The organism is Rhodococcus sp. IEGM 1302 (assembly GCF_030056935.1).
GTDB lineage: Bacteria > Actinomycetota > Actinomycetes > Mycobacteriales > Mycobacteriaceae > Rhodococcus_F > Rhodococcus_F qingshengii.
Window position 1 is genome coordinate 56124 of record NZ_JASHKY010000006.1, and the last position, 56235, is coordinate 112358.

Annotated in this window: 60 protein-coding genes (2 of these 60 running past the window's edge); 28 read left to right on the forward strand and 32 right to left on the reverse strand. The window is 62.7% G+C overall.

The genetic code is table 11. The features are described 5' to 3' along the window. Positions 1-60, forward strand: partial view of a DUF808 domain-containing protein gene (locus QM609_RS12450; RefSeq protein WP_007726787.1) — the 3' end only. 882 nt of this gene lie to the left of the window's left edge; only the last 60 of its 942 coding nucleotides appear in the window; the start codon falls outside the window, past its left edge; it ends in the stop codon at positions 58-60. On the opposite strand, the gene QM609_RS12455 is transcribed toward QM609_RS12450, so the two are convergent. After that, a complete protein-coding gene (locus QM609_RS12455; RefSeq protein WP_076948802.1) occupies positions 57-1010 on the reverse strand; it encodes a helix-turn-helix transcriptional regulator in 954 nt (317 codons plus the stop codon). The two genes, QM609_RS12450 and QM609_RS12455, sit on opposite strands and share 4 nt — an antisense overlap. A gap of 64 nt (positions 1011-1074) precedes the next feature. Between QM609_RS12455 and QM609_RS12460 the strand changes: the two genes are divergently transcribed. Further along, entirely contained in the window at positions 1075-1539 is a 465-nt protein-coding gene (locus QM609_RS12460; protein WP_037131507.1) for a pyridoxamine 5'-phosphate oxidase family protein, read from the forward strand. Here QM609_RS12460 and QM609_RS12465 read toward each other — a convergent pair. The 3 genes from QM609_RS12465 to QM609_RS12475 form a co-directional block, all read right to left on the reverse strand. Further along, entirely contained in the window at positions 1529-2458 is a 930-nt protein-coding gene (locus tag QM609_RS12465; RefSeq protein ID WP_007726784.1) for a cation diffusion facilitator family transporter, read from the reverse strand. The two genes, QM609_RS12460 and QM609_RS12465, sit on opposite strands and share 11 nt — an antisense overlap. A gap of 91 nt (positions 2459-2549) precedes the next feature. Continuing rightward, positions 2550-3695, reverse strand: a complete 1146-nt coding sequence (locus tag QM609_RS12470) for an FUSC family protein (RefSeq protein WP_003944297.1) — start codon at positions 3693-3695, stop codon at positions 2550-2552. After that, the gene (locus QM609_RS12475; RefSeq protein ID WP_007726781.1) at positions 3682-4098 is read right to left on the reverse strand and encodes a DUF3151 domain-containing protein; all 417 of its coding nucleotides are present in this window, start codon (positions 4096-4098) and stop codon (positions 3682-3684) included. Before QM609_RS12475 ends, QM609_RS12470 begins: the two co-directional genes overlap by 14 nt. A 125-nt stretch (positions 4099-4223) precedes the next feature. Here QM609_RS12475 and QM609_RS12480 point away from each other — a divergent pair, with 125 nt between their 5' ends. Beyond that, positions 4224-5078: an Rv0361 family membrane protein gene (locus QM609_RS12480; protein ID WP_065352076.1), complete on the forward strand. Its 855-nt coding sequence runs from the start codon at positions 4224-4226 to the stop codon at positions 5076-5078. A gap of 79 nt (positions 5079-5157) precedes the next feature. Here QM609_RS12480 and fbaA read toward each other — a convergent pair whose 3' ends face one another. Next, on the reverse strand, positions 5158-6195 hold the full coding sequence (gene fbaA, locus QM609_RS12485; RefSeq protein WP_007726777.1) for a class II fructose-bisphosphate aldolase: 1038 nt from the start codon (positions 6193-6195) through the stop codon (positions 5158-5160). 181 nt (positions 6196-6376) lie between these two features. On the opposite strand from fbaA, the gene QM609_RS12490 reads away from it, so the two are divergent. Next, positions 6377-7114, forward strand: a complete 738-nt coding sequence (locus QM609_RS12490) for a VTT domain-containing protein (RefSeq protein WP_003944390.1) — start codon at positions 6377-6379, stop codon at positions 7112-7114. A gap of 29 nt (positions 7115-7143) precedes the next feature. Then, positions 7144-7806 carry a DedA family protein gene (locus QM609_RS12495; protein ID WP_003944306.1) on the forward strand — a complete coding sequence of 221 codons (663 nt, stop codon included), beginning with the start codon at positions 7144-7146 and terminating at the stop codon, positions 7804-7806. 11 nt (positions 7807-7817) lie between these two features. Here the strand turns inward: QM609_RS12495 and QM609_RS12500 are convergent, their stop codons facing one another. Then, on the reverse strand, positions 7818-8945 hold the full coding sequence (locus tag QM609_RS12500; protein ID WP_054187136.1) for a GTP-binding protein: 1128 nt from the start codon (positions 8943-8945) through the stop codon (positions 7818-7820). Between the two features lie 44 nt (positions 8946-8989). Continuing rightward, on the reverse strand, positions 8990-10342 hold the full coding sequence (locus tag QM609_RS12505) for an LLM class flavin-dependent oxidoreductase (protein WP_283337288.1): 1353 nt from the start codon (positions 10340-10342) through the stop codon (positions 8990-8992). Between the two features lie 91 nt (positions 10343-10433). Here QM609_RS12505 and QM609_RS12510 point away from each other — a divergent pair, with 91 nt between their 5' ends. Further along, entirely contained in the window at positions 10434-11432 is a 999-nt protein-coding gene (locus QM609_RS12510; protein WP_283337289.1) for a GNAT family N-acetyltransferase, read from the forward strand. Here QM609_RS12510 and QM609_RS12515 read toward each other — a convergent pair. The 5 genes from QM609_RS12515 to QM609_RS12535 all read right to left on the reverse strand — a co-directional run bounded on the left by QM609_RS12515 (position 11395) and on the right by QM609_RS12535 (position 15434). Next, entirely contained in the window at positions 11395-12102 is a 708-nt protein-coding gene (locus tag QM609_RS12515; protein WP_020968806.1) for an alpha/beta fold hydrolase, read from the reverse strand. The two genes, QM609_RS12510 and QM609_RS12515, sit on opposite strands and share 38 nt — an antisense overlap. A gap of 11 nt (positions 12103-12113) precedes the next feature. Next, complete coding sequence (locus tag QM609_RS12520; RefSeq protein ID WP_003944321.1) at positions 12114-13235, reverse strand: glycoside hydrolase family 76 protein; 1122 nt, start codon at positions 13233-13235, stop codon at positions 12114-12116. A 57-nt stretch (positions 13236-13292) separates the two neighbouring features. Beyond that, positions 13293-13985, reverse strand: a complete 693-nt coding sequence (locus tag QM609_RS12525; protein WP_063314838.1) for a TrmH family RNA methyltransferase — start codon at positions 13983-13985, stop codon at positions 13293-13295. Next, positions 13985-14584: a DUF6636 domain-containing protein gene (locus tag QM609_RS12530; protein ID WP_003944380.1), complete on the reverse strand. Its 600-nt coding sequence runs from the start codon at positions 14582-14584 to the stop codon at positions 13985-13987. The genes QM609_RS12525 and QM609_RS12530 overlap by 1 nt, the downstream gene beginning before the upstream one ends. Positions 14585-14651: 67 nt before the next feature. Beyond that, positions 14652-15434: an SDR family oxidoreductase gene (locus tag QM609_RS12535; RefSeq protein ID WP_003944309.1), complete on the reverse strand. Its 783-nt coding sequence runs from the start codon at positions 15432-15434 to the stop codon at positions 14652-14654. A gap of 34 nt (positions 15435-15468) precedes the next feature. On the opposite strand from QM609_RS12535, the gene QM609_RS12540 reads away from it, so the two are divergent. Beyond that, complete coding sequence (locus tag QM609_RS12540) at positions 15469-15912, forward strand: hypothetical protein (RefSeq protein WP_007726759.1); 444 nt, start codon at positions 15469-15471, stop codon at positions 15910-15912. A gap of 4 nt (positions 15913-15916) precedes the next feature. Here QM609_RS12540 and QM609_RS12545 read toward each other — a convergent pair whose 3' ends face one another. After that, complete coding sequence (locus QM609_RS12545) at positions 15917-16630, reverse strand: lysoplasmalogenase (RefSeq protein ID WP_007726757.1); 714 nt, start codon at positions 16628-16630, stop codon at positions 15917-15919. 49 nt (positions 16631-16679) lie between these two features. Then, on the reverse strand, positions 16680-17360 hold the full coding sequence (locus QM609_RS12550) for a lysophospholipid acyltransferase family protein (RefSeq protein ID WP_003944312.1): 681 nt from the start codon (positions 17358-17360) through the stop codon (positions 16680-16682). A gap of 63 nt (positions 17361-17423) precedes the next feature. Here QM609_RS12550 and QM609_RS12555 point away from each other — a divergent pair, with 63 nt between their 5' ends. From QM609_RS12555 to QM609_RS12565, 3 genes are read left to right on the forward strand one after another with little or no spacing between them, the layout of a single operon-like run. Further along, on the forward strand, positions 17424-17987 hold the full coding sequence (locus tag QM609_RS12555; protein ID WP_076948799.1) for a TetR/AcrR family transcriptional regulator: 564 nt from the start codon (positions 17424-17426) through the stop codon (positions 17985-17987). A gap of 33 nt (positions 17988-18020) precedes the next feature. Further along, a complete protein-coding gene (locus QM609_RS12560) occupies positions 18021-18464 on the forward strand; it encodes a MarR family winged helix-turn-helix transcriptional regulator (protein WP_003944339.1) in 444 nt (147 codons plus the stop codon). A gap of 23 nt (positions 18465-18487) precedes the next feature. Next, complete coding sequence (locus QM609_RS12565; RefSeq protein WP_003944384.1) at positions 18488-19744, forward strand: MFS transporter; 1257 nt, start codon at positions 18488-18490, stop codon at positions 19742-19744. Between the two features lie 51 nt (positions 19745-19795). On the opposite strand, the gene pyrE is transcribed toward QM609_RS12565, so the two are convergent. The 5 genes from pyrE to clpB all read right to left on the reverse strand — a co-directional run bounded on the left by pyrE (position 19796) and on the right by clpB (position 25931). After that, a complete protein-coding gene (gene pyrE / locus QM609_RS12570; protein ID WP_003944385.1) occupies positions 19796-20329 on the reverse strand; it encodes an orotate phosphoribosyltransferase in 534 nt (177 codons plus the stop codon). Between the two features lie 98 nt (positions 20330-20427). Beyond that, positions 20428-21228: an SDR family NAD(P)-dependent oxidoreductase gene (locus QM609_RS12575; protein WP_037131478.1), complete on the reverse strand. Its 801-nt coding sequence runs from the start codon at positions 21226-21228 to the stop codon at positions 20428-20430. A gap of 46 nt (positions 21229-21274) precedes the next feature. After that, positions 21275-22162 (reverse strand): TtfA family protein, encoded by an 888-nt coding sequence (locus QM609_RS12580; RefSeq protein WP_003944407.1) that lies wholly within the window; start codon positions 22160-22162, stop codon positions 21275-21277. A gap of 86 nt (positions 22163-22248) precedes the next feature. Continuing rightward, complete coding sequence (locus tag QM609_RS12585) at positions 22249-23220, reverse strand: hypothetical protein (protein ID WP_064688856.1); 972 nt, start codon at positions 23218-23220, stop codon at positions 22249-22251. Between the two features lie 158 nt (positions 23221-23378). Next, entirely contained in the window at positions 23379-25931 is a 2553-nt protein-coding gene (gene clpB, locus QM609_RS12590) for an ATP-dependent chaperone ClpB (RefSeq protein WP_007726750.1), read from the reverse strand. 182 nt (positions 25932-26113) lie between these two features. Between clpB and QM609_RS12595 the strand changes: the two genes are divergently transcribed. Continuing rightward, positions 26114-27310: an FAD-binding oxidoreductase gene (locus QM609_RS12595; protein WP_007726748.1), complete on the forward strand. Its 1197-nt coding sequence runs from the start codon at positions 26114-26116 to the stop codon at positions 27308-27310. A gap of 16 nt (positions 27311-27326) precedes the next feature. Continuing rightward, positions 27327-28073, forward strand: coding sequence for an FAD-binding oxidoreductase (locus tag QM609_RS12600; RefSeq protein ID WP_076948798.1), 747 nt, complete (start codon positions 27327-27329; stop codon positions 28071-28073). Positions 28074-28076: 3 nt separating this feature from the next. Here QM609_RS12600 and QM609_RS12605 read toward each other — a convergent pair whose 3' ends face one another. Further along, entirely contained in the window at positions 28077-29237 is a 1161-nt protein-coding gene (locus QM609_RS12605) for a globin domain-containing protein (RefSeq protein ID WP_076948819.1), read from the reverse strand. A gap of 235 nt (positions 29238-29472) precedes the next feature. On the opposite strand from QM609_RS12605, the gene QM609_RS12610 reads away from it, so the two are divergent. Next, the gene (locus tag QM609_RS12610) at positions 29473-30660 is read left to right on the forward strand and encodes a nitric oxide synthase oxygenase (protein WP_082845667.1); all 1188 of its coding nucleotides are present in this window, start codon (positions 29473-29475) and stop codon (positions 30658-30660) included. A 6-nt stretch (positions 30661-30666) separates the two neighbouring features. Here the strand turns inward: QM609_RS12610 and QM609_RS12615 are convergent, their stop codons facing one another. Together QM609_RS12615 and QM609_RS12620 are read right to left on the reverse strand one after the other, a co-directional pair. Continuing rightward, complete coding sequence (locus tag QM609_RS12615) at positions 30667-32052, reverse strand: CitMHS family transporter (protein WP_003944372.1); 1386 nt, start codon at positions 32050-32052, stop codon at positions 30667-30669. A gap of 93 nt (positions 32053-32145) precedes the next feature. Then, a complete protein-coding gene (locus QM609_RS12620) occupies positions 32146-33198 on the reverse strand; it encodes a Bug family tripartite tricarboxylate transporter substrate binding protein (RefSeq protein WP_083745029.1) in 1053 nt (350 codons plus the stop codon). 112 nt (positions 33199-33310) lie between these two features. Between QM609_RS12620 and QM609_RS12625 the strand changes: the two genes are divergently transcribed. After that, entirely contained in the window at positions 33311-34963 is a 1653-nt protein-coding gene (locus QM609_RS12625; RefSeq protein WP_228232504.1) for a sensor histidine kinase, read from the forward strand. Continuing rightward, positions 34960-35643, forward strand: a complete 684-nt coding sequence (locus QM609_RS12630; protein ID WP_042452198.1) for a response regulator — start codon at positions 34960-34962, stop codon at positions 35641-35643. The genes QM609_RS12625 and QM609_RS12630 overlap by 4 nt, the downstream gene beginning before the upstream one ends. 24 nt (positions 35644-35667) lie before the next feature. On the opposite strand, the gene QM609_RS12635 is transcribed toward QM609_RS12630, so the two are convergent. Further along, complete coding sequence (locus QM609_RS12635; protein ID WP_031332006.1) at positions 35668-37242, reverse strand: AMP-binding protein; 1575 nt, start codon at positions 37240-37242, stop codon at positions 35668-35670. Between the two features lie 222 nt (positions 37243-37464). On the opposite strand from QM609_RS12635, the gene QM609_RS12640 reads away from it, so the two are divergent. From QM609_RS12640 to QM609_RS12660, 5 genes are all read left to right on the forward strand, one after another. Further along, positions 37465-38010, forward strand: coding sequence for a hypothetical protein (locus QM609_RS12640; RefSeq protein ID WP_003944299.1), 546 nt, complete (start codon positions 37465-37467; stop codon positions 38008-38010). Between the two features lie 126 nt (positions 38011-38136). Beyond that, on the forward strand, positions 38137-39333 hold the full coding sequence (locus QM609_RS12645; RefSeq protein WP_058038551.1) for a 3-ketosteroid-9-alpha-monooxygenase, oxygenase component: 1197 nt from the start codon (positions 38137-38139) through the stop codon (positions 39331-39333). A gap of 51 nt (positions 39334-39384) precedes the next feature. Further along, the gene (locus QM609_RS12650; protein WP_003944352.1) at positions 39385-40566 is read left to right on the forward strand and encodes an acyl-CoA dehydrogenase family protein; all 1182 of its coding nucleotides are present in this window, start codon (positions 39385-39387) and stop codon (positions 40564-40566) included. 39 nt (positions 40567-40605) lie between these two features. Then, positions 40606-41517, forward strand: coding sequence for a biphenyl-2,3-diol 1,2-dioxygenase (bphC, locus tag QM609_RS12655; RefSeq protein WP_007726736.1), 912 nt, complete (start codon positions 40606-40608; stop codon positions 41515-41517). 230 nt (positions 41518-41747) lie between these two features. Beyond that, positions 41748-42530, forward strand: coding sequence for an IclR family transcriptional regulator (locus QM609_RS12660; protein WP_007726735.1), 783 nt, complete (start codon positions 41748-41750; stop codon positions 42528-42530). Between the two features lies 1 nt (position 42531). Here the strand turns inward: QM609_RS12660 and QM609_RS12665 are convergent, their stop codons facing one another. Further along, positions 42532-43233, reverse strand: coding sequence for a PadR family transcriptional regulator (locus QM609_RS12665; RefSeq protein WP_003944324.1), 702 nt, complete (start codon positions 43231-43233; stop codon positions 42532-42534). Between the two features lie 240 nt (positions 43234-43473). Between QM609_RS12665 and QM609_RS12670 the strand changes: the two genes are divergently transcribed. The 3 genes from QM609_RS12670 to QM609_RS12680 all read left to right on the forward strand — a co-directional run bounded on the left by QM609_RS12670 (position 43474) and on the right by QM609_RS12680 (position 44718). Further along, the gene (locus QM609_RS12670) at positions 43474-43974 is read left to right on the forward strand and encodes a flavin reductase family protein (RefSeq protein ID WP_007726733.1); all 501 of its coding nucleotides are present in this window, start codon (positions 43474-43476) and stop codon (positions 43972-43974) included. 112 nt (positions 43975-44086) lie between these two features. Beyond that, positions 44087-44473 (forward strand): nuclear transport factor 2 family protein, encoded by a 387-nt coding sequence (locus QM609_RS12675; protein WP_003944423.1) that lies wholly within the window; start codon positions 44087-44089, stop codon positions 44471-44473. Next, complete coding sequence (locus tag QM609_RS12680; protein ID WP_003944366.1) at positions 44473-44718, forward strand: hypothetical protein; 246 nt, start codon at positions 44473-44475, stop codon at positions 44716-44718. The genes QM609_RS12675 and QM609_RS12680 overlap by 1 nt, the downstream gene beginning before the upstream one ends. On the opposite strand, the gene QM609_RS12685 is transcribed toward QM609_RS12680, so the two are convergent. Continuing rightward, positions 44691-45176: a flavodoxin family protein gene (locus tag QM609_RS12685; RefSeq protein ID WP_003944338.1), complete on the reverse strand. Its 486-nt coding sequence runs from the start codon at positions 45174-45176 to the stop codon at positions 44691-44693. The genes QM609_RS12680 and QM609_RS12685 overlap by 28 nt on opposite strands. 119 nt (positions 45177-45295) lie before the next feature. On the opposite strand from QM609_RS12685, the gene QM609_RS12690 reads away from it, so the two are divergent. Both QM609_RS12690 and QM609_RS12695 read left to right on the forward strand, forming a co-directional pair. Continuing rightward, on the forward strand, positions 45296-45730 hold the full coding sequence (locus tag QM609_RS12690; protein WP_037131485.1) for a nucleotidyltransferase domain-containing protein: 435 nt from the start codon (positions 45296-45298) through the stop codon (positions 45728-45730). Beyond that, a complete protein-coding gene (locus QM609_RS12695; RefSeq protein ID WP_042452206.1) occupies positions 45727-46404 on the forward strand; it encodes a nucleoside/nucleotide kinase family protein in 678 nt (225 codons plus the stop codon). The genes QM609_RS12690 and QM609_RS12695 overlap by 4 nt, the downstream gene beginning before the upstream one ends. Here QM609_RS12695 and QM609_RS12700 read toward each other — a convergent pair. Beyond that, the gene (locus QM609_RS12700) at positions 46382-47002 is read right to left on the reverse strand and encodes a TetR/AcrR family transcriptional regulator (protein ID WP_042452208.1); all 621 of its coding nucleotides are present in this window, start codon (positions 47000-47002) and stop codon (positions 46382-46384) included. The two genes, QM609_RS12695 and QM609_RS12700, sit on opposite strands and share 23 nt — an antisense overlap. Positions 47003-47093: 91 nt before the next feature. On the opposite strand from QM609_RS12700, the gene QM609_RS12705 reads away from it, so the two are divergent. Continuing rightward, positions 47094-48464 (forward strand): cytochrome P450, encoded by a 1371-nt coding sequence (locus QM609_RS12705; RefSeq protein ID WP_080726744.1) that lies wholly within the window; start codon positions 47094-47096, stop codon positions 48462-48464. A 72-nt stretch (positions 48465-48536) separates the two neighbouring features. Further along, positions 48537-48779 carry a hypothetical protein gene (locus tag QM609_RS12710; protein ID WP_064114255.1) on the forward strand — a complete coding sequence of 81 codons (243 nt, stop codon included), beginning with the start codon at positions 48537-48539 and terminating at the stop codon, positions 48777-48779. Positions 48780-48836: 57 nt separating this feature from the next. On the opposite strand, the gene QM609_RS12715 is transcribed toward QM609_RS12710, so the two are convergent. Together QM609_RS12715 and QM609_RS12720 are read right to left on the reverse strand one after the other, a co-directional pair. After that, complete coding sequence (locus QM609_RS12715) at positions 48837-50024, reverse strand: DICT sensory domain-containing protein (RefSeq protein WP_064114263.1); 1188 nt, start codon at positions 50022-50024, stop codon at positions 48837-48839. 320 nt (positions 50025-50344) lie between these two features. Next, a complete protein-coding gene (locus QM609_RS12720; RefSeq protein WP_228232503.1) occupies positions 50345-50656 on the reverse strand; it encodes an STAS domain-containing protein in 312 nt (103 codons plus the stop codon). Between the two features lie 423 nt (positions 50657-51079). Between QM609_RS12720 and QM609_RS12725 the strand changes: the two genes are divergently transcribed. Beyond that, positions 51080-52513, forward strand: a complete 1434-nt coding sequence (locus tag QM609_RS12725) for an FAD-dependent oxidoreductase (protein WP_054187130.1) — start codon at positions 51080-51082, stop codon at positions 52511-52513. A 186-nt stretch (positions 52514-52699) separates the two neighbouring features. Here the strand turns inward: QM609_RS12725 and QM609_RS12730 are convergent, their stop codons facing one another. The 4 genes from QM609_RS12730 to QM609_RS12745 form a co-directional block, all read right to left on the reverse strand. Further along, positions 52700-53002 carry a hypothetical protein gene (locus QM609_RS12730; RefSeq protein ID WP_042452216.1) on the reverse strand — a complete coding sequence of 101 codons (303 nt, stop codon included), beginning with the start codon at positions 53000-53002 and terminating at the stop codon, positions 52700-52702. A 115-nt stretch (positions 53003-53117) separates the two neighbouring features. Continuing rightward, entirely contained in the window at positions 53118-53948 is an 831-nt protein-coding gene (locus QM609_RS12735) for a mycofactocin-coupled SDR family oxidoreductase (RefSeq protein WP_076948795.1), read from the reverse strand. Positions 53949-53952: 4 nt separating this feature from the next. Continuing rightward, positions 53953-54750, reverse strand: coding sequence for a mycofactocin-coupled SDR family oxidoreductase (locus tag QM609_RS12740; protein WP_058038555.1), 798 nt, complete (start codon positions 54748-54750; stop codon positions 53953-53955). Further along, positions 54747-56235, reverse strand: the 3' portion of a protein-coding gene (locus QM609_RS12745) for a flavin-containing monooxygenase (RefSeq protein ID WP_076948817.1). Its footprint extends 137 nt past the window's final position; 1489 of the gene's 1626 nt are visible here — the last part of the coding sequence; the start codon falls outside the window, past its right edge — the gene reads right to left on this strand; its stop codon occupies positions 54747-54749. The genes QM609_RS12740 and QM609_RS12745 overlap by 4 nt, the downstream gene beginning before the upstream one ends.

Consider the following 56235-nt stretch of genomic DNA (forward strand, 5'->3'; position numbering starts at 1 on the left):
ATCGTCGCCGCTCAACTGGGTATCACCCGCATGCTCGCAAAGCGTTCTGCGACGGCTTAGCTGTCGTGCCCGTGGCGGAGCACCATCTGCTCCGCCACGGTGCGTATCCCTTCACGCAAAGACGAGGGTTCGAGCACCTCGACGTCGGCTCCCAGCCCGATCAGCTGCGAGAGCGCGACAGCTTCGCTCTCGAGTTTCAGCTCGGCACTGACCCATCCGTCGTAGTCCTCTGGCCCCACTTCGACTGCAGCGGCAAGCTCGCCCACCACATCGGGGAGCCTGCGCCTCCCCTCGGGCGACAACCGCACCCGACACTCGAAGCGAAGCAGCGACCGGTCGAACTCGGCCATCGACGCCGCCCACCACGACGGCAGGTCGAAATCCACCGGCCGAGTGAACGAATCATCTTCTACCACGGCATTTTTGATGCGCCCGACTCGAAACGACAGCGTTCGACCGTTCATCCCCGCCACCAGATACCAAATTCCGGCTTTGATGACCAGACCCAGCGGTTCGACCGTCCGCTCGCGATCGCGATAGGCGAAGCGCAGTCGACGTGAGTCCAGCACAGCGGATGTGACGATCGGAAGCGCAGAGATGTCGTCGACGCCGCCGAACCAACCCGGAACGTCCACGAGAATGCGGTCCTGCCACAACCGTGCGCTCTCGCGCAGCGGACCGGGCAGGGAGCGGAGCAGTTTGGCCCCCGCCGAACCGACGGCGTCTGATCGTCCGAGATCTGCAGCGATGGACGGCACACCCAACAGCATGAGTGCGGACGTCTCGTCGTCCGTCATGCCGGACAGCTTGGACTGCCATCCGTCGAGCAGACGGATGCCACCACCGGGGCCGCTCTCGGTCCAGATCGGCACACCGGCAGCCGACAACGAGGCCACGTCGCGGTAGATCGTCCGCACTGACACACCGAACTCGTCGGCCAACTGCTCGGCGACGACGCCGCGACTCCCCTGCAAACGCAGCATGAGTTGGAGTAACCGCGCGGATCTCATGGACCGAACATTACCAAGAATCACTGACAGAAGTTGTCAGGAATAGGGGTGCACAATGACCGTCATGGTCACCTGGAAGCAGTTCTCCGAAGAAGTACCCGCTCTTGCCGACGCGGTCCAAGCGCGGTTCAAAGCCCACAAGCATCACGTCCTCGCAACGCTGCGCAAGGACGGCTCACCACGGGTCAGCGGCACCGAAGTCGAAATCCTCGACGGGCGCCTGGTGCTCGGTTCGATGTTCGGCGCACTCAAGGCGAAGGACCTCATCCGTGACGGGCGCTACGCCCTCCACAGCAATCCCGGCGAGCACACCATGGAGGGCGGTGACGCGAAGATCGCCGGACTCGCACGCGAGGTGACCGGCGACGAGTTCGAAGCCGTGCTCGCAAGCTACACCTACGAGGTTCCGAAGCCTCTGCACCTCTTTGTCCTCGACATCGACGAGGTGGTGCACACGACTGTCGACGACGAACACATGTATGTCGATCTCTGGAAGCCGGGCAAGGAGATCACCCGCTTCACCAAGTGACGTTCTTCTCGCAGTGCTCGCCGTTGGCACACGATTCCACCTGAACGGTGGCGTGGGAAAGACCGTGACTCTCGAGGACGGTGCGCGCGGATTCCAGAACGTTCGACGAATTCGCGTCACTGGTCAGGTGGACTGTCGCGACATCCATGCCGGTGGTGAGCGTCCAGACGTGTAGGTCGTGAACACCCATCACGCTCGGCAGCGCCGCCAGGTCGGCCTCGACCGCTTCGACGTCGACGTCGGCCGGCGACGCCTGCGTCAGAATGCGCAGCGATGCTGCGGCCAGTTTGATCGCACGCGGCACCACCCACAGCGAGATGAGAACACCGACGACGACGTCTGCCCACGTCCAGTTGAACAGCAGGACAAGGCCACCGGCGATCAGAACGCCGACGCTACCGACGGCGTCGGCAAGCACTTCGAGGTAGGCACCACGCACGGCCAGGCTGTCCTTGGAATCGCCGCGCAGCATCAGCATCACGACGATGTTCGCGGCCAGGCCGGCGGCCGCCGTGATGATCAGGGCGCCGCCCGGGATCTCGGGTTCGTTACCGATGCGGCCGATTGCCTCGTAGAAGACCCAGGCGGCGACGGCCAGCAGCATCACCGCATTGGCCATGGCGGTCAGCACTTCGGCGCGGTGCCAACCGAAGGTCCTGGCCGCGGTGGTGCTGCCCCTCTTCGCGAGCAGCAGCGCCGTCAGTCCCATGGCCATACCCACCACGTCTGTGAGCATGTGACCGGCGTCGGCAAGCAGAGCCAACGAGTTGATCAGGATGCCGACCGTGGCCTCGAGTACGAGGAACGCAACGAGGATCGCAAGCGCGATCGCCATTTTTCTGATGCGTTGCGGTGACGGTCCTACGCCGACCGAATCTGCTGCCGAGTGGCCATGTGAATGACCGTGCCCTGCTCCCATTTGTCCTGTTCCCTCCCAAGTCCTTCTCAGAGCATATGCATACATTCGCATACATACAATGAGTTGCTCAGTGAGCGGGAAACGGCAGAGGTCAGTGATCCGGCTCGTAGGCGGGATGAGGCACGGTGGGCGGCAGAGTGGCGATCGACGAGATTCGCTTCATGCCCGCGACCTGCAACAGGTCGACGACCAGCGATCGAATCTGGGCGAACACCACCGTCGAGGACAAGCCCGCATTCTCCACTATCGCCGGTTTCAGTTCCTTCGCGACCGAGCGCAGGACGCGCGCTGCTTCGGCCTGATCAGGCTGCTCCCCCGGCTCCGCCAGGATCATGTCCTCGAGAACTTCGACGGCTTTCGACAAGCGCTCGACCTGAGCCACCAGGCGCGGATCGAGGATCTCGTCGTCCCTGACCAACGTCAACGAACGACGCGCGAGCACTCGAATGTTGCGCATCGCGTTGTCGATGGGATCGGCTGTCGCCATGAGCCTTTCGAGGCGAGGCCGACTGTTCCAGTACAGCGGGGAGATTCGGCTGATCTCCCTCCCGCCGAGAAGGTTACTGCGCAACCCGTCGATGGCACCCTGAGTTGCGCGCGCCTTCTGCAGTGCCTTCACGATCGGGTCCGGGTCATTCGCGACGAGGCCGTCTGCCACCAATTGCAGTACCTCGGAAGCGGTTCCGAGGATCGATGCGGCATCCTTGCGCGCGCGTCGTACCGGGTGGGTGGGGATGATCGCGACCACCGCGATACCCACCAGGCCACCGACAAGGGCATCGATCATGCGATCGGGACCGCCGCTGCCGCCCGGCGGGATCAGCGTCGCCACCAGCACAGCCGAGTTTCCCGCCTGCATGGAGAAGATCGGCCCGCTGTTCAGTAGCACCGCGACGGACATCGCCAGCACGACAACCAAACTGATCTGCCACGGTCCGCTCCCGATACCGGAGATGATCAGATCACCGATTCCGATACCGACCGTGACTCCCGCAACCAACTCGAACGAGCGTCGTAGTCGTGCACCCAACGACAGACCGAGCGAGACCACAGCGGCAATCGGCGCGAAGAACGGCGCGTGGTGCCCGATCACCGTGGTGGCAACCCACCACGCCAATCCGGCCGCCAAGGCACATTGAATGATCGGTAGCGCCGACGTCTGAAGTCGACGCACCGATTTGCGAGCCCGGTCCTTGATGCCGGCCCGGCTCGGACGGAAACTGCTAACCGAGGCCAAGCGCTTCGGCGGCGTTGGGATCGCAGTCTTCGAGCAGATCGAGGCAACGCGCGTACTCGTCGGCTTCACCGATCGTCTTCGCGGCCTTGGCCAGGACTGCGACGCAACGCAGGAAACCACGGTTCGGTTCATGGCTGTAGGGCACGGGACCGAAACCCTTCCAACCGTTGCGACGCAGTTGGTCGAGTCCGCGGTGGTATCCGGTACGCGCGTAGGCGTAGGCCGTGATGGTTTCGCCCTTGTCCAGTGCAGCCTCGGCCAGGTAGGCCCACGCAATGGAGGCAGTGGGGTGGTCGGCCGCTACCTGGGCCGGTTCAGCGTGGTTGAGCAGTGCCGATTCCGCGTCGTCGTCGCCGGGAAGCAGAGTGGGCTTGGGTCCGAGCAGGTCACCGAATTGGGTCATGCGCTCATTGTGCCCGCTACGCCTTTCTGCCACAGGACCGCCTCGCCGACGGTCGGAGTTATGCAGGCTACATACCGGTCGTTACCCTGACATGGTCATTGCTGCATAAGACCGAAGGGTTACCCGTGCCGGACTCGAAAGACGACAACTCGAAAAAGAGCGCAGCACCGAAGGGTGCGCCCGAGAAGTCGGCCCCGACCGAACCTGCGACTGTGGCGATCCAGAAGACAGACAAGGCCTCGAAAACGGACGGCGACGCCAAAGCTGCCAGCGCACCAACCGTCGCGATCCCCAAGGCAACTCAGGCACCCACAGCAGCACCGACACCCCAGCCCAAGCCGGAGCCCGCCACCGTCGCGATTCCGAAAGCCACGCAGCCGACACCACCACCCCGGCAGGCTCCGACCCCACCACCACCGCAGCGCGCTGCGCCTCAACCGCAGCAGCGCGCCGCGCCTCAACGTGTGGGTGTCGCAGCGACCCCACCGCCGGCTCAGCCGATGCCGACTCGCATCGAGCCCGCCGCGCCGGAGAAGACCAAGCGCAGCGGCAAGGGCTGGTACATCGCGGCAGCAGCGGCCGGCGTCGCCGTCCTCGCGGCGATCGGCGTCGCCGTATTCGTCTCGTCCAACAGCGGTAGCGGTGAAAGCTCACCCGAAGCTCAGGTCCAGACCGCCATCTCGACGTACGTCGACGCTCTGCAGACCGGCGATCTGGCAACGCTGCGAACGTCGACCTGTGGGGCGTTGGGCGAGTACTACCGCACCATTCCCGACGCAGCGTTCGCGCAGGTCCACGACAATGCCGTCGCGCAGAAGACGATCCCGCAGGTCGGAGCCGTCGACGCGGTGCGCATCACCGACGACACCGCGATCGCTCAGGTCCAGGCGAGTTTGCCGAGCACGGGCGAGCAGTCGTGGCGCACGTTCGACCTCGAGCGCCAGGACGGCACGTGGAAGGTCTGCGATCCCAGCAAGTAGGTACCTGAACAGAAAATGCGCGCCGGCGAGAATTTCGCCGGCGCGCATTTTGTTCTGTGAAGCGCAGTTGTGAAACCGATCAGCCTGCCGACACCGAGCGTCCGGCCGACTTCAGGTCGTTGCACGCCTCGACGACGCGAGCCGTCATGCCGGCTTCGGCCTTCTTGAGGTAGCTGCGCGGGTCGTATGCCTTCTTGTTTCCGACCTCGCCGTCGACCTTGAGGACGCCGTCGTAGTTGGTGAAGAAGTGTCCGGCGATCGGACGGGAGAACGCGTACTGGGTGTCGGTGTCGACGTTCATCTTGACGACGCCGAAGTTCAGCGAGTCCTCGATCTCCGACTTCAACGATCCCGATCCACCGTGGAAGACGAAGTCGAAGGGCTGCGAACCGGAAGCCAGGCCGAGCTTGGCAGCGGCGACCTTCTGGCCCTCTTCGAGAACCTCGGGCTTGAGCTTGACGTTGCCCGGCTTGTAGACGCCGTGGACGTTGCCGAAGGTGGCGGCAAGGAGGTACTTGCCCTGTTCGCCGATGCCCAGAGCATCGACCGTCTTCTCGAAGTCTTCGCTCGAGGTGTAGAGCTTGTCGTTGATCTCGGCTTCGACGCCGTCTTCTTCACCGCCGACGACACCGATCTCGACCTCGAGGATGATGCGTGCAGCCTTCGAGAGGGCGAGCAGTTCCTTGGCGATGGCCAGGTTCTCGTCGATCGGGATAGCCGAGCCGTCCCACATGTGCGACTGGAACAGCGGGTTACGACCGGCGTCGACGCGCTCCTGCGAGATCGCGAGCAGCGGACGCACGTAGGTGTCCAGCTTGTCCTTCGGGCAGTGATCGGTGTGCAGCGCGATGGTGACGTCGTACTTTGCCGCGATCACGTGTGCGAACTCGGCGAGCGCAACAGCGCCGGTGACCATGTCCTTGACGCCCAAACCGGAACCGAACTCGGCGCCGCCCGTCGAGAACTGGATGATGCCGTCACTGCCGGCGTCCGCGAAGCCCTTGATGGCTGCGTTGATGGATTCGGAGCCGACACAGTTGATGGCGGGGAAGGCAAAGGAATGCTCCTTGGCCCGACCAAGCATCTCGGCATAGACCTCGGGAGTTGCGATAGGCACGGCGGGAGTCCTCCATATACGTGTCGTTCGGAGCGCTCGGCGATGTGAAAGCGCTTCGTGTGGTCCTAGCAGTATGGCAAGTCCGACTCGTCACGTCTCTTTGCGGTCTCGGCCTGCCGCCACCGACGCGATGACCTGCGGTGGTGGGAAACACTCAGATTCGGCCGGTACTCTGGCCACCGTGAATGTGCAGGCAGCAACTGAATCCGTGACGAACCTGGCCTTGCTGCCCGGCTTCCTCGATCCCGTGAACCTCTTGAATTCCTTCGGAACGTGGGTTCTGGTGGGATTGCTTCTGGTGGTCTTCATCGAATCAGGCCTGCTGTTTCCGCTCTTGCCCGGCGATTCGCTCCTCTTCACCGCAGGGCTGATCGCGGCGTCCAAGTCCACCGAGATCGAACCGTTCGCGCCACTGTGGGTGCTCCTGGTGACGATTCCGATCGCCGCGATTCTGGGTGACCAAGTCGGGTTCTACATCGGCGCCAAGGGCGGAACTGCCCTGTTCAAGACGGACGACGCGCGGTTCTTCAAGAAGAAGTACATCGACGAGTCACACGCCTTCTTCGAAAAGCACGGCCCGATCACCATTATCCTGGCTCGGTTCGTGCCGATCGTGCGTACTTTTGCTCCGGTTGTCGCCGGCGCGTCGAAGATGAAGTACTCACTGTTCCTGACGTACAACATCGTCGGCGGCATCCTGTGGGGTGCCGGCGTGACTTTGCTCGGCTACCTCCTGGGGCAGATCGAATTCATCCGCGACAATGTCGACTACATCTTCATCTTGATCGTCCTGGTGTCGGTTCTGCCGATCGTCTTCGAAATCGGGAAGCGAATTCTGGCGTCGAGACGTGGTGAAACGGCGAATACTTCCACTACGGACAATTCGACGGTGACAGTCCCCGAAGACCCCACCCCCTGATTGCAGAACGAGGCGAAGAACTGACGACGATGACGCTCGCATCCGGCAGTTTCTCCCCGCTCGAGACTGCCGGGCCTCTGTTGGTCTGGATCATCGTCGTCACGTTCGTCTTCATCGAGTGCGCGATCATCCTCGGGTTGTTTCTCCCCGGTGATTCGCTTCTGATCACAGCCGGAATCGTTCTTGCCGGCCACGAATCCGGCGCGGGCCACGTGTGGGCGTTGTCTGTCGGTGCGATGATCGCGGCCATTGCCGGCAACCAGGTCGGGTACGTCATCGGCCACCGGACCGGCAATCACATCAAAGCCCGTAAGGGCGGCAAGTACTTCACCGAGAAGAACCTGCACCGCGTGAACATCCTGTTGGAAAAACACGGGTTCTGGGCGGTCCTGATTGCTCGCTGGGTTCCGTGGGTGCGCACCCTGTGCCCGATGGTCGCGGGCGCAGCCAAGATGAACCACACGCGCTACACCATCGCGAGCACCATCGGCGCGATCATCTGGGCGCCCGTGCTCCTGCTACTCGGTTTCTACGGTGGCTCGTTCCTCGATCGCGTGCCGTGGTTGCTGCCCGCCGTGCTGATCGTGATGATGGTCAGCTTGGTCATCGGTACTGCGCTGGGAATCTGGCAGTACCGCAAGGAGATGGCCCGACCGGCCGAAGACGTCGAGGTCGAAGAAGTCCTCGACTAGAAGCTGACTGCTCAGTGCAGGTGGCCCTGGTCCCACGCCGGCAGCGGGTCCTCGTAGCGAGTCCATGCCCGCGGCCCTTCGCGTAGTTCGTCATCGGTCAGCAGAGCCGGATCGAGGATTCGTGACGGCGCCGCCGGGTCCAGTTTCACTCCGATGAACACGATCTCCTGCCCTGGCACCTCCGCCGCCGACGCCCACAGTTGAGCCGGTTCGATGACGAGGTTGGGGCCTGCCTGCGACCAGATCGCGGCGAACTCGGGCCGACTGGCGATCCAGCAGAATCCCTTGCTCCGCAGGAGTCCGGCGAACTGACCGAGCGCGGCCTCGAGTCGCGCCGGATGAAAGGGTCGCGAGGCGCGGTATGTGACGCTGCGTATTCCGTATTCCTCGGTTTCCGGGGTGTGCCCACCGGCCAGTTCCTCGTCCCAACCGGGTACCTGCGCAGCAAGTTCCGGGTTGTAGAGACCGGTTTCGAGGACACGGTCGAGGGTGACTTTGCCGTGATCTGTTCGAATCAGTTGAGCGGTGGGGTTGAGCCTACGAAGCGTCGCCTCGACGGTTCCTGCCGCCCGCGGGCTCACCAGGTCGGTTTTGTTCAGCAAGATGACGTCGGCGAACTCCACCTGATCGACCAGGAGATCGGAGATGCTGCGTCCGTCCCCCTCCCCTGCTTCGAGGTTGCGCTCGTCCAGTCGTTCGCCTTTTGCCAGTTCGCCGAGGAAGGTCGACGCGTCCACCACGGTCACCATGGTGTCGAGCTTCGCGAGCGAGCCGAGGCTGAATCCGTCCTCGAATTCCCAGTCGAAGGTGGCCGCCACCGGCATCGGTTCGGAGATGCCGGTGGACTCGATCACCAACTGATCGAATCGCCCCTCTCGGGCCAGGGCGCCGACGGCGTCGATCAGATCCTCACGCAGCGTGCAGCAGATGCATCCGTTGGTCAGCTCGACCAACTTCTCTTCCGTGCGGTCGAGATGACCCTGGCCCGCGACGAGGGCCGCGTCGATGTTGATCTCGCTCATGTCGTTGACGATGACGGCGACCCTCCGGCCATCGCGATTGGCGAGAATGTGGTTGAGGAGTGTGGTCTTGCCTGCGCCCAGAAATCCGGACAGCACGGTTACCGGTAGCTGCTTCATTCCTTAATGGTAACCATTGTCATTATCGACAACAGCGGGCGGGCCTACTGCACTGCAGAGGCACTACCCGAGAACTGGCTCTCGGGCCTCGGCAAACCGAAATGATCACGAAGGGTCGTACCCGTGTATTCAGTCCGGAAAAGACCGCGATCCTGCAGGATCGGGACCACACGCTCGGTGAAGATCTCGAGCCCACCCGGGTAGTACGGCGGCATGACGTTGAAGCCGTCAGCAGCACCGCTGGTGAACCATTCCTCGATCGTGTCAGCTACTTGCTCGGCGGTTCCGGCAAACACCCGGTGTCCGCGCGCACCCGCCAAACGATGAAGCAGTCCCCGAACCGTCGGACGCTCACGCTCGACGATGCCGGCGATCACCTGCAATCTGCTTTGCTTGTTGTCGGTGACATCCCCTGCAGCCGCGAACAATTCGACAGGAACCGGTGCATCCAGTTCCAGATTCCGAACATCGGCCCCGGTGAGTGCACCGAGTTGCGCGAGGCCGTACTCCGGCGAGGTCAACTCGTTGAATTCTCGCTCGAGCGCCTTGGCCTGCTCCTCGGTGTCACCGATGAACGGGCTGATTCCGGGCAGGATCTTGACGTGGTCGGGGTTACGCCCGAACTGCGCAGCCCTCGACTTGATGTCGGTGTAGAACGCCTGAGCATCGGAAAGTCTCTGGTGCGCTGTGAAAATCGCCTCCGCGTACTGACCGGCAAATGCGCGACCGTCGTTGGACGCACCGGCCTGCACCAGCACCGGGTATCCCTGCGGAGTTCGCGGTGCGTTGAACGGTCCCCGAACCCGCAGATGCCGCCCGACGTAGTTGATCTCGTGAATCTTGTTTCTGTCCGCGTAGATTCCGTTCTCCCGGTCCAGACTGATCGCGTCGTCCTCCCAGCTGTCCCACAACCGCACCACCGCGTCGACGAATTCCCTTGCACGCGAATACCGGTCGCCGTGGTCCGGATGCTTGGCCAGCCCGAAGTTCGCGGCAGCCAGATCCGTACCCGTGGTGACGATGTTCCACCCAGCACGTCCGTTCGAGATGTGGTCGAGCGAGGCGAACAGCCGAGCCAGGTTGTACGGCTCGTAGTACGTGGTCGACGCCGTCGCGATCAATCCGATCCGCTCGGTTGCCACTGCAATGGCCGTCAACAAGGTGATCGGCTCCAACGTTCCTGCGGGACCGTGCTCGACGTCGCTGCGCAACGCGGGACCGTCGGCGAAGAAGATTCCGTCGAACTTCGCCGCCTCAGCAGTGCGAGCGATCTCCTGGAAATACGTGACGTCGAACAGACGTTCCGGTGTTGTCCACGGATGACGCCACGCCGCTTCGTGATGACCGGCGGGGTGGATGAACGCGTTGAGGCTCAGTTGGCGCGGAGAATCAGACATGCCTGAATGCTGGCAACTGCCGCCGCAGTCCGACAGGGTTAGGGTTCGCGTGATTCCAACTCGGGGTTGGCAGCTCGGTATCGTCACATGGGTGAGCCGCGTAGTCGTAGCCGAGTTCGTACCGTCCGGATCGACAGCATCGGTTCTTCACCAGTGGTGTGAGGTCTTCGCCGAAGGCCAGCGTCACCTGTCCGGAACTGCGCCGACAGCGACGGCGCTGATGGAAATGATCGAGGCCGAGGACAATTCGGCCGATGTATGGCGTTGGATCGCACGCGACGGTGGAACGGACGAAGTCCTCGGCATCGCCCAGGCGCGACGCAACTCGGCGGAACCTGATCTCGCAGAGTTTCGGATGTACGTGACACCCCACGCGCAGCGACGAGGGGTAGGACGAGCGCTTGCCGAACTCGCCGAAGTCGAGATCGCCGGGTTCGGCGTGCGAAGAATCAGAGTGACGGCGCTCGTCGGAAGCGCAGCCCAGCATTTCCTGGGATCGTTCGACGGCCACCGTGTGTTGCTTCGGTTGGCCAACCAGGTTCAGCACCTCAGCCCTCCCACCGCACACAGCACCCGCCCCGGCTATCGAATCGTCAGTTGGCGCAACCGAACCCCGGACGAGCTGGTCCACTCCTTCTCGGAGGCTTTGAACCGACTCCTCGACGCGCCGGGCGCCGAACTGCAGATGCCCGAACGTAATTGGGGAGCTGACGAGGTCAGATCGTGGGAACAGAAGATGACGGGTGGCTCTCAAGTGCTCCTGGTGTGCTGCGCGGTCGACGACAGCGTCGGCGAAGTAGCCGCAGCGACAGTGGTGACGGTGGACGAACATGACAGCACCCACGCATCGCAGCACGACACCGTGGTACTTCCCCAGCACCGCGGACACGGTCTCGCTCGGTGGGTCAAGGAGCAACAAGCGTCTGTGTTGGCAGCTGAATTTCCCTCGCTGCAAAAGATTTACACAACGGTGAACGCGGAAAACCACCCGATGCTGACCGTCAATCGGAGCCTGGGATACCAGACCGTTGCGGAGCGGATCCTGGTGGAGATCAGGAGAGTCGAGAATGCGTCGCACAAGCCTCGGTGACGATCTTCCTCCACAGGAGCGGGTGAGACTGCCAGAAGTTGTGCGCGACACCGTCGACGACCTCGAAACTACCGTTAGGCACGAGCTCGGCCAGTTGCTGCAACGGCCACGACGGGCGAATATCGTCGGCCGCCGCGAGAAATGTCATGGGCACGGGTGAGTCGGCCAACTGCCGAAACAGCTGTGGTTCATGGATCCATTCGATGAACGATTCTTGAAGCGATTGCCAGACAACAGGTTCCCAAGGTATCTGCGGGTCCGGCTCGATTCCCGCTTCGTACTGCTTCGACCAGGTCCGGTCCTTGTGGAGGCCGTGCCCCGCGATGCCGACGACGCCGGACACCGATTCCGGACAGTCGAGTGCGTACCGCACCGCCAAGTCGGATCCCCACGAGTGCCCCAACACGACCCAGCTGTCGATCTCGAACGTGCGTCGGACGAGTTCGAGGTCCGCAACCGCCTGCGCCATCGTATGAGCGCCGCCACCGGACCGGCCGACTCCGCGTGGCTCAGGGCACCACGCGCGCATTCCTTCCGGAACCAGCTCGTCGTGAGCAAGATAGTGAACGCATCCCGGGCCGCCGGAGAGAACCAGAACGTCCGCCCCTGCCCCACCGACATCGATGTGAAGACGTACGCCGTCCGTGTCGACCACGTGCCGGGATTCCATGAGGGAAAAGCCTAACGCTTACGCGGGTATCCAGCCGCCGAGACGACAAATGCCGCCTCCATGAGCATCCACCCACCTACCTGCACCGAGAGGTCTCGCTCGGGCACGCTCGACGAGCGCACCGTTCCGGCGGCGAAGGTGGCGATGTCGCCGGACAGACTCGGCAACTGAGCATCCTTGGTCCAGTCGTGCCCGAACAGCGGCAGGCCTTCGATCTGCAGTCTGTTGTTCCAGGCAGCTTCCGCGGAGGAGAGAACGATCTGCGCTGCGAGTTCGCGCGCTCGCAGGTCCTCGTGAGTCTCCCAGGACAGGTTCACCACCACGAACGCGAGGTAGCGAGCCAGGATTGCGTTGAACAGTCCGCCGTCGCCTCCGCCACCGCCCGTGATGACTCCGTACTCGGTCATGCCGTCGTACACCGCGTCGACGAGTTTGTGGACTCGCTCGCGGTGGCGCGGTTCGCCCAATCGCGTCGACAACTCGGTTTCCAACCCCAGCGTGACGCCTTGACAGTACGAATAGATCGCGCGCTCGAGGGTGCCGTCGCGGCGGATACCGTCGAAGATCAGTCCGGAGTCCGGATCCCGCAGTGTCTCGTCGATCCAGTCGGCCGTTGCCTGCGCACGCCAGAGTTTTCCGGTGCGCGCCAGCATGATTCCGGCGGGTCCGTTTGCCGGTGTGTTGTAGAAATCGGAGCCTTTGCACCACGGAATACCGCCGCCGTCGGCCGGGGACCACGAATCGAAGAGTTGCGATTCGAGCGCCTGAACCGCGGTTCGGTGATCGACCGAGAACATGCGTTGCGCACGTTCGAGCGAGAGGCCCAGCCACGCCATGTCGTCGTAGTAGTTGTTGGTCCACGCCGAGACGTTGCGGACCCGCACACTGCGGGCAACCTTCGCGACCCGGCGACGACGCTTGGGGGTCGGGTCACGTTCGAGTGCGTCGATCGCAGTATCGAGCAGGTGCGCTTGCCACCAGTAGTGCCACGGCTTGAACATCCGCTCGCGTCGAACAGCAGGCCAGGCAACCACGCCGAGTGCTGTCCGGGGCATTCCCCACAGGCGCCGAAGGTGACGACTGACTATCGCGCCCTCAGCCGCATCGGCCCGCTCTGCCCACACTTCCTGCATAACTACCTATCCTGTCTGGTCGAGGCGCTACACGCTAGCCGGAATTCGCGAGCGAGATCAGCGGGAATCGGCGAGATCGGCATGCTCACGTACCCACGCGTGCATCGCGATGCCGGCCGCGACACCGGCGTTGATGCTGCGAGTCGAACCGAATTGTGCGATCGAGACCGTCATGGACGCAACCTCTTTCGCATGATCGGTCACTCCGGGGCCTTCTTGACCGAACAGCAGGATGCACTCCCGCGGCAGGCTTGCCGTTTCCAGCGGCACCGACCCCGGGGTGTTGTCGACGGCCACGATCGTGAGTGAATTCTCACGGGCGTACTCGACGAGTTCGCCGATGTCTGCGTGGTGAACGATGTGTTGGTATCGATCGGTCACCATGGCGCCCCGCCGATTCCAGCGCCGACGCCCCACGATGTGGACCGCGGCCGCGGCAAACGCGTTGGCCGTGCGGACCACCGTGCCGATGTTGGCGTCGTGCGCGAAGTTCTCGATGGCGACATGCATCGTGTGACGGCGTGAGTCGATATCCGCGACTATCGCTTCCCGCGTCCAGTACCGATACTCGTCCAAGACGTTTCGACGATCACCCTCGGCCAGAAGTACCGGGTCGTAGCGCGCGTCGGTCGGCGGTTCCGTGTCGTGCTCCTCGGCCCAGGGTCCGACGCCGTTGGGGTTCTCGCCCCACTCGGTGGGTCCCGGTTCACCGGCTCCGCCGGACACCTCGTCGGCTGCGACTTCGGTCATCAGAACACCTCGTTGGAATCTGCAGCCACGGTGAAGCCGTGGGTGGTCTGATCGTTGACACACGAGACGTCTGTCGCGGTGGTCGTACAGGTGAAACCCAGTTTGCTCAGCGGTTGACCGGCCGCCAACACCGGATCGGCGTCGGGGCCGCCAGAGGTGTACACCTCTCCGCCCGAACACATGAAAGCACCCTCACCCTCGTCGGTGACGCGAATACCGTTGCCCCAGTTGACCATGCAGCTCTCCGGCCGCGGCGGAACGGGAGTGGTCGTTCCCTCGCACCCGGCTTCGATTCTGGTGGGCAACTTGATGATGCCGCACTGGAAGTTTCCGTCGGGAGTGGTGAAGTAGTACGACTCGTTGCGCTCGAACTGCACGTCCGTGAGTGTCGTCGTCGGTGGCAGCGTCGTGGTCGGTGGTTCGGTGGTCGTGGGGACGACGGGCGCGACGGTGGTGGTTGTCGTCGGCACTGCGGTAGTGGTGGACGAACTGGGCTGGGCCGCTACGGTCGGCGCTGAATCCGCCTCCCCGCTGCACCCTGCGAGCACGAGCGCCGACCCGACGCCCAACAAGACGAACCCCACCCGAACACGAACCACCCGACTACCTCCACACACGTCATCTTGGCCCAGCAACAGCCGACAGTGCACTCTATCGTGTGGTCGACTAAGTGCTGGTGACGCGCTTGTTCATCAGCCGTGAGAGCCACGCGGGCGAGAAGCGCGACGCGCTGAGGAAGAGCTTCGCCTGAGTTCCGACCGGGTAGTGAACCTTGTGCATCCGTCCGGCGCCGCGTGTGGCCGCCCACAGTTCCTGCGCGACGTCGGTTGCAGTCAGCTTGATACCCAACGATCTGGTGGCTCCGGTGTCCATTCCAGTGACCATCGCGGTCTGGACGAACAACGGCCAGAGCGCGAGAACACGGATGTCGTGCTGTGCCCATTCCAGATCGAGCGCCTCGGTCAGGCCGCGGATCGCGAACTTGGTTGCACCGTACGTCGCCAGTTCGGGCTGGCCGTAGATCGCCGAAGCGGAGCACAGATTGACCACCTGAGCGCCGACGGTATCGCGAAGGTACGGGAAAGCCGTGTGCGTGCCGTTGAGGGTGCCGGTGATGTTGATGTCGACCATTCGGCGATGCGCCGCAAGAGAAATATCCTCGAACCGTCCCGAGGAGAGCACGCCCGCATTGTTGATCAGGATGTCCAGACGCCCGGACTCCCCGGCAAAATCGGCCAGACACTGCGCCCATCCCGCCGGATCGGTGACATCCAGGACACCCGTCACGACACTGCCGCCGAAACCGTCGATCTCGGCCTTCAAGGAGGCAAGGCCGGCGTCGTCGATGTCGAACGCGCCGACGCGGTATCCGTTGCGCGCGAACAACAGCGACGTCTCCCGCCCGATTCCAGCCGCAGCACCGGTGATGAAGACGTTCGGTTCGCTCATCCGGTCAGGCTATCCTGGATGTGGAGGAAATCTGATGAATCACCGTCGCGTCGTACACACCGTGTGTTTCATCGCGGTGGGGTATCTGATCGTGCTCGCCGTGTGGCTCGGATGGCTGGTCGAGCACACTCCGCCTGGCACGCTGCCCTATCAGATCGGCGGGCTGCTCGCCGCTTTCGGCTCGGTTCTCGGATTCGGAATGGCATGGGCCAACCGCCCGACCCGCGCCGAGCGCAAACTCGAAAAGCACGGCCTCGAAGGGTGGGCACGAATCGACACCGTCACACCCCTGCGCCGAACCGTCGACGGCGAATTGGCCAAGCTCGCACTCCACCTCACGGTTCCAGGTTCCGATTCGTACTCGGGCCGGATCGAGTACGAGATCCGACCCGAGTACAAAGACAAGATCACTCCCGGATCCACGGTCACCGTCATGGTGGACCCGAAGAACCGAGACCGAATCATGCTGTGCCCGTGAAAGACTAGACGCTCTTCTTGCGCCCCAGCGCCAACATGCCCTCCACCAGCATCAGCTGCGCTCCCGCGTACGACGCCAGGATCACACCCTCGGCAGCAGCGCGGCCGGCGGTCCCGCGGATGAACAGACGACGCACCACGATCAGTCCGTCGGATGCGGTGAAGAGCACTCCGCCCAATCCGAGCCAGGAGCGTCGATCCTTGTTCGGGACGACCACGTCGAGCACGGCCTTGGACTGCGGTGCCAGAGCGGGGTCCGCCGACAACGTCGAGGTGGTTCCCAACATCAATCCGTATCCGGTGAGCGGCGTCGACACGCTCGGGGCCTTGGCACGGAGCAGTCCGGACGCCGTCGACCAACCGCTGATGCGGGGCCGCAGGGCAGCGCGGGTCGGCCGAGCGCCGCGCCGCAGCAGGAGCGCCGAGTAACTGGCCTGCATCACCGCGAACGAGGACGCGCCCTTGATCAGACGAGCATCGTTGTCCGGGTCGATCATGAACACGTCGCCGACAGTTGCAGCGGCGAGACCGGCCAGAAGCAGTGCGGTATCGGCAGTTTCCGTCTCCGAGCGCTTGCGCAGCACTCGGGCGGCCAGAGCGGGTGCGATCAACGGCTTCGCGATCTGCTGAACCCGCTCGTTACCGACTACTGCCCCGACCACTGTCGCTGCCGTCGCCGCCGCAAAAACTGCGTGCTCGATGCCCCACTTGCCCGCCATCACAATCCTCCTGTTGGTTACACGTCCAACAGCGACCGTACTGTGTCACTCAGGCGGCATCGCCGGATTTGACGTCCGCGCCGTAGACATCGACGTATTCCTGCCCCGACTGGTCACAGAGCACTGCCATCAATTCGTCCGTCGCCGCACGCACGACGGCCTGGTAGCCACGAAGTTCGCGGTACCGAGAGAAGTCGATCGGCTCCCCTACCGTGATCCGGACCTTGCTGAAGCGCCACATCCGCGTACCCGGCGGGTTGACTGCGTCGCCGCCGTGTACGACGACGGGAATGACCGGCGCCCCGGTTTCCAAGGCGACTCGAATCGCTCCGGTCTTTCCCTTGTACAGGCAACCGTCGGGTGATCGTGTTCCCTCGGGGTAGATCCCCCAGACACCACCCTTGTCGAGAATCCCGATGGCCGTGTCCAACGCCGCACGGGAGGCGTCGGCGCCGCTACGGTCGATCGGCACCTGACCGGCCCCACCGAAGAACCAGCGCTGCATCGCGCCCTTCACACCGGTCCCGGTGAAATATTCACTCTTCGCGACGAAGGTGATGCGTCGGCGCACCATGAGAACCAGGAAGAACGAGTCGACGACTGCCCGATGGTTGCCGGCGAGAATCACCGGCCCTTTCTTGGGGATGTGGTGCTGACCCTCGATCGTCGGCCGCCCGAACAGCCAGAGGACCGGGCCGATCAGGACGTATTTGAACAGCCAATAGAGCACAGGGCATCACCTTTTCCGTCCAGTAGACAGTGTCTACGACGAGAATAGTAGACACTGTCTTCCATGACTGTCAGCAGCCTTCGCGAAACACTCGTCGCCACCGGCGTCGAGATTCTCGATGCCGACGGCGCCACAGAACTGACGCTACGGGAGATAGCGCGTCGGGCGGGCGTGTCGCACGGCGCCCCGCGGAGATACTTTCCGACCCACAACAGCCTGCTAGCCGCAATTGCCTCATACGGCCTGCGCGATCTCGCCGACAGACTCGATCCCGTCCTCGCCGGCAAACAACCCGCTCGTAGCCGATTGATCTCGGCAGCAATCGAATACGTGTCATTCGCCCAGGAGCGACCGGCGATGTTCGAGTTGATGTTTCGCCACGACCTCCTCGAGGGCGCAGGCAGCAACCTCCGAGAGTGTTCACTCCCGCTCTTCGCCGCCCTGCAATCCCTGACCGAAGAGGCCGACGCCTCCGATCCCACCACATCTGCGTTGAACATCTGGACCGGAACCCACGGCATCGCAGTGCTGGCGGCAAATCGAAGCCTCGCACTCGTCGCACCCGACCTCGATGTGCCGTCGCTGGTAGCCACCGCCGTGACGGACCACCTTCCACGGACTCGTTGATTTACATAGTTAACCTATGCAATAATATTCTTCGTGACAGACGAAGAACAGCAACTGCACGAACTACTCGTCGACCTCGTGAGCAATACGCACCGCTTCGCGAAGCTGGCAGGCTCCTTCGCGTCCGATCAGTACCCACGCGCCTGGCTGCGCGCACTCTCGCTACTCGAGGAATACGGCGAAATGCGGATCAGCGACTTCGCTCGACTCGACAGAAGCTCGCAGCCCTCTGCCACTGCACTACTGCGCAAACTCGGCGAGAACGGTTACGTCGAACGCCGCGCCGACCCCGAGGACGCCCGGGCAGTTCGAGTGGCCATGACGGACAAGGGACGAAAGATCTTGAACGACGGCCGAAACGAGATCGCCGACGCTCTAGTCCCCCACTTCGTCGAACTCGGGCCCGAGCAGATCAAGAAACTGGCCGACGGATTGGCCGAATTGCGGTCCATCATCAAGACTTCCGATCCCAGCTGAAACACCCACCACTGAAAAAGGAGGTGGCCGTGAGCAACACGACCGCGACATCAACGCACCAGAACGAGGCTCCGCCGAGCCTCCTGAAACAACCGAAAGCGGTGTGGGCGGTAGCCTTTGCCAGCGTCATCGCCTTCATGGGCATCGGATTGGTCGATCCGATCCTCAAACCGATCGGCGAACAACTCGACGCCACACCGTCGCAGGTTTCGCTGCTGTTCACCAGCTACATGCTCGTCACCGGCGTGGCCATGCTCATCACCGGTGTGGTGTCCAGCCGCATCGGCGCCAAGAAAACACTTCTTGCAGGCCTTGCCATCATCATCGTGTTCGCTTCTCTGGCAGGCGCTTCCAGCACCATCGGCCAGATCGTCGGATTCCGTGCGGGCTGGGGACTCGGCAATGCACTGTTCATCGCAACGGCGCTCGCGGCAATCGTCGGCGCGGCCAGCGGCGGCGTGGCACGGGCGATCATCCTGTACGAGGCTGCACTGGGAATCGGTATCGCAGTCGGACCGCTGGTCGGCGGAGTTCTCGGTGACATCAGCTGGCGCGCACCGTTCTTCGGCGTCGCAGCCCTGATGGCGGTCGCCTTCATTCTCATCGTCGTGATGCTTCCGAGCGCACCCAAGCCCGAACACCACACATCCATCGCTGCGCCCTTCCAGGCGTTGCGGCACCGCGGGCTACTCACCGTTGCCATCACCGCGCTGCTCTACAACTACGGATTCTTCACGCTGCTCGCGTACACGCCGTTCCCCCTCGACATGGGGGCGTACCCGATCGGATTCATCTTCTTCGGTTGGGGCCTGATGCTGGCGATCTCGTCGGTTTTCCTCGCCCCTCGCCTGCAACGACGCTTCGGCACCCTGCCGATGATGATGCTGGCACTGACCCTGTTCGCACTCGACCTGGGCATGATGGCGCTGTTCACCGAGAACAAGATCGTATTGATCGTCGGTGTCGTCCTCGCCGGTTTGTTCCTCGGCGTGAACAACACACTCATCACCGAAACCGTCATGATCTCAGCTCCCGTGGAGCGGTCGACCGCCTCGGCTGCTTACAGCTTCGTTCGATTCGTCGGCGGCGCCGCTGCTCCGTGGGTAGCCGGCAAGCTCGGCGAATCCAACGTCCACATGCCGTTCTGGGTCGGCGCGGTGCTCACCCTCGCCGCCGTATTCGTCCTGTCGAGCGGACGTAAGGTTCTCGCTCACGTCGACGACCACGATCCCGCGCCGCACAGCGTCGACGAAGCACTCGCCGTCACCGTAGGCGACTGACCCCTGTGAGTGGTTGAGGAGCGCAGGGACTCCTTAACCACTCACGGGGCGTCAGCTCAGGTTCAGATCTTCCAGGCCCAGCAGCGAGCGGTACTCGACGCCCTCGGCACCGATCACCGCATCCGCACCCGTCGCGCGATCGACGACCGTAGCGACTCCGACCACGGTGGCCCCTGCCTCGCGCAGGGCCTTCACTGCTGTCAACGGCGAATTGCCCGTCGTGGTCGTGTCCTCGACAACCAGGACACGCTTGCCCACGATGTCCGGGCCCTCGATCTGGCGCTGCATCCCGTGGGCCTTCGCGGCCTTGCGGACGACAAACGCATCGATCGGTCGGCCGGGAGCGTGCATCACCGCCATAGCAACCGGATCGGCGCCCATCGTCAAACCGCCGACGGCGTCGAAATCCCAGTCCGCGACCAGTTCACGCAGCAGCGAGCCGATCAGCGGCGCTGCCTTGTGGTGAAGTGTCGCGCGGCGAAGGTCGACGTAGTAATCGGCTTCCTTGCCCGAGGACAACGTCACCTTTCCGTGTACAACAGCCAATTCGCGCACCAGCGCAGCCAAATCCTCACGATCGCTCATGAGTGCTCAGCCTACCGACCACTGCCTTGTGTTCGGCTTCTGCCTCTGGGCTACGTCCGGCTTCCGCCTCTGGGCTACGTCCGGCTTCCGCCTCTGGGCTACGTCCGCCCGCGGCCACGTCCGACGATGTTGGTCAGCCGGCGAACCAGCCCCTTGGGAACGAGACGCCCGGCCGTCGTGAGGACCTTGTACTGGAATCCCGGAATACTGATGACCTTGTCGTCACCGAGATCCTTCATCGACGCCGCAACCACCTGGTCGACGCTCAGCCACATCGGCTTGGGGATCGTGGACATCTCGATGCCCGCGCGCTCGTGGAACTCGGTGCGAATGAAGCCCGGGCACAGCGCCTGCACGCGCACTCCCGTCCCGGCCAACCCGCCGGACAGCCCTTCGGTGAACGAGATGACATAGGCCTTGCTTGCCGAATACGTCGAACCCCGCCCGGACAGCAGGCCCGCGACGCTCGCCACGTTGACAATCGTTCCGTGCGCCGACGCGATCATGCTGGGCAGCGCCGCACGGGTCAGCCGCATCACGGCGGTGACGTTGACGTCGAGTTGAGACTGAAGAAGCGCCGGATCGGCGGTCCAGAACTCGCCGGAGGTACCGAATCCGGCGTTGTTCACCAACACCTCGACGCCCTTCTCCAAACGAAGCGCGACCGTGTCGCGTCCGGCCTCCGATGCGAGATCGGCAACCAGAATCTCCGACTCGGTGCCGAACATCGTCTTCAACTCGGACGCGAGGTCGTGCAATCTGACCTCGTCACGTGCGACGAGAACCAGGTCGTATCCGAGGGAGGCGTATTTCTTGGCGAAACCGGCGCCGAGACCAGAGGTGGGTCCGGTCACCAGGGCAACGGGACGCACAGGGCGATCCGAGTGGGAAGTCGACATACCGGCCACGCTAGTGGTTATCGCGCCTGGACGGGAACCTTAAAGGTCAGTCGACCGGGCGAATTGTGCCCGAGCGCTGCGACGCCGGGCGCTGAGCCGGCTTGTCAGCCGCCTCGGGCTTGCGCAGCGATTGATCCGGACGTGGCGCAGATTCCCGCGGTGCGGGCTCACGCGGTGCGGACTCACGCGGGGCAAATTCACGCGGCGGAGCGTCACGGGGCGGCTGCTCTTGACGCGAACGGGGCTGTTCTACCGGATCCGGAGTTGGGCGAGACTTCTCGGCGCCCGGCCGCGGGCGGCTCGGATCGTGATCGACCTCGAGTTCGTTGGGATCGGTGACGGGAGGCAGGACATGCAGAATGCCGGACAGGCGCGCAACCGACTCGATTGCCGCGTCCCAGTCCCGGCCGTTACTGGTCACCGGAAGCGAACCGAGCGTCCACTGCCCTTCGCTCCACAGCATGCTGATCGACGGCGGAACCGATTCGGTGAACGCCACCATGCGCTGATCACAGACACGACGTGCGATCTCGAGATCGGTCGCGAAGACGACTCGTGAACCGATCGCACCCAACAGGTTCAGGTCGCCGTCCTTGGGCGGAGCCGTCGACTTCAACCGAAGGTCGATGTCGACGTCCGACCCGATCTCGCGGCGAACAGCCACGATGGTTGCGGTCTCCTCCAGGTCGAACAGCACGAACTGCTCTCCGCGACGGCGGCCGCGGACGACGTCGGTAGCAGTGAGGTAGTCCTGCTTGGCCATGACCGCGCGGTGCCATTCGCCTGCCAGCTGATCGTCAGTGGCCGTGTACGTGTAACCCTGCGCCTTGGCCCAGATCTGACGCACTCGCCCGGATTGATCTCGCCTCGTCCTGTCGACGTACAGAAGCGCACCCGCGCCTGCGAGTGCAATTGCTGCCAGTCCGAACCACATTCCAGTCATCACCCTCCAGGGTAGCGACTCGCGGCCTCAACCTCCCGCGACACCCTGGTGGGCTCGCCCGATGTGTCGTGAACGACTCAGTTGCCGAACTTCGGCAGCGACGTACTCAGAATCGTGTTGGCGGTCATCGTGCCGTTCTCCACCGGCGTTCCGTCGACGACGATGTTGTCTCCCGGTTGCAGATCGGCGATGGTGGCGCGGTTGAGCGCGATGAGCGTGGTGTCCGCGGTGGTCAGAATCGTCACCTGCGAACCCCCGATCGAATCGATGACCAACGTGCCGCCGTCGTTCGACTTCACGGTGCCGACGGCTCCCCCGGCGTCACCGATGACTTCGCCGAGCCCGCCTGGAAGCTGGCTGAGCGGAGAATCCGTCGTCGGAGTCGGCGCCGTGGTGCTGGCCTTCGGCGGTGTCGTGGTGGGCGCCTGCGTCGTGGTGGTCGGGGGAACGAAAGCGGTCTGGGTGCCCTTGTCGTTCGAGCCGAACGCCGAGAACGCGATGATCGCGATCACGGCGACCAGGATCCCGACCACACCGGCGGCCACCCACGTCGCGAGCTTGCGCTTCTTACCGCCGCCCGACGATCCATCGTCGATGAACGGCTGTTCCGGCGGAACTCCACCGCCACCACCGGCAACCGGATACTGCTGTGTATTTCCGTACTGCTGCGTGTTCCCGTACTGATCCGGGTTCCCGTACTGCTGAGCGGTGTACGGCGGATAGGCCTGCGTCGCACCAGGCGGCGGCGCCTGCGGATCGAACTGCGGGTTGTAGGCAGGGAACGCCTGAGTGGGATTCGGCTGCTGCCCCTGCTGCCCCAAGTACTCCGTGTTCTGATCCGGTCCGCCGTAGGGATACTGCTGTGCCCCCGGATACTGCTGTGCCCCCGGCGGCTGACCGAAATACTCCGTCGGCTGGTTCGGATTCTGGCCGGACACCGTCCCGTACTGCTCCGTCGGCTGGTCGGGCGTACGCCCCCACACCTCGGTCGCCTCGGGATCCTCACGGCGCGGCCCACCCGAGTTACGCGGATCGTTCTGATCGGTCATGCCTGGCTCACCTTCGGTTGGGACGAAAGAGCGTCGGAGTCGTTCGGAGAGGCGCGGGTGCACTCGTCCCCGGTTCGAGCATCCAGCCATCCAGGGTAGAACAAAATGCGAATGCCCCGCCGATCCAAGTGGATCGACGGGGCATTCCGCTTACCGAATCAGGAGAGAACCAACTGATCCGCGTCCTCGCTGACACCGACGTGCACGGTGTCGCCGTCCTGGACCTTGCCGGCCAGGAGCAGCTTGGCGAGCTGGTCGCCGATCGACTGCTGAACGAGTCGACGCAATGGCCGAGCGCCGTACAGCGGGTCGTAGCCGCGCACTGCGAGCCACATCCGAGCCGCACCGTTCACCTCGAGGGTGAGACGACGCGCAGCCAGACGCTTCTGCAACTGCTCGAGCTGGATGTCCACGATGTGCTCCAACTGCTCCTCGGAGAGCGAGTCGAAGATGACCACGTCGTCGAGACGGTTGATGAACTCCGGCTTGAACGCGTGGCGTACCGCATCCATGACCTGCTCCCGCGTGCCTCCGGATCCCAGGTTGGAGGTCAGGATCAAGATGGTGTTGCGGAAGTCCACCGTGCGGCCTTGACCGTCGGTCAGTCGGCCTTCGTCGAGTACTGCGAGCAAGACGTCGAACACGTCGGGGTGTGCCTTCTCGACCTCGTCGAAGAGGACCACCGAGTACGGGCGTCGTCGAACTGCTTCGGTGAGCTGGCCACCGGCTTCATAGCCGACGTATCCCGGAGGAGCACCGACGAGTCGGGCCACCGAGTGCTTCTCACCGTATTCGCTCATGTCGATGCGGATCATCGCGCGCTCGTCGTCGAAGAGGAAGTCCGCCAAGGCTTTGGCGAGCTCCGTCTTACCGACGCCGGTCGGGCCGAGGAACAGGAAGGAACCGGTGGGCCGATTGGGGTCGGCGACACCTGCTCGGGCGCGGCGAACCGCATCCGAGACGGCGACGACGGCGTCGGTCTGGCCGACGACGCGCTTGCCGAGTTCGGACTCCATGCGGAGCAGCTTCTCGGTTTCGCCTTCCATCATCCGGCCGGCGGGGATTCCGGTCCAGGCTGCGACCACGTCTGCGACGTCGTCGGGCCCGACCTCTTCCTTGAGCATCACGTCACCGTCGGAGGCAGCTCCGGAAGCGGCTGCTGCCTCTTCCAGTTCCTTCTCGAGCGCCGGGATACGGCCGTAGCGCAACTCGGCTGCCTTGCCCAGATCGCCGTCACGCTCAGCGCGTTCGGACTCTCCTCGCAGGGTTTCGAGCTGTTCCTTCAGCACGCGCACCGAGTCGATGGCCTGCTTTTCGTTCTGCCAGCGGGTGCTGAGCTGATTGAGCTTTTCGCGGTCGTCCGCGAGTTCCTGACGCAGCTTCTCGAGCCGCGCCTTGGACGCGTCGTCGGTTTCCTTCTCGAGTGCCACTTCTTCGATTTCGAGTCGGCGAACCGTGCGTTCCACCTCGTCGATCTCGACGGGACGCGAGTCGATCTCCATACGAAGTCGCGATGCGGCTTCGTCCACGAGGTCGATGGCCTTGTCCGGCAGGAACCGCGACGTGATGTAGCGGTCCGACAGCGCGGCAGCCGCCACCAACGCGGAGTCGGTGATGCGCACGCCGTGGTGCACCTCGTAGCGCTCTTTGAGGCCGCGCAGGATACCGATGGTGTCCTCGACCGAGGGCTCACCGACGAGCACCTGCTGGAAACGACGCTCGAGTGCTGCGTCCTTCTCGATGTACTTGCGGTACTCCTCGAGTGTGGTCGCACCGACCAGCCGCAGCTCACCACGGGCGAGCATCGGCTTGATCATGTTGCCTGCGTCCATCGCGGATTCACCGGTGGCTCCGGCGCCGACGATGGTGTGCAACTCGTCGATGAAGGTGATGACCTGTCCGGCACTGTTCTTGATGTCGTCGAGGACAGCCTTGAGGCGTTCTTCGAATTCACCGCGGAACTTGGCACCGGCGACCATGGACCCGAGATCCAGGGACACGACGGTCTTGCCTCGCAGCGATTCCGGGACGTCACCCGCGACGATGCGTTGGGCAAGGCCCTCCACGATCGCGGTCTTGCCGACGCCGGGCTCACCGATGAGTACCGGGTTGTTCTTGGTACGACGCGAGAGCACCTGCACGACACGGCGAATCTCGGTGTCGCGACCGATCACCGGGTCGAGCTTGCCGCTACGTGCAGCTTCGGTGAGGTCGGTGGAGTACTTTTCCAGCGCTTGGTAGGTGCCTTCGGGCTCCGGGCTGGTGACGCGAGCGCTGCCGCGGACGGTGGTGAAGGCTTCACGCAATGCGTCCTGGGTGGCGCCGTGCCGTACGAGCAACTGTGCGACGTCGGAGTCCCCGCCGGCCAGTCCGTAGAGGACGTGCTCGGTGGAGACGTATTCGTCGTCCATCTCGGTGGCGAGGTGCTGAGCAGCAGTGAGTGCCGCGAGTGCCTCACGCCCGAGTTGCGGGGTGGAGCTTGCGCCGGTTGTCTTGGGCAGGCGATCGACGATTGCCTGTGCTTCACGGTGTACGACCGTGGGGTCGACGCCTACAGCTTTGAGTAGTGGGGCAGCGATGCCGTCGGTCTGGTCGAGCAATGCGACCAGCAGATGGGCAGGCCGGATATCGGGGTTACCCGCCGACGACGCCGACTGCAGTGCAGCCGTCATCGCAGCCTGGGTCTTGGTTGTTGGTGTGAACGAGTCCACTTGTCACCTTTCTGGCGAAGTCGAACGGGAAGAGCCGCGACCGGTTGGTATTGCGACTGTGTCAATATGCTCAACGCGGACAAACTTGAGTCTATTCCGCTCAAGTTTGTTTTCGCCAGGCCGAGTTGGTTTCGTAGGTCACATTTTCAGCCGTACTAGAATTGTGGCGAGAGTTGCAGCTGGTGCGAAAGGGGGATGGATTGGATCCGACAGTGATCGCCCGTCTGCAATCCAGCCTCGATTCTCTGACCGACGACGAAGAGAGCCGTGCGCACTTCTCGGCAGTGTTCTACACCGGCCTCTTTGCGGAACATCCTCTGTACCGCTCATTGTTCCCGGCCGGGATGGAATCGCAGGGCCACCGTTTCTTCAGAGCCATCGAGTTCGTCGTGAAGAATCTGCCCCAGCATCGCCGAATCCGGAAGTTCCTCACCCAACTCGGCCGCGACCACCGTCGCTACGGCGTCGAGCGTGAGCACTACGAGGCCGCCGGCGTCGCTCTGAAGCGCGCGGTTCGGTCGATGTACGGCACGAGCGCGCACAGCCGCTACAAGTGGACGCCGGAGCTGGACGAGGCCTGGTCTCAGTTCACCGACCTCGTCGTCGGCACGATGGCCGACGGCGCCGAATCCGATACGACCCCGGCGCTCTGGGGCGCAACCGTGGTCAGCCACGAACGAGTCCTCGACGATCTGGCGATTGTTCGCCTCGAAGCCGACCCACCCATTCCGTACGGGGCGGGGCAATACGTAGGTGTTCAGATTCCCCAGCGCCCGAAAATGTGGCGGTATTACTCACCGGCGATTCCGACCAACCCTTTCGGTCAGCTCGAGTTCCACATTCGCAAGGTGTCGGGAGGATGGGTCAGCCCCGCGATCGTCAGCGAGACCAACGTCGGTGACCGCTGGGTCATGTCCACTCCCCTCGGCGGCCTCGAGGTCGACTTCACCAGCGACCGTGACGTTCTCATGATCGGGTCCGGCACCGGTATCGCTCCACTGCGGGCACAGGTGATGGAAATGTCTCAACGCGCGCACAACCCGCGCGTGCACCTGTTCGTCGGCGGCCGCTATCCCTGCGATCTGTACGACCTCGAAACCCTCTGGCACATCTCGCTCAGCAACCCGTGGTTGACCGTCGTACCGGTTTCCGAAGAACCCGAAAACCCTTGGTGGCACAACGGACCGGTGCTCGAACCACCGTTCGGAATGCACAGCCGGCTGATCGGACCGATCGGAAAAGTGGTCGCGCAGTTCGGTTCGTGGGCCGACCGTCAGGTGCAGATCTCGGGGTCACCGTCGATGATCAAGACAACCGTCTACGCCTTGCGTGCCGGCGGAACTCCGCTCGACCAGATCCGGCACGACCCGCTCTACTGACTACAGGAGTACTTTCATGGCCCAGCGAACCTGGTCGAGCACAGTCGTCGAACATCACCGTCTCCGTGAGGATCTGGCGGTTGTTCGTCTTGTCGGCGACGTCGTCCCGTTCCGACCCGGCCAGTACGTCGACGTCAGCGTCCCGCAGAATTCGCGGTTGCTCCGTCGACTCTCCCCTGCACTGCCTCCCTCACACGACGGGAAGTTGGAGTTTCACGTCAAGACGGTTCCCGGCGGTTGGGTCAGCGGTCCGATAGTCAAGGACACCCAGCCTGGCGACGTCTGGCAGATCCTCGACCCGCGCGGCAACCTGTCCGTCGACGAGAACGGCCCCACCGTCATCATGGTCGCGGGCGGAACCGGTTTGGCCCCACTCCGGTCGATCATTCTCGATCTGGCTCAGACCCCGAACCCGCCGCAGGTGTACCTCTTCTTCGGTGGCCGAACGCTTCGTGATCTCTATGCGGCGGACATGCTGTGGCTGCTCGCCGACCAGTTTCCGTGGTTGCAGCCCATTCCTGTCGTCGAAGATCTCTCCGACGGCGGCCCGCCCGACGGATGGTTCGACCGGTTGAACGTCGACATCGGATTCGGCGACGATCATCTCATCGAAGGCACGCTCGCCGACGTCGTCGCGTCGTACGGTGCGTTCACCGAACATCAGGTCCTGGTGTGCGGATCGGCGGCCATGGTTCGGTCGACGCGTGATCGATTGATCGAGGCCGGAACGCCGGCCGAGGTCATTCAGTTCGATCCGTACTGACGGTCAGTACGTCGGGTCGTTGCGAACGGTGTCGACGTCGATGCCCACTGCGCGAAGCCTGAATTTGGTGCTGTTGACCATGGATTCGCTGCCGACGACCTGGATGTCGTAGCCCGCCCAGTCCCCGAACGAGGTCACGACCTTACCGACCTTGCCGACGATGCGCCGCTTCATGCCGATCGGCGGCAGTGGCTCCGCTTCGGTGTGCCACCACGGATTCTCGTCTTCTTCGGAGACCGGGATGATCGTGAGCCACGGGTACTTCTCTGCCAGCTTCCACAGATGTGGAAGGTCGTAGAGATCGCACGGATGCTGTCCGGAGTAGAACAGGTGGACCTTGCGGGTGTTGCCGCGTCGGATCAGCTCGAGTATCTGAGCGCGCAGCGGAGCCACTCCGGTTCCCGACGCGATCATCAAAAGGTCCTTGGAGTTCTCCGGAATCCCCAAGGCGCCGATGGGCGAACCGACCACCCAGGTGTCACCGACAGCGGTCTGGTTCACCATGACCGGGCTGACCCACCCGCCGGTGACCTGGCGGATGTGGAACTCGAGGATTCCGGTCCCGTCGTACGGCGTGGCCGGAGAGAGGTAGCGCCACATCCGTGGCCTCGCGGCGACCTGCACGCTGACGTACTGACCGACGCGGTACTCCATCGTCTGGTCGAGTTGCAGCCGCACGACGGCGACGCCCTTGATGACCGGGCGGCATTCGATGACCGTGGCACTCCACGCGGGCGGACCGTCTTCCGCGTTGGCGGCGTCCATCATCGCTGCCGAGATGATCGCGAGCGCGTTGCGCCACGCGCTGTCGACCTCGTCTGTCCACATTTCGGCGCCACCGAAAGTCTCGAGTGCTTCGATCAAGGCATTGCCGACTGCCGTGTAGTGCTCGTCGGTGACGCCGTACTTACGGTGATCGCGGCCGAGCTGAGCGAGGTACTCGAGTATCGCGTCGGACTCGTCGAGGCGTTCGACGACGTGAGCGATAGCGCTGACAAGCCGGTCACGCTGCACATCCATCGCTGCCGGAAAGAACTCCCGGGTTTCGGGCGATCGAGCGAACAGGATCGAATAGAAGGTACGGGCGAGCCGTTCCGGACCATCTTCTACCGCAGCGACGGATTTGAAGCTCGACCGGACCAGAGAGATTGCTTGCGAATCCACGCTCATCCTCGTCCCGACTAGACGCGGCAAGACCCGCCGCGGAATTTCGTCTGCAGCTTATGTCACAAATGTCTGACTCGTAAATCATTCTGGACAAGTGTCACAATGCGACCCCATTTCGCGGTGTGACCGTCCCTTTCTTATTCTTGCGTGCAAGATAAACAAGAGCTTCGACACTCTCGATCGCCGAGCTAACGTTCAGCGAAATCTCAACCAGCCAAACAGGAGTCGTGCCGTGGATTTTGTTCGACAGGACGAATTGCCCACCGATAGCGGGCTTACGTCCCAGATCGCCTCCACTACCCCGACGCTGACCGAGCTTCAACGTCGGGAACTCGAGTGCGTCGAATTTTTCGACTCTCCGGAACTGGGCCACCTCCCGACGTCTCGGCGGCGTGAGGCCTTGCGTGAACTCCATCGGACCGGCACCTACACGCACACAGCGGAGGAATTGCTCGTCGGCGCCAAACTCGCGTGGCGAAACCACGCCAGGTGCGTCGGTCGCGCGCATTGGCGGACCCTCAAACTCATCGACGCGCGCGATGCCGTCACGGCTTCCGCTCTCGCCGAAGCATGCTGGGAGCACCTGCGACTGTCGACCAACGGCGGCGCTCTGCAGTCGGTCGTGACGGTCGGACCACTCCCCCGCGAGGACGGTCAGGAGTACCGAATCCTCAGCCCGCAACTGATCCGCTACGCCGGCTACCGGCAGCCTGACGGCACCATTCTGGGCGACCCGTGGCACGTCGATCTGACTGCTCAGGTCACCGCGATGGGGTGGAAGGGCGCCGGTACGCCGTTCGACGTTCTCCCCGTACTGATTTCGGTTCCCGACGAACCCCTGCAGTACTTCGACGTCCCGACCGACCTGATTCTCGAGGTCGAGATCGAGCATCCCGAATACAGCTGGTTCGCTGATCTGGGGCTTAAATGGCATGCCGTCCCTGCGGTCTCGGACATGAACCTCGACATCGGCGGAATCGTTTATCCCTGCACGCCGTTCAGTGGTTGGTACGTCAGCACCGAGGTAGGCGCACGCAACTTCAGCGACACCGATCGCTACAACATGTTGCCCACCATCGGAGCGATGATGGAGCTCGACATGAGCCACGACCGCACGCTCTGGAAGGACCGCGCACTGGTCGAACTGAACCGTGCAGTTATCCACAGCTACCGCAAGGCCGGCGTCATCATGGTCGACCATCACACTGTCGCAAAGCAATTCATCGATCACATCGCGCGTGAGGACAAGGCCGGGCGCAAGTGCCCGACCGACTGGTCATGGGTGAACCCGCCCATGTCCAGCTCGCTCACGCCGACGTTCCACCGCCTGTACGACGAGCCCGATCTCGACATCCGGCCCAATTTCGTGACAAAAAAGAAGAAGGGCACCGACCAAGGCCGGTGCCCCTTCCACAACTGATCGCGCTCAGAAGGGGATCTGCCCCAATCCGACGCCGACCACGAGCATCGTGATCGAGATCAGGCCCGCTCGCCACAGAACCTTCTTGTGGTGATCCGCCAGAGAAACACCGGCGAGTGTGACCAGTAGCAGGATCGCCGGGACCAGCGGGCTCTGCATGTGCACGGCCTGCCCGGTGATCGAGGCGCGCGCCATCTCCACCGGCTCGATGCCGTACTGCGCTGCAGTCTCGGACAGCACCGGCAGCACACCGAAGTAGAACGCGTCGTTGGTCATGAAGAACGTGAGCGGGATACTCAGGACGCCCGTGATGACGGCGAGGTGCGGGCCCATCGCGTCGGGGATGACCTGCAGCAGCCATTCTGCCATCGCCTCGACCATGCCGGTTCCCTGGAAAACGCCGGTCAGCACCGCTGCTGCCAGCACCATCGCGACCACCGAGACGATGCTCGACGAATGGCGTGCGATTGCTTCACCCTGATCCTTGACCGCCGGGAAGTTCACCGCGAGGGCGATCGACGACGCGATCATGAACAGCACCGGGATGGGCAGGATGTCCATCACGAGTACGACGAGAAGGATCGTCGTCAGCGCAGCGTTGAACCAGAGCAATTTCGGCCGCAAGGTGTCCCGCTTGGGGTCGAGGCCGTCGATGAATCGTCCGGTGTCGCCGCCGTCGTCCTCGGAGTCGTTCGAGCCGCCGGTGCCGGCGCTACCGGTGCTGGAACTTCCACCGTTTCCGACCTTTTCGAGGATGCGCTCAGAAGTCAGGACCAAAGTCCCGATCCTGCGGCGCTCCATGATCCCGAGGTGAATCGCGAATCCGAGCACCATGATCAGGCCGACGATCAACGACGGCACCATCGGCACGAACACGTCGGAGGGTGAGAGTCCCAGCGCGCTCGCGGCCCGGACGGTCGGGCCGCCCCACGGAATGATGTTCATCGTCGCGTTGGACAGGCCGGCGATCACCGTCAGAACGACGGGACTGACACCGAGTTTGAGGTAGAGCGGAAGCAGCGCCGAGGTCACGATGATGAAGGTCGTCGAACCGTCTCCGTCCAGCGAGACCACCATCGCGAGCACTGCGGTTCCGACCACGAGCCTCATCGGATCGTCTCGCACCATCCGCAGGATGAGCTTGACCAGCGGATCGAAGAGGCCGACGTCGATCATGATTCCGAAGAAGATGATCGCGAAGAACAACAGCGCCGCGGTGGGTGCGAGCGACTTGATGCCGTCGGTGATCATGTCGCCGATTCCGAGGCCGGCCCCGGCAAGTAGTCCGAAGGCCACCGGAACCAGAGTCAGTCCCACCACCGGGGTCGCGCGTTTGGTGAGAATCAGGAACATGAACACCGCAACCATGAGGAAGCCGAGTGTGACGAGCATGATGAACTCCTTTAGTGCTGAATTGCCGAGAAAAACGGCACGGCAAATCGAGCCGGTGACCTTCGTGGAGGTGAAACGAAACTTCGGTAGTGCTCAGTTGATGCCGGGCGGATCGAGTGTTGCGTCGACGAACCGGGATTGATCGATGAGGAATGCGGAGAACTCGGGTTCGGTGAGAACTGCACTGTTCCAACCGTTTCGGCGAGACAGCTCGTTCCAGCGCGGGCTTGCCGCCAGATCCCGCACCAAATTCTGCAAGTGCTGACGCTGATCGTCCGTCAGGCCCGGCGGCGCCATGAGACCCCGCCAATTGGTGAACGTGACGTCGACGCCAGACTCCGCCATCGTGGGCGCATCCACCGCCGGGGTACGGGCCGGCGAACTGACCGCAAGGACCCGAACCGTGCCTGCCGCAATTTGATCGAGGTATTCACCGATACCGGTGGCGGCTACGTCGACCTGCCTCGTGAGCAGTGCGGGAAGCAGTTCGCCGCCGCCGTCGTAGATGCGGTACGGGGAGCGCGACGGATCGACGCCGACCGCCCGTGCGAACAGAAGGCGGAACAACCCGTCCGGTCCACCTTCACTCGAACCACCGCCGATCGAGATCGACGACGGATCCGCCACCCAGGCCTGCGTCAGATCGGCGAGAGTTTTGTACGGTGAATCTGCTGGAACCAGTAGCGCTTCCGGTTCTTCGACGAGTCTCGCAATCGGTGTCACGTCGGCAAGTGTGTGCTCGGACGGCAGTATCTCGAGCGAACCGAGAACTCCGAGCCCCATGACCATGAGTAGGTCGGGATTCCCGCTTTCGAGAGCCAACCGGTTGAGTCCGACGATGCCGCCCGATCCGGGCAGCACAACGACGTCGGCGTCGACGGTCCCTTCGTCGGCCAGTGCTTGCACCATGGTCCGGGCGGTCAGGTCGTAACCACCACCGGCCACCGAGGGCACCAGTACGCGCAGTTCTTCGGAACTCTCACCCGCTCGGCCACCGGCGAAGAAGGACTCGACCGGAGTGCATCCGGTCGAGAGCACGAGAGTCATCGCGCAGGCACCGAGCAGGGCGATATGCCTGCTCAGCCGCTTCGATGTGCTCATGGCTTCGTCCTTGTCTGCCGGTACCGATGTGTGAACAGGTTTCATACTGACGCACTTTGTGACTGGGGTCACCATTGGGAAAGCAAATTGATTTGTGCTCATTGTGCTCACGAACGGCCACTTTCCCGGCATCGAACTGAAGGCTAGGGTCTGGCTGGTGTCCTCAGGAAACGAGCAGGCGGAGCGAGAGAGCAAGTCGTCTCTGTTTGCCCGACTGTTTCGCCGCCGGCACACTCTGGCGACACAACTTCTCGAACTGCAACTTCTGATCGTCGTTGCAGTTCTCGTGTGCGTCACCGCCCTCTCCCTCGCACAGTCGTCCGCGAGTTTCCAACGCGAGGAGGGACGTCGCGCACTCTCGGCAGCGGAATCGCTCGCAGCCAATCCGGCAGTACGCGAGCTACTCCCCCAGGCGCAGACCCGTCTCCGCTCCGGACTACAAGGTTCGGTCGACTCGGTACGCGCCATCTCGGGCGTCACCTACGTCTCGCTTGCCGACGCCGACGGCAGTGTCGTCATTTCGACGCGTCCCGGTGATGTCGGCATCGACGCACGTCAGACGGAGGATCGGTCGTGGACGGGTTTGGTCGACACGCCCTCCGGCAAGGCCGTGGAGGCGCACGTTCCGATTCTCGGCAGCGAAGGAGCGATTACCGGAACCGCGATCGTCGGCATCGAGTACCCCTCGATCTGGACACGGCTGCTGCAGTCTGCACCGAATCTCCTGGTATACCTCGCGGTGGCATCCCTTCTCGGCGGCGTCGGGTCGATCCTGTTGGCCCGCAGGGTAAAACGGCAAACCCTCGGCATGGAAGCCGGCGAGATCCTGGACCTGGTTCGCCAACGTGAAGCAATGCTGCGCGGTCTCAAGGAAGGCGTCATCGCATTCGACGCGCAGGGAAAGGTGGTGCTGATGAGCGACAGTGCCCACCAACTCCTCGACATCCCACGCGGCAGCGCCGGTAGATCGGTGCGGGACCTCGGTCTCGACGACCGCCTCCAGAGTGTACTGACCTCCGGCACAACCGAATCCGATCAGTTGGTTCTTGTCGGCGATCGCCTGCTCGTCCTCAACACCGTCTTGATCGAATCGAAAGGCCGCACCATCGGGTCGGTCACCACTTTCCGCGACCGCACCGAATTGCGCTCCGTGGAAGAAGAACTCGACGTGACCAAAACCAGCACCGACGCACTACGCGCCCACATCCACGAGTTCGACAATCAACTGCACACCATCTCCGGCCTCATCCAGCTCGGCGAGTATGACGAGGTGGTCGGCTACGTCGAGGGTCTGACCATGGAGCGCGCGCAGGTCAGCGCGACCGTGACCGAGAAGATCGCCGACGTCGGCACCGCCGCACTCGTGATCGCCAAGATAGGCGCCGCTGCACAGGGGTTGGTCACGGTCGAGCTGGCGGCGGACACGCATCTGGAACCGGTGGACCGCAGACTCGGACGAGATCTCGTGACAGTGGTCGGAAACCTCGTCGACAATGCCGTCGACGCCGTCGGCGAGATGCCGGAAGCCTCGCGCCGCAAGGTTCGGTTGTCGATTCGGGGCCGTGGCACCGCGGTCGAAGTTCGGGTCGAGGACGCCGGCCCCGGTATCGCGCCGGAGAATCGCGACAGGGTGTTCGGCCAGGGCTGGAGCACCAAGGGACAATCGAGCGACGGACACGGTTTCGGTTTGGCGCTGGTGCGCCTGACGTGTCGTCGGCGGGGCGGCGACGTCACCGTGAGCACTCGTTCGGCAGAGGACATCGAGTGGACTGTCTTCAGCGCAGTCCTACACGACGGAGAGGGCGCATGATCCGGGTACTGGTGGTCGACGACGACTTCATGGTGGCGAAGGTGCACAGCGGATTCGTCTCGCGGATAGACGGTTTCGAAGTGTGCGGCGTTGCCCATTCGGCCGAGACCGCGCTGGCCGCAGTCGGTGAGTTGCAACCCGACCTGGTTCTTCTCGACGTCCACCTGCCCGGCACCACCGGACTCGATCTGATCGCCCCGTTTCGCGAGCTGGCACCGGAGCTGGATGTTCTTGTCATCACTAGTGAGCGTGAGGCCGGCTCGGTCAAGAAAGCGCTGCGCAGCGGCGTCGTGCATTACCTGATGAAGCCCTTCACGTTCGAGGTTCTCCGTGAGCGTCTCGAGCGGTACCGATCGACATATGCGAATCTCGACAGCTCCGGCGAAGCAGAACAGACAGCAGTGGACGAGGCCTTCGGTGTGGCAGGTGGCGCGCCCGGGGCGTCGTCCCACAAAGGTTTGCCCAAAGGACTCAGTCCTGAGACCCTTCAGCTGGTCGAGGCAGCACTACGAGACGAAACCGAACCCGCCTCGGCCACAGATATTTCCGAGAGGGTCGGCATCTCACGCGCGAGCGCGAGGCGCTACCTCGAATACCTCTACGAAACCGGGCGGTCCACCACTTCGCTGAAATACGGAGTGGTGGGCCGCCCGGAACGTCGTTACGTCTGGAAACGCTGACCCTTCGCTACCCGACGCTGGTTCCTAGACCGCGCGGGCGCTGGTCTCCCAGTACCGCGCACGCAGCGCCTTCTTGTCCAGCTTGCCCAGCGGTGTCAGCGGAAGGGAATCCACGAAGTCGATGCTCTTGGGAGCGTGAACCGAACCCTTGGCCGCCTTCACCTTGTCGACCAGTTCCTCGGTGTCGACGGTCAGTCCGGCACGAAGTACGACACAGGCCTTGACGGCTTCGCCCCACTTGTCGTCCGGCACACCGACTACCGCCACCGACGCGACGGACGGGTGCGCCGAGATCACGTCTTCGATTTCGCGGGGGAACACGTTGAAACCACCGGTCACGATCATGTCCTTCTTGCGATCGACGATGGACATGAACCCGTCCTTGTCCTTGCGCGCGATGTCGCCGGTGTGCAGCCAACCACCCCGGAACGCCTCAGCGGTTTCGGCCGGCTTCTTCCAGTAGCCCTTCATGATCAGCGGGCCACGGACGCAGATCTCACCGAGTTCTCCCTGCGGCACCTCGTTGAGGTCGTCGTCGAGCAACCGGACGTCGAGCCACGGCACCGGACGCCCACACGTGGCGAGGCGGGCCGGATCGTCGGCGAGGTGTTCTTCCTTGCGCAGCACCGAAATAGTCATGCCGCACTCGGTCTGACCGTAGAACTGGAAGAAGATCTGACCGAACTTCTTGATGCCCTCCTGCAGTCTGGCGGGAGACATCGCGGACGCTCCGTAAAACAGCGTCTGCAAACTCGAGACGTCCCGCTTGGGCAGATCGGGGTGGTCCATGAGCATGTAGATCATGGTGGGCACCAACATGGTTGCCGTGATCTTGTGCTTCTCGATCGCTTCGAGCACAGCACCTGGCTCGAAGGCAGGCAGGACGATCAACGCACCGCCGCGCAGCAAGGTCGGGATGAAGAACGCTGCACCTGCGTGTGAGAGTGGCGTGCAGATGAGGAAGCGGTTGTCCTCGGGCCACTGCCACTCCGACATCTGGATCTGATTGAGCGCAGCACCCGAACGGAAGGATCCGACAACACCTTTGGGCTTGCCGGTCGTTCCACCGGTGTAAACCATGCTGCTGGCGTCTTCGGCGTCGACGTGCGCTGCCTTCAGCGGCGCGGGCTCGAACGTGGCAGCCAGCGCGAGGATGTCGATTCCCACCTCGGACGGCCCCATCGAGAGCACGTTGGTCAACGAGGGTGACGACGCCTTCAACTCGGCGGCACGCTCTTCGAAGGCATTGGGATCGAAGATCAGCGTCTCGATCTCGGCGTCGTCGACGATGTACTTGTGGTCGTCGAGCGATCCCATCGGGTTCAAGGCGCTCGCCCGGCAGCCGGTGATCATGGTCGCGCCCATACTGATCAGAACCTCGGGGCGATTCTTCGACAGCATCGCGGTGCTGGTGCCCTGAGTGATTCCCAAAGACGCGAGCGCCTGGGCGAAGCAGCTGATCTGATCGCGCATCTGACCGCCGGTGAGGATCACGTCGCCGAGGTACAGCGCGGGCTTGTCGTGATTGCGTTCCAGAGCGGTGATGAGCAGGTCCGGACCGTATACCGGTCGGTGCAGGTCAGCGAACTCGTCTGTCATCTGGTCTTCCTTCTGCTCGGCGCGTGCAGTCATCGAGATGTGCTCCCGGTCACGGATACGATATCCAGAATTGCACAAAACTGGAACAGGTTCCACCTCTTCGATCGAATCCGAGAATGCTCCCGATCAGCGGGAAGCCCGTCGTCACCCGCGAGAGCGGTGGTTAGCGTCGATGTACCCACCGAGACGACAGCGTCTCGGTCGCGTCCAACGGAGAGTGTCATGACTACCAACCTCGGTACCGCCCACTTCACGGCAACTGCTCCGCGTACTGCCACCACGCTCCTCTCCGATTTCGACTCGTTGTACGGCACCGTGCGCTCGGCACCCGACGGGGCCGTCGTCGAGCAGGACGTCGTGTTCTTCGGACGCCCCGATCCAGGCGCACTGCTCACCGGATCCGTGAGGGCGCTGAGTTCGACACTCGAGCGGATCACCGAATACCACGACCAGACCGGGCATCTGGTGGCCGAGGTCTTCGTCCGGGAAGCCCCGACAGCGGGCACCGGAACCGATTCCGTTGCCGCCCTTGCTGATTTCGCTGCTCGTCGTTACGGCTCGGCGTCACTACGACGCTTCCGCGGACGTTGCACCGCGACTTCCACGGGAACAGATCTGCACTGCTCCGTGACAGTGCTCGCGACGTACGAGAAGGACCACGAGAGCGTGGCCGACGTAGCTCTGGTCGCCACCGATCCCGCTGGGGTCGTCACTGCCCGGGCCTGGGCGACTTACGCGATCGACGATGTGGCGACACTCGCGAGCTGAATCTCTGCAGGTCACCGAGTAGGCGTTCCATCCAGCGGGAACTGCCGTATCTCCAGCGGACGCTTCGTCGTTGTATGAGACGGATCACATCACTGGAGCGTCGCAAGACGCGGCTCGGAGGAAGACATGGCACTCGGAACCGGCCCACTCACCACTACGGACACCCCGACGCAGACGGGCGCCGGCGAGGAAATTCGAGAAATCGAAGCGGCAGCGCCTCCCGCACGGTTCGCACGTGGATGGCACTGCCTCGGACTGAGCAATACCTATCGCGACGGTCAGCCCCACCAGATCGAGGCATTCGGCACCAGCCTTGTCGTCTTCGCCGACAGCAAGGGCGACATCAAGATTCTCGACGCATACTGCCGCCACATGGGTGGCAACCTTGCTCACGGAACCGTCAAGGGCGATTCGATCGCCTGCCCGTTCCACGACTGGCGTTGGGGCGGTAACGGAAAATGTACGGCGATCCCCTACGCACGACGCGTTCCGCCGCTGGCCAAGACGCGGGCATGGATCACTCTCGAGAAGAACGGTCAGCTGTTCGTCTGGCACGATCCCCAGGGAAATCCCCCGCCCGCCGAGGTCACGATCCCCGACATCGAGGGCTTCGGAAGCGATGAGTGGAGCGCCTGGAGCTGGAACACGCTCACCATCGAAGGCTCTCATTGCCGCGAAATCGTGGACAACGTCGTGGACATGGCCCACTTCTTCTACGTTCACTACTCGTTCCCCAAGTACTTCAAGAACATCTTCGAAGGTCATGTCGCGAGCCAGTACATGGAATCGGTGGGACGTGAGGACGTCATCAGCGGCACCAACTACGGCGATCCCAACGCTGTGCTCCGTTCGGATGCTTCATATTTCGGACCGTCGTACATGATCGACTGGATCAAGAGCGAAGCCAACGGGCAGATCATCGAGACCGTCCTGATCAACTGCCACTACCCGATCTCGAACAATGCGTTCGTCCTGCAGTACGGCGCGATGGTCAAGAAGCTACCCGGTATGGACGACGAGTCCACTGCCGCGATGGCCGCGCAGTTCACCGAGGGCGTCGAGATGGGATTCCTTCAGGACGTGGAGATCTGGAAGAACAAAGCTCCGATCGACAACCCCCTGCTCTCCGAGGAGGACGGCCCGGTTTACCAGTTGCGTCGCTGGTACAACCAGTTCTACACCGACGTCGAGAATGTCACGGAAGACATGACGAAGCGCTTCGAATTCGAGATCGACACCACCCGCGCAGTGGAGAGCTGGAAGCGGGAAGTCGCCGAAAACGTTGCCGCACGCGACGCCCAGGCACTCGAGACAACCTCCTGATCCGCAGTCGAAAACACTGCTGAGACAACCAGACTGGATGCAAGGAACAACATGACGTACGAAGTGCTCGAACAGATCAACGCGATGGCCGACGACATCTTCGCCGAAGGCATCGAGGCCGAGCGGATCGGCCGGGTGGCCGACGACACCGCCAAGAAGATGAAGGCAATCGGTTCCATCCGCATGCTGCAGCCCAAGGAACATGGCGGCATGGAGGCGCATCCGCGCGAATTCGCCGAAACCGTCATGCGGATGGCTTCACTGAACCCGTCGGCCGGCTGGGTCCACGGGATCGTCGGAGTTCACCCGTGGCAACTCGCGTTCGCGGATCCCAAGGTGCAGCAGGAGATCTGGGGATCCGATCCCGACACCTGGATGGCATCGCCGTACATGCCCGGCGGAATGTGTATCCCCACCGACGGCGGCTACAAGTTCTCCGGTCGCTGGCAGTTCTCCTCCGGTACCGACCATTGCGACTGGGCATTCCTCGGCGCGATGGCGTGTGACAAGGACGGCAACATGGAGATGCCGCCGCGCATGCTCCATGTGATCATTCCGCGCACCGACTACGAGATCATTGAAGACTCGTGGGATGTCATGGGACTTCGCGGCACCGGCTCCAAGGATCTCGTAGTCAAGGATGCGTATGTCCCCGATTACCGCGTCATGGACTGCGACGAGGTCATCGACGGCACGGCAGTGCGCAAGTACGGGCGCACCGAGACGCTGTACCTCATGCCGTGGTCGAACATTTTCCCCCTCGGAATCACCGCCGCCACGATTGGCATCTGCGAGGGAATGCTCTTCCACGCCAACGAGTACCAAGCCGATCGCATCAACGCGCAGGGCACGGCGATCAAGGACGACCCGTACACCTTGTTCGCCATCGGTCAGGCAACCGCCGACATCCGGGCTGCGCGCGACACCCTGCTTGCCAACGTCGACCGCATGTGGGATCGAGTGGACGCTGGCAAGGAAGTGACCTTCGAGCAGCGCGCGGAGGGACGTCAGACTCAGGTACAGGCCGCCTGGCGCGCCGTCAACGCAATCGATCAGGTCTACCCACGCTGCGGTGGCAACGCATTGCGGATGGACAAGCCGCTTCAGCGATTCTGGCGCGATGCTCATGCTGGACAGCATCACGCAATTCACGTGCCGAGCACCGTTTTCCACGCCGCATCACTGAGCCGTCTCGGCGCAGACCCGCAGGGTCCGCTGCGGGCGATGATCTGATCAGACTTCGACACAAGAAATCGACAGGAAAAAGACACGATGACACGCACTGACATCAAGGGACTTGGCTACGTCAAGATCTCGACCAACGACATGGCACGTTGGCGCACTTTCGCTTTCGACGTTCTCGGCTTCGCCAAGGGCAGTGGGCCGGACGAGAACGCGCTCTACCTACGACTCGACGAGCGTGCTGCTCGCATCGTCGTCGTCGAGGGTGAGCGCGACGAGATCGTCAACATCGGTTGGGAGGTCGCCGACCACGCCGCACTGCGCCGCGTTCAAGAAGCACTCGAAAAGAACGGCACCGAGGTCGAGCAGCTTTCGCTCGCCGAAGCAGATGCTCGACGGGTCGAAGAGGTCATCGCCTTCACCGATCCCGGCGGAGCAGCCATCGAGGTCTTCCACGGAGCGATCCTCGACCACAGCCCCGTGGTGACGCCCTTCGGCGCTCGATTCGTCACCGGCTCACAGGGTCTCGGCCACGTCGTACTCCCCGTCATGGACAGTGCTGCGAGCTTCGACTTCTACACCGAGGTGCTCGGCTTCTACCCGCGCGGCGCCTTCCGCCTGCCGGCCCCGCCTGAATTCGGGCCGCTGCGAATCCGTTTCATGGGCGTCAACGAGCGTCACCACAGCTTGGCCCTGTGCCCGGCACCGCACGGCGGCGCACCCGGCCTGATTCACATCATGGTCGAGGTGGACACCCTCGACGCCGTCGGCCAGGCACTCGACCGCGTGATGAAGGACGGATTCTCCGTGTCGTCGACCCTGGGTCGTCACACCAACGACAAGATGATCTCCTTCTACGTCCGCGCACCCGGCGGCTGGGACATCGAGTTCGGCACCGAGGGCGCGAGGGTGGATCAGGACTCGTACTCCTCCGAGGAGATCACCGCTGACAGCTACTGGGGCCACGACTGGTCCGGAAGCGAACCACTGGCAGCTATGTAGTACCCGCCGGTGGCGATCAATACCTGCCGGTGGCGATGTAATACCTGCCAGTAGTTAAACGACGAGGGGGTTTGCGCGAGCATTCGCGCAAACCCCCTCGTCGTTTCCACCGCGACGCGCCCGAAAACAGACCGGTGATCCACTTCACAAATCCGTAACTCTATGACACTATTTCTAATTGAAATAGCCAGTTCACTGGTTGTGGAGCTCTAAGAGAAGTGAGGTACACGATGACACTGCAGGCTGTGGATGCTTTAGGCGCCGATTCGGCCCCGACAGCAATTCTCGATCGCGTCTCGCTGGTTCTCGACGCCTTCGACGGTCCCGGCAGGTTGACGCTCGCTCAAGTCGTTCGGAGCACAGGCCTTCCCCGCTCGTCTGCCCACCGCATGCTCGAACGTCTCGTCTCGATGCGTTGGCTGCGTCGCGACGGCCGTGACTACGAACTCGGTATGCGCCTCGTCGAACTGGGATCGCTCGCGGTTCATCAGGACCGCCTCCACGCTGCAGCCATGCCGCTTCTCCATGAGCTCTACCGAGTCACCGGATTTGTGGTTCACCTCGGCATCCTCGACGGGCCCGATGTGGTCTACATGGAGAAGATCGGCGGACGCCTCGCCGCCGCAGTGCCGACGCGTGTCGGTGGTCGACGCCGCGCCGAGACCACTGCGATCGGTCAGGCACTGCTCGCGTTCGGTTCGCCGAAGTCCTCGGGCTACGCACTGCCCCACCTCGCCAGAATCCGCGAGTCCGGGGTGGCCTTCGAATCCGGAAACGGCCTACCGGGATTCAGCTGTCTTGCGGCACCGATCGGCCCCATCGGCCGCGCCGTCGCCGCGGTATCCATCTGCGCGCCGTCGAAGGCCCTCCGCCTCGACCACGTCAGCGCAGCGCCGGTCCGTATGGCGGCCGCTGCAATTTGGCGAGGCATCGACGGCGGATCGCTGAGCGTCACTCCGACTTTGCAACGTCGTCATCTGCTGCGCAACATGCCGACCGCAGCCGGGGCCTGACTCAGATACTCGAACCGTTGCCGGTGAGCCCGGCTTGCTCGAGCGCCAACACGTACTCCTCGACGTTCTTCCATTTGCCAGGCGTCGAGGGCAACGGTGATCCCAGTCGGTCGTGCTCGGCGACGTTCGCGAACTCGGCGGTCGCACGATCGATGTCGTCGAGCAGTTCGCGAGCAAGTTCGATCTCGGCTCGGAAGTACCGTTCCGACCATCGCAACGTCATGACCGGGAACGACCAGGCCGGCTCGTTCTCGGCATGATCTGCGTGGAGTTTCGCGCGTCGAATCTGCTCTTCGACATTGGCGATGTGGGCTTCCACCAGCGCCTTCAGTCGCTCGGGCTCGTTGAGGTGTCCCATCCACAGACGCAACATCACACCGTGCTTGAGCACCGGAACTTCCACCGGTGCCTCCCGTGACCACGTCCGGACGGCGTCGGTTCCTGACTGAGTAATGGAGTAAAGGCGCTTGCCTCGCACCCCTGGTTCGGAGACGACCCGGGACTCCACGAACCCGATGCTTTCGAGCTTCTTCAGTTCTGCGTACACCTGGCTGATGGACGGGCTCCAATAGAAGAAGCCGACACTCCAGTCAGCCCACTTCTTCAAATCGTTTCCGGTCAGCTCCTCCCCGAACGTCAGCATCCCGAGCACTGCCCAGCTGGTAGCGGGAAGTCCTCGGGACACGTCATCAGGTTCGGACATGCCCGAAGTCTAACAATCACTGGTCATTTGCTGGTTTCGTAGAATCCGAACGGACCGCTGAGCGGGATCAAATTTGCTCGAAACCCCTCCACCTGCCACTCGGTCGGTCCTGACCCGTGCCGAGAAGCCATTGCTGCCATTGAGTGGGACTGCCGCTGGATTACGGCCGCGGCGCCACACATCGTTGCTTCTGAAGCTGTTTGCAGAGTTTTGAACAAAAGATTTGAACAAGGAGACGACATGACCGTGGAAAACGCCGAGCCGCCAGTTCTGGACGGACGCACACTTCGCAACGTGATGAGCAATTTCTGCACCGGCGTCACCGTCATCACCGCTCACGACGGAAATTCACCCCTCGGTTTCACCTGCCAGTCCCTGGTCTCGGTATCGCTTGATCCCCCGTTGCTCTCGTTCTGCCCGGCGAAGACGTCGACAAGTTGGCCGAAGCTTCGCGAAACGGGAACTCTCTGCATCAATGTTCTCGCCCACGATCAGCAGGACATGTGTTCGGCGTTCGCTCGCGGCGGGACGGACAAGTTCCTCGGCGTCGAGTGGGATGCCGCCGGCAACGGTGCTCCGGCGCTGAGCGGCGCGCTCGCCCGCATCGAAGCAACGGTCGAGCAGGAGCACGACGCCGGTGATCACACCATCGTCGTCGCACGCATCACCGATCTGAACGTGCTGCGCCACGACGGTCCGCTTCTGTTCTACCGCGGCGGGTTCGGACGCTTCGACGCCTGAGTGCTCAGGCTGTCCCGCTGCGTGGGAGATGCCGGCGCCGAATCGAGCCCGCACCGATAGCGTCCGAAGTAGTTGTCAGACCCTGAACTTCTCGACTGATCGGACTAACTCGATGACCACTCTCGAACCAGACACCACGGCCGCGATCACGGCGACGGTTACCACCTACCTCGACGCCGTGGCTCGCGGATCGTCAGCGGACATCGCCGCCCTCTACGCCGAGAACGCGACGCTCGAAGACCCGGTCGGCAGCGAACCCCGCGTCGGCAAGGCCGCGATCACCGAGTTCTACGGCGCTCTCGAGGGCGGTTCGCAAGAGACGGAACTGCTTACCTTGCGGGTGAGCGGATCCAGCGCGGCCTTCCACTTCCGCGTCGTCACACCGGTGGGCGATCAGGTCTACGAGGTCGAGCCGATCGACGTCATGACTTTCGACGAGGACGCCAAGATCACGAGCATGCGCGCCTTCTGGTCACCGGCCGATCTGATTGCACGCTGATGCGTCAGGTCAGTTGCCGCAACTGCGGAAATCGCGTCCTCGTCGAGAAGTACAGCGAAGCGCACACCAGCGTCCAATGGCTCGAAGAGTCGCAGGAAGTGTGCCCGGAGTTGGGTCGCGTGAACAGCCGTGCCAACGCTCAACGGACGTGTGGCGCTCTGCGCCAGACGATCAACGACCTTGCCGACGCCGGTGAGCTGGAGATGAGCCTGCGCAGCTACCCGGTGCCGGGCAAGCTGTCCTGAACGCTTCCGCGTAGCATTTCGGCGAACATGCGCGCCGATTCCAGGTCGTCGGCGTTCGGCCGCCCCTTCCGGATACCGCCGAACGGCTTGAACGGGAGATAGGTATCCCACGCACGGGACGAGAAGGCTGCGACCACATCGAAGCCCTTCTGTTCGAGCAACTGAACCAGTGGACGCGAGAAGCGATGAATCCCCTTGTCAGGAAAACCACTGGTGGCGAAGACAAAAGCCTTGGATCGCCGTTCTTCGGGGAGTGCCTCGACGAACGAGCGTAAATCTGCGTGGTACGAGCGTAGGTAGATGCCGGAGCCGAACCCCACGAGGTCGTAGTCGGCGAGCTGCGCGGCGTCGATGTCACCGGGCTCGACCACGCGAGCATCGAGAACTTCTCCGATGACGTCGGCGATCAGCTTCGTATTGCCATGGGAGACAGAGGTACACACGATGATTGCTTTCATCGGCTGAGTTCTCTCATTTTGGACATACGCATCCCTCCGCCTGGTTTGTCACTGACAGTTCCAGGATAGAGGCCCCGGCGAAGCTACGGAGAAGGGTGGCGATGGGGAATGATGCCGGTATGTCAGCACGATTGAAGGGGCGAAGACGTGCGGTGAACGCGCTGCTCGTCGACGTCGAACGATGGGCCGCTGAGCACGATGACGTCAAAGCTGTAGCGCTGGTCGGGTCCTACGCGCGCGGCGCGGAGCGTATGGCGAGTGATCTTGATCTGATGATCCTGGCCGACGACGCGAACGCGCTCGCAAATGAAGACTGGTTCGACCGGCTCCGCCCCGACGCGCGATTCATCAGAGCCGCCAACTGGGGACCCGTCCGAGAACGACGCTTCCGCCTACGGTCCGGTCTTCTCGTCGAACTGAATTTCGCGAGCGAGAGCTGGGCCGACCTTCCGCTCGACGCGGGCACTCGACGCGTCCTCGAAGACGGCCACCGAATCCTGTACGACACCGGGCCTCTTCGCGTCGCTACGAGCGCGGGAAGAACTGCTCGATGAGCACCAAGACGGTCTTCGAGACCTTGGCCGCCGAAATAAACGCGCTGCGCGGCTCTCCCGTCGTCGCGATCGACGGCGTCGACGGGAGCGGCAAGACGACATTCACGAAAAGTCTTGCAGCACAGCTAAATGAACGCCCCGCCATTGTGATTCACGTCGACGACTTCCTCAATCCGCCGGAGATTCGCCATCGCAGAGGTCGGCTGTCACCGGAAGGCTTCTGGCTCGACAGCTACGACTACGACGCCCTCGAGCGTCATGTTCTCGCCCCTCTGAGACCGGGAGGTAACCGCGAGTACCGACCACGACGGGACAGCGACGCGTACTTGCATGCAGCCGACGGAGCCGTAGTCCTCGTCGAGGGACTCTTTCTGCATCGGGACGAATTTGCTTCCCGATGGGACTATTCGATCTTTCTCGACGTGCCCTTCGAGATCACCGCCGAGCGAATGAACCTTCGCGACGGAACGAACGCGGATCCGGAACACCCGTCGATGAACCGTTATGTCGGCGGCCAACGTCTGTACTTCGCGGCTGCAGAGCCCTGGACCCGCGCGGACAGTGTCATCGACAATTCAGACCCGAAACTGCCTCGAATCACGACACATGCCGCCCACTGGAGTTGGCAGTCCGCATCGCCGGCCCCGCGTTTCATCGGTGCGCTGTGGATGTGAATTGGAAGGTTGCGGCATCCACGATCTCAGCGGGCGTGATGTCGATTTCGCCGTTGAGCCAGGCCGTCACCAATTCGGCCAGGCCGCCCACGAACAGTAATCCGTTGATCTCACCCTGATGGGGAGGCCAAGCTCGATCGCCGTACAAGAGCGCAGCCTCGTCGGCCACCATCTGCGCGAACCCACGCAGCGCTCCCCGCCGGTGAGTGCGCAGCGGCTCGTAAGCCACCGACTCGACCATCGCGACACGCCCTTTTCGAGGATCGTCCGTCAGGATGTTGACGAACGAAGCAATGGCGCTCCGCACGCGCTCCTCCCGTGTCCCCTCGGTCGTTCGGAGTGCAGCCATTCCGGCCACGCGCACCTCGTCGACGATTCCGTCGAAAACCTGCTGGAGGAGTTCGTCCCTGCTGGTGAAACTCTCGTAGAAATATCGCTCTGTCAGCTTGGCATGCGCACAGATGGCGGTCATGGTGGCACCCTGCCTGCCCGCGGCCGCAAACACGTCCAGTCCTGCTGCAAGCAAGCTTTCACGCCGAAGCGCGGCCCGCTGCTCACCACTCAGACCGGCATATCGACGGGGCGTGGGAGAAGCCATGAGTCGATCTTGACAGACGACGCGACTGTGACGCAGACTACCCCCATCTGACAGGCGCCACTGTCAGATGCAAACGGAAGGCAGGTACGTGATGTCGAAAATCCTGGCCGCTCCACCCATCCGGTCGCAGTTGCGTCCCATCTCAGGCAATTCGGGACTACCCGGAATAGGGCAAACTTTCGAATACATCCGCGACCCTCTCGCTCTGATGCAAAAACGCTGGGATCGTTACGGCGAGGTCTCGTGGTTCTCGATGGCCGGTAGACGGTGGGTCGCAGCCCTCGGACCCGACGCATGCCAAGAAGTTCTCCAGAACAAGGACCGCGCTTTTGTCAACAGCGACGGTTGGTCAGTGCTCATCGGCCCCTTCTTCCACGGGGGTCTGATGCTTCTCGACTCCGAAGAGCACCTACGACAACGACGCATCATGCAACAAGCCTTCACGAGATCGCGCCTCGAAAAGACCGTGGACGTGCTGAATCCCGCGATCGCCTCCGCGCTCGACGCCTGGACTCCGTCCGATGGGTTCCGCGCCTACACCGCCCTCAAAGCTCTCACACTCAACCTGGCGACCGACATCTTCATGGGCGGCGCGGAAGGGACCACTGAAAGCGAAATCGACTCTGTGAAAAAAGCTTTCGTCGATTGCGTGCAAGCTGCAACCTCGGTGATCCGTTATCGAGTTCCCGGCACCAGATGGAAGCGCGGCCTCGACGGGCGCCGAACCCTCGAAAACTTCTTCCGCCGCTACCTACCTGCGCGCCGTTCACGCGAAACCGACGACCTGTTTTCCGTTCTCTGTCACATCGAATCAGACACCGGACAGCGCTTCAGCGACGGCGAGGTGATCGATCACATGATCTTCCTGCTGATGGCCGCACATGACACCTCCACCATCACCATCTCGACAATGATGCAATATCTCGGCCAGAATCCGCAGTGGCAGAACAGATGTCGGGCGGAATCACTCGCACTGAGTACGTCGACGCCGAGCTATGCCGAACTCGACCAACTCGCCGGCTTGGACCTGGTGATGAAAGAATGCCTCCGACTCGTCGCTCCCGTGCCGGTCATGGCTCGCCGAGCGGTGTGTGACACCCAGATACAGGACCACTTCGTACCCGCTGGGACCTACGTGTCAGTGGTGCCACATTTCACTCACCACATGCCGCAGTACTGGCCCGACCCCGAACATTTCGATCCCGAACGTTTCGCGGACCACCGACGTGAAGACAAGGTGCACCGGTATGCCTGGGAACCGTTCGGTGGAGGCGTGCACAAATGCCTCGGCATGCACTTCGCCGGCGTCGAAATCAAAGCGATCATGCACCACCTGCTCACACGCTTCGATTGGCAGGTCGCGCCCGGCTACACCGCCCCTCTCAACTACATGTCCTTGCCGTTCCCCTCCGACGGACAGCCGATCGATCTGAAACCACTCACGACTTCTCATGACCGGTAGCGACCGAACCGACGTCAGGATCGACTCGCACATGACTACCGGCACAGACGCTTTCGAAATCCAGAGGAAAACATGAGCACTCGGCCTGCCCGAAACCGGCATGCACGCGCTGCTCCGAAACCAGAGGTCGTCGCAGCGGCGGAGTTCCTACTCGCAGAATCCGACGCCCATGTCTTCCGTCGCCGCTATCTCGAACTGCTCACCCACACCACAGCACCGGATGGCGCAACCGTCACGGACTACACGGTCGCCGAAAGGTATCTACTCAACTCTGCAGCAAAGAGACGTGCTGCGCGGCGCCCGGCCAATCCTTAGCCACGATCGCCGGTCGGGCAGCGCTCGCGGCGAACGTCGAGAACCTCGGCACCGGTTTCACGAATTCGTCGTGGGGTAACGACGAAGAATAGAGTGCGCTGCCTGGGTGACGGCGGTGCGATCGTAGGTTTGCACGAAGTCGAAGGTCCGCTCGAGATCTGGACCGTTGTCATGAAGATCTCGCGCCGACAGCATCGCCGCATGGTGCGGTCCCAGAGTGACGACCGTCCACTCGTTGACGAGATCATCACCCGGGTCGAGCGGCGCGTGTTGAACTTTACCGTCGAGCATCACGGACAGTCCGACACCGTAGACACCGGCAAACCCTACGGTATCGGCGAGGTGACGCCACCGTGCTGTTGTGGATGCGGTGAAATGCTCGGCTTGTTGAAAGGTGCCCAGAACAAGCATCGAGGAACCGGATGTGGCGGCTTGCGCTTCGAGGGACTTGCTCAGTTGGATCAACAGACGCTTGGTACCGCGCCGGATCCGGCTGTGAGCAGACACGATCGAGTAGGGAGTGCCCACCTCGGGGATGGGATCACTCCACACCGGACTGTCGGGCATCGCGACGACCGGTTCGGACAACAGTGAACTCGGATCGTCGACTGCGGGATACAACTCACCCGTTCCGTATGTGGCTCCGATGGTGATTGCGGCAAGACGGGACGATTCCGAGTCGACACCCTCGGCAAGGATAATCGCGTTCGATCGCTCGACGTAGGCGCCGAGCGCGTGCACCGTCGTTCCCACTTCGAAATATGCTGCCTTGGAAAGCAATTCAGCGGAAGTGATAATGATGTCGGGTTCGACCAAAGACAGAAGTGTCGCCGAGTGCCTGTCGATGCCGACACCGTCGAGTGCAATCAGACGCCCGCCCGCGCGGGCTTCTCTGATCACTGCCAGAGAGTTGTGGGGATCGGTAAGCACCGATGCGCTGTCAACCGTGATGACGATCCGTTGCAGATTTCTCGTCGCTCCTTCGATACCAGGAGCGTTCAGAGCTGCTCGGGAAGCCGAGTCGACTGCCACCAGCAACGGCAGGCGATCCGCGACGGTGCATGCGAGTGCAGTACGGGACATGGCCAGTTTGTGACTGTCGAATTCCGAGCGTTGCTGCATCAATTGCGAGGCGCGACGGAGGGCATGCGCCGAACACAGAGAGGAATTGTCAGGCCCACGCAATTGCAACTCGGCGCCTGCAAGTGCGTGGTCGTCGAGGCGGCGTATCGGTGCGAACTGCATGCTTACTTCCAGACCAATCACATCGGAGAACTGGGTGATCGGAGAATTCGACGATGTCGAACCGTTGCTGGTGTCATACGCCATGGTGTGGCTCTTCACTACGAGTCGGGACCACCAAGCGTTCATGCGGCCGGACGCGTCGATGGCGGCGCCGGCTGCTCGACACCGAACGAGACTACCGCAAATCTCGGCGCAACCCGGTGACGACAACCTGATCCCGCGCCGCAAAGTGCACATCGACACGCAGATCAGACCAGATACCAAGTCAACGCGTATCGAGCACTGCTCACTTCACATCGTTCGTGGGAGTTGTTTCCGGCTCAAGCACCGAGAGCATCAGCGGTCGACGTGGCATCGCCCGCAATGAGTTCGGAGGCGCCGAGAGCCTGAAAGATCATGGAGACCGCTCGCGTCGGGGCAAACAAGCGAATGCGGTTGTTGCCACGCCCCGCAGCATCGACAACGGCATTCGCCACTCCGGACGACATGAAGGTCACGCCGGAGAGATCGACGTGAATATCGGTTCCGACCAGGAGAAGTCGGTCGAGCGCGTGCACCAATTCCACCCGCTGACCCATGTCCAATTCTCCGGCAAGTCTCAGTACCGCATACGAAGGGGTGTAGCTTTCCACGTCGATACTGTACCGATGCCCTTCTCGGCCGGCGCTGTCAAAGAGATCGAGAACATTTGCAGCTGAAGAACGTTCGTTGATCGTAGTCATGAAAGCCTCTTGTCTGGACTCGGCGTGCCCCACCGCCCGAATCAGCGATGAATCACTGTGCGTCGGATAACCAACCGTGTCGGTCACTGCGTTCCAGACGAACTCTGCCACCGGCAGGTTTCGCCGACACAACCACATCTATAACGCTAGGGTCTCGAAAACGTCACAGCGCGATATCGCACTTTTGGCGCCACCCCCGACGCACTGAACCGCTACCTCGCCTGGCCCCCGACGTGCCTGCGGGGCGACGTCTCTGCGGCGTCGACCACTGGCTTTCTCGCTCATCGGGAAGGTGGGTTCGCCGCACCACCATTCCGCAATACCTTCTGTGACATGGATAACATTGTCGACGTACTCGTCATCGGATCGGGCGCTGCCGGATCGGCCGCAGCGCTCCAAGCGCACGCCGACGGCGCATCGGTCGTGATTCTGGAAAAGAGCGGACCTGATTCCGCGGGCGGCAACACTCGACTGTCCGGCAGTGGATGGTTCGTCAACCAGGACCCCGCTGCCGCCCGAACCTTCCTGCGTTCGTTGAACGGGGAGTTCCCCGTTGCCGAGGACGTCATCGATGCCTGGGCCGAGAACACTCACGGACTGTCCGACTGGATCCGCAGTCTGGGTGCAACTGTAGCGATGACCGGCGATTTCCATTCCGCGGCAGAGTTCGCCGAACTTGACGGAAGTTCTTGTTACGCAGGGATGGACACCGTCGAAGGGAAGATGGGCAATGAACTTCTCTACCGGTTCCTCGTCTCCGCTCTCGCTGAACGCGGCGTCACAACACTATTCGACACCGAAGCCACCGGACTGCTGACGGATGAATCCGGAGCGGTGACCGGAGTCGAGATCCGTTCGGGTGAAAAGACTTCGCAGATCCAGGCACGCCGGGGCGTCATCCTTGCCACCGGAGGATTCGAAGCAAATCCGACGATGGTGCGCGACTACTTGCGTCTGGAGAATCCGAAGATCTGGGGCTCACCATCGGCAACCGGCGACGGTCACCGCATGGCACAGGCCGTGGGCGCCGATCTGTGGCACATGAACAACATGATGACCATTACGGGAATTCCCGGCGACCTCGAAAATCCGACTGGATTCTTCCTCGCACTGTGGAACGCGCACAACTATGTGTTCCTCAGCCGGGAAGGTAGACGCTTCACCGACGAGTCAGCCGAAATGCGGCATGGTCATGTGTTCAGAGAGGGTTCCTACCAACACTTTCCGGTGCAACCGATGAACGTCGTCTTCGACGAGACGATGAGGTTGGCCGGACAGCTGAGCCCCGGCCGCGACGCACTGCCCGTCGGCCACAGGGTTCTCGACGAAGGGTACGAGTGGAGCTCGGACAATCAAGCCGAGATCGACAAGGGATGGATCCTCAAGGCGGACACGCTCGCCGAACTCGCCGAGAAACTCGGACTGGACCCAACAGTCGTGGAAACGAGCGTGCGACGCTACAACGAGGCGTGCGCGGACGGCATCGACCATTCGTTCGGCCGCAATCCCGAAACTTTGGCCCCGGTGGCCACCGCTCCGTTCTACGCCGTCTCCGGGTCGCCACTGCTGGGATGGAGTAGCGGTGGGCCGCGCCGCGACGGTCATTCCCGCGTACTCGATACTGCCCGCAATCCAATTCCTGGCCTCTACGCCGCGGGCGCGGTCAGTTCCACCTACAGCGCGGCGAAGGACGGCGGATTCCACATTGCCGACGCCTTCGCATTCGGCCGTGTCGCCGGGGCCCATGCCGCCGCGCGTAAAGCTTGATATCGCCGGCCTTTCGACTGACTAGCCACGCACGATTACGTGGCTGGTCAGTTGTGGTCGATCGTCACGCAGATGAATCCTCTGCGCCGGATGAAACCGGGATTCGTACCGGGACGCTATCGTGGCAGCGTACGACATGCTCGCCGAGAGAATCCGAATCATCCGCGCCGAAGGTCTTCTGCCGATTCACACCCGAGCAGCCTTGACCTCGTCGAAGAACGCGATGACGGCTGCCTCGTTCTCCGGCGGAACAGTCAGCGATGCCCGTGGACCCGCTACCGCGATCGAGTCGTCGGCGAGCCTGTTCCCGATGGTGAGTTTCAGTCCCGACTTCGACGGTTTCGCCTTCACCGCAATGTGTTCGACATGCCAACGAGCCACTTCGCTCGTGCTCGCGGCGGTGCGGTCGAAGACCTCCACCGTGCGGTGGTCGAGGACCATCACGATGTTGATCCCGACGGTGACTTCCAGATAGCGCCGTTCCGCCACGGTGTACGCCTTTCGGTTAGGTGAAACCGACGCTACACACCGTGGCGGAACTCAGCGTGTCAAAACCTCAGCTGTTCAAGATTTCAGCTGTTCAAGATTTCAGCTGTTCGAAACCTCAGCGGGAAGAACTTCCTGCATCCACCGGCAGGGCGACCGACGTGATGTAGCGAGCCTCGTCGGAAGACAGGAACAGAGCAGCGTTCGCTACGTCCACCGGTTCGATCCACGGAATGGCGAGCATGTTCATCGTCATCGCTGCGGCAGCAAATTCTTCGCGCGTCGGGTTCTCGAGATCGGGGCGGAACTTGCCGCGCACCAACGGGTTTTGAATCATGAGGGTGTCGACGTTGGTGGGATGGACCGTATTGACGCGTACGTTGTGCGGAGCCAGTTCCTTTGCCAGCGAACGCATCAGACCAACGACTCCATGCTTGGCTGCGGTGTAGTGCGCGACTCCGACCAGCCCCCGAAGTCCGGCGATGGAGCTTGTGAGTGTCATCGATCCCCCGCCCCGCGCGATCAAGTGCGGAGCAGCGACGGTCGTGGTGTGCCACACGCCGGTCAGATTGACGTCCAGCATGGTCTGCCACATCGTTTCCGACATGGTCAGGACCCCATCGGAGGACGTGATACCAGCTGTAGCGCAGACGATGTCGAGACCACCGAGCGTTCCGACGGCCGAGTCCACGGCACTGCGTAGTGCCTCGAGATCCCGAACGTCCACTACCGCAGATTCGACCTTTCGCCCCAGCGCCCGGATCTGCGCCACTGTCTCATCGAGATCGGCCTCCGTCGCGGGCGGCGTGACTGTGGTTTCCACCGAGGTGCACACGTCGACCGCGATGATGTCCGCGCCCTCTTCGGCAAAACGCACGGCCTGAGCCCGCCCGATTCCTCGTGCCGCACCCGTGATCAGCGCGATCTTGCCTTCCAATCGAGAAGTCATCAATTCACACTTTCTGGGTCAGGCCGGCGTCGACAACCAACTGACAGCCGGTCATGTAGCGGGACTCCGCGGATGCGAGGAACAGGACCGCATTACTGACGTCCACCGGATCGACCCAGGGAACGGGCAGCAAGTTGCGAGCGCTGAGCACTGCAGCAGCGTCTGCTTCGGTGGGATTCTCGATGTCCGGGCACAGGTTCGCGAACACTCGCTCGTTGATGATCATCGGGGTACGTACCGAACCCGGATGCACGGAGTTGACGCGGATACTCTGCGCCCCCAACTCGTTGGCCAGCGTTCTGGCCAGGCCCACCACGGCATGCTTGGCTGCGCTGTAATGACTTGCTCCGGCAATACCTTTGATTCCCGCTGTCGAGCTGACCAGAACGACGGATCCACCGTCGCCGAAGTGCGGAACGCAGGCCTTGACGGTGTGCCACGCCCCGGTCAGATTGACGTCCAGCGAGCGGTTCCACACTGCAGGATCGATGGTCCACGACGGTCCCGGCGTGTCGTAGACGCCTGCATTCGCGACCACGACGTCCAACCCGCCGAGTTCGGTAACGCACTCGGCCACGACGGCGGCCAGACCGTCGAAGTCCCGAATATCCGCCACACCGGTGACCGCGACACCGCCTCGATCACGCACTGCCTGAGCGGTTTCCGCCAACCCCGATTGCGCCTGTTCGACATCCAACGCGATCACGGACGCGCCTTCCTCGGCGAGCCGCTCACAGTGTGAGCGTCCCATTCCGCCGGCCGCACCCGTCACGAGTACCCGCTTGCCCTCCAGCCGGCTCATGCGTGCACCGCGCTGTTCAGCTCGAAGCCTCGGTATCCCGCTGCTGCCACGTCTGCACAGATGTCGGAGTAGACACCGAAGCCTCCGATGAAGGGCATGAATATCCTCGGCTTTCCCGGGATGTTGGCTCCCATGTACCAGGAGTTCGCGGATGGGAACAATGTTGCCGACGCCCGGCGTGAGCACTCCTCGAGCCAGTTGTCCACGGCTTCGGCACTCGGCTCGATGGTGTCGATGCCCGCCGAATCGAGGTGGTTGATCGCGTCGGCGATCCAGTCGACGTGCTGTTCGGCAGCGAGAATCATGTTGGACAGCACACTCGGGCTGCCCGGCCCGGTGACGATGAACAGGTTCGGGAAGCCGTGAACTCCCAAACCAAGATAGGTTCTCGGACCCGCATGCCAGTTCTCTCGCAAGGTCTCGCCGTTGCGGCCACGGATCTCGATGCGATCGAGTGCCCCGGTCATCGCATCGAAACCGGTGGCGAACACCAATGCGTCGAGTTCGTAGTGCGAGTCGGTCGTCTTGATCCCGGCCTCGTCGATTGCCTCGATCGGTGCGCTCTTGAGATCGACCAGGCTCACGTTGTCACGGTTGTAGCTCTGGTAGTAGTCGGTGTCCGTCACGATCCGCTTGGTCCCGATGGGGTGGTCGTTCGGGATCAGCAGGTCGGCGATGGCCTGATCTTCGACCACCGATCTGATCTTGGCCTCGGCAAATGCTGCCGCCGTCGCGTTGGCGTCGATGTTGCTGGTCTGGTCTGCGAAGGTTTTGGCGAACAGAACACCGCCGAGCTTCCACCGCTCCTCGTAGGCCGCGTTCCTCTCGGCCTCGGACACCTCGAGCGCGCTGCGAGGATCCGAAACGAACGGAGATCCACCGCCACTGCGCTTGGACAGCGCTCGACGCTCGGCGTAGTCGGCCTTGATCTCTGCGCGTCGTTTGTCATCGAGAGGCGTGTTTCCCGCCGGCACACTGTAATTCGCGGACCGCTGGAACACGAAGAGGTGATCGGCCTGCTCGGCGATCAACGGAACGGACTGGATGCCCGACGATCCGGTGCCGATCACTCCCACTCGCTTGCCGGTGAAATCGACGCCCTCGTGCGGCCAGAAGCCGGTGTGGAAGACCTCACCGCCGAAAGTCTCGCGACCTGCAATGTTCGGAACGTTCGCGGTCGAGAGGCTGCCCGTGGCGCACACCACGAACCGCGAGGTGACGTCATGACCACCGTCGGTGTGCACTCGCCACGTCGACGAGTCCTCGTCGAACCGTGCGCTCAGGACACGGGTATCGAAAGTGAACCCACTGCGTAGGTCGAAGCGATCGGCGACGTGATCGAGGTAGGACAGGATCTCCGGCTGCGCGGCGTACTTCTCGCTCCAGTCCCAATCCTGTTGCAACTCTTCGGAGAACGAGTAGGAGTAGTCGAAACTCTCGACATCGCAGCGTGCGCCCGGGTAGCGGTTGAAGTACCACGTGCCG

Coding starts and splice junctions, on each gene's coding strand:
- QM609_RS12670 (WP_007726733.1), top strand. CDS start 43,474: ATGACCGTGGAAAACGCCGAGCCGCCAGTTCTGGACGGACGCACACTT.
- QM609_RS12665 (WP_003944324.1), bottom strand. CDS start 43,233: ATGTCCGAACCTGATGACGTGTCCCGAGGACTTCCCGCTACCAGCTGG.
- QM609_RS12500 (WP_054187136.1), bottom strand. CDS start 8,945: ATGAAGCAGCTACCGGTAACCGTGCTGTCCGGATTTCTGGGCGCAGGC.
- QM609_RS12520 (WP_003944321.1), bottom strand. CDS start 13,235: ATGCAGGAAGTGTGGGCAGAGCGGGCCGATGCGGCTGAGGGCGCGATA.
- QM609_RS12640 (WP_003944299.1), top strand. CDS start 37,465: ATGACTACCAACCTCGGTACCGCCCACTTCACGGCAACTGCTCCGCGT.
- QM609_RS12525 (WP_063314838.1), bottom strand. CDS start 13,985: ATGACCGAAGTCGCAGCCGACGAGGTGTCCGGCGGAGCCGGTGAACCG.
- QM609_RS12710 (WP_064114255.1), top strand. CDS start 48,537: ATGAGCACTCGGCCTGCCCGAAACCGGCATGCACGCGCTGCTCCGAAA.
- QM609_RS12740 (WP_058038555.1), bottom strand. CDS start 54,750: ATGAGCCGGCTGGAGGGCAAGCGGGTACTCGTGACGGGTGCGGCCGGC.
- QM609_RS12465 (WP_007726784.1), bottom strand. CDS start 2,458: ATGGGAGCAGGGCACGGTCATTCACATGGCCACTCGGCAGCAGATTCG.
- QM609_RS12585 (WP_064688856.1), bottom strand. CDS start 23,220: ATGACCGATCAGAACGATCCGCGTAACTCGGGTGGGCCGCGCCGTGAG.
- QM609_RS12680 (WP_003944366.1), top strand. CDS start 44,473: ATGCGTCAGGTCAGTTGCCGCAACTGCGGAAATCGCGTCCTCGTCGAG.
- QM609_RS12715 (WP_064114263.1), bottom strand. CDS start 50,024: ATGCAGTTCGCACCGATACGCCGCCTCGACGACCACGCACTTGCAGGC.
- QM609_RS12690 (WP_037131485.1), top strand. CDS start 45,296: ATGTCAGCACGATTGAAGGGGCGAAGACGTGCGGTGAACGCGCTGCTC.
- QM609_RS12660 (WP_007726735.1), top strand. CDS start 41,748: ATGACACTGCAGGCTGTGGATGCTTTAGGCGCCGATTCGGCCCCGACA.
- QM609_RS12635 (WP_031332006.1), bottom strand. CDS start 37,242: ATGACAGACGAGTTCGCTGACCTGCACCGACCGGTATACGGTCCGGAC.
- QM609_RS12505 (WP_283337288.1), bottom strand. CDS start 10,342: ATGTCTGATTCTCCGCGCCAACTGAGCCTCAACGCGTTCATCCACCCC.
- QM609_RS12630 (WP_042452198.1), top strand. CDS start 34,960: ATGATCCGGGTACTGGTGGTCGACGACGACTTCATGGTGGCGAAGGTG.
- QM609_RS12455 (WP_076948802.1), bottom strand. CDS start 1,010: ATGAGATCCGCGCGGTTACTCCAACTCATGCTGCGTTTGCAGGGGAGT.
- QM609_RS12650 (WP_003944352.1), top strand. CDS start 39,385: ATGACGTACGAAGTGCTCGAACAGATCAACGCGATGGCCGACGACATC.
- QM609_RS12645 (WP_058038551.1), top strand. CDS start 38,137: ATGGCACTCGGAACCGGCCCACTCACCACTACGGACACCCCGACGCAG.
- QM609_RS12675 (WP_003944423.1), top strand. CDS start 44,087: ATGACCACTCTCGAACCAGACACCACGGCCGCGATCACGGCGACGGTT.
- QM609_RS12705 (WP_080726744.1), top strand. CDS start 47,094: ATGTCGAAAATCCTGGCCGCTCCACCCATCCGGTCGCAGTTGCGTCCC.
- QM609_RS12700 (WP_042452208.1), bottom strand. CDS start 47,002: ATGGCTTCTCCCACGCCCCGTCGATATGCCGGTCTGAGTGGTGAGCAG.
- QM609_RS12615 (WP_003944372.1), bottom strand. CDS start 32,052: ATGCTCGTCACACTCGGCTTCCTCATGGTTGCGGTGTTCATGTTCCTG.
- QM609_RS12515 (WP_020968806.1), bottom strand. CDS start 12,102: ATGGAATCCCGGCACGTGGTCGACACGGACGGCGTACGTCTTCACATC.
- QM609_RS12695 (WP_042452206.1), top strand. CDS start 45,727: ATGAGCACCAAGACGGTCTTCGAGACCTTGGCCGCCGAAATAAACGCG.
- QM609_RS12600 (WP_076948798.1), top strand. CDS start 27,327: ATGGCCCAGCGAACCTGGTCGAGCACAGTCGTCGAACATCACCGTCTC.
- QM609_RS12495 (WP_003944306.1), top strand. CDS start 7,144: ATGACGCTCGCATCCGGCAGTTTCTCCCCGCTCGAGACTGCCGGGCCT.
- QM609_RS12535 (WP_003944309.1), bottom strand. CDS start 15,434: ATGAGCGAACCGAACGTCTTCATCACCGGTGCTGCGGCTGGAATCGGG.
- QM609_RS12620 (WP_083745029.1), bottom strand. CDS start 33,198: ATGAAACCTGTTCACACATCGGTACCGGCAGACAAGGACGAAGCCATG.
- QM609_RS12475 (WP_007726781.1), bottom strand. CDS start 4,098: ATGACCCAATTCGGTGACCTGCTCGGACCCAAGCCCACTCTGCTTCCC.
- QM609_RS12735 (WP_076948795.1), bottom strand. CDS start 53,948: ATGACTTCTCGATTGGAAGGCAAGATCGCGCTGATCACGGGTGCGGCA.
- pyrE (WP_003944385.1), bottom strand. CDS start 20,329: ATGAGCGATCGTGAGGATTTGGCTGCGCTGGTGCGCGAATTGGCTGTT.
- QM609_RS12685 (WP_003944338.1), bottom strand. CDS start 45,176: ATGAAAGCAATCATCGTGTGTACCTCTGTCTCCCATGGCAATACGAAG.
- QM609_RS12575 (WP_037131478.1), bottom strand. CDS start 21,228: ATGTCGACTTCCCACTCGGATCGCCCTGTGCGTCCCGTTGCCCTGGTG.
- bphC (WP_007726736.1), top strand. CDS start 40,606: ATGACACGCACTGACATCAAGGGACTTGGCTACGTCAAGATCTCGACC.
- QM609_RS12460 (WP_037131507.1), top strand. CDS start 1,075: ATGGTCACCTGGAAGCAGTTCTCCGAAGAAGTACCCGCTCTTGCCGAC.
- QM609_RS12580 (WP_003944407.1), bottom strand. CDS start 22,162: ATGTGGTTCGGACTGGCAGCAATTGCACTCGCAGGCGCGGGTGCGCTT.
- QM609_RS12555 (WP_076948799.1), top strand. CDS start 17,424: ATGACTGTCAGCAGCCTTCGCGAAACACTCGTCGCCACCGGCGTCGAG.
- QM609_RS12545 (WP_007726757.1), bottom strand. CDS start 16,630: ATGGCGGGCAAGTGGGGCATCGAGCACGCAGTTTTTGCGGCGGCGACG.
- QM609_RS12540 (WP_007726759.1), top strand. CDS start 15,469: ATGAATCACCGTCGCGTCGTACACACCGTGTGTTTCATCGCGGTGGGG.
- QM609_RS12725 (WP_054187130.1), top strand. CDS start 51,080: ATGGATAACATTGTCGACGTACTCGTCATCGGATCGGGCGCTGCCGGA.